This window comes from Labrys sp. (in: a-proteobacteria) (genome assembly GCF_047605565.1).
GTDB lineage: Bacteria > Pseudomonadota > Alphaproteobacteria > Rhizobiales > Labraceae > Labrys > Labrys neptuniae.
On the sequence record NZ_JASGFM010000041.1, the window covers coordinates 1 to 54,927 of the forward strand.

General features: G+C 65.9%; 54 protein-coding genes and 1 tRNA gene. 27 read left to right on the forward strand and 28 right to left on the reverse strand.

Annotation, left to right across the window (positions count from 1 at the left end; translation table 11 throughout):
• Positions 1-214: 214 nt before the first annotated feature.
• Both QM672_RS26540 and QM672_RS26545 read left to right on the forward strand, forming a co-directional pair.
• Positions 215-844: a glutathione S-transferase family protein gene (locus tag QM672_RS26540; RefSeq protein WP_311932708.1), complete on the forward strand. Its 630-nt coding sequence runs from the start codon at positions 215-217 to the stop codon at positions 842-844.
• 111 nt (positions 845-955) lie between these two features.
• On the forward strand, positions 956-1,909 hold the full coding sequence (locus QM672_RS26545) for a glucokinase (protein WP_367626408.1): 954 nt from the start codon (positions 956-958) through the stop codon (positions 1,907-1,909).
• A gap of 191 nt (positions 1,910-2,100) precedes the next feature.
• Here the strand turns inward: QM672_RS26545 and QM672_RS26550 are convergent, their stop codons facing one another.
• Positions 2,101-3,276, reverse strand: a complete 1,176-nt coding sequence (locus tag QM672_RS26550) for an MFS transporter (RefSeq protein ID WP_311932710.1) — start codon at positions 3,274-3,276, stop codon at positions 2,101-2,103.
• Positions 3,277-3,330: 54 nt separating this feature from the next.
• Positions 3,331-4,269 (reverse strand): LysR substrate-binding domain-containing protein, encoded by a 939-nt coding sequence (locus QM672_RS26555; protein WP_311932711.1) that lies wholly within the window; start codon positions 4,267-4,269, stop codon positions 3,331-3,333.
• A 479-nt stretch (positions 4,270-4,748) separates the two neighbouring features.
• On the opposite strand from QM672_RS26555, the gene QM672_RS26560 reads away from it, so the two are divergent.
• Entirely contained in the window at positions 4,749-5,639 is an 891-nt protein-coding gene (locus QM672_RS26560) for a DMT family transporter (protein WP_311932712.1), read from the forward strand.
• A 29-nt stretch (positions 5,640-5,668) separates the two neighbouring features.
• On the opposite strand, the gene QM672_RS26565 is transcribed toward QM672_RS26560, so the two are convergent.
• Positions 5,669-5,992 (reverse strand): MmcQ/YjbR family DNA-binding protein, encoded by a 324-nt coding sequence (locus QM672_RS26565; protein WP_311932713.1) that lies wholly within the window; start codon positions 5,990-5,992, stop codon positions 5,669-5,671.
• A gap of 106 nt (positions 5,993-6,098) precedes the next feature.
• Here QM672_RS26565 and QM672_RS26570 point away from each other — a divergent pair, with 106 nt between their 5' ends.
• The gene (locus QM672_RS26570; protein ID WP_415086226.1) at positions 6,099-6,512 is read left to right on the forward strand and encodes a hypothetical protein; all 414 of its coding nucleotides are present in this window, start codon (positions 6,099-6,101) and stop codon (positions 6,510-6,512) included.
• Positions 6,513-6,778: 266 nt separating this feature from the next.
• Here QM672_RS26570 and QM672_RS26575 read toward each other — a convergent pair whose 3' ends face one another.
• From QM672_RS26575 to QM672_RS26585, 3 genes are all read right to left on the reverse strand, one after another.
• Positions 6,779-7,888, reverse strand: a complete 1,110-nt coding sequence (locus tag QM672_RS26575; RefSeq protein WP_415086228.1) for a mandelate racemase/muconate lactonizing enzyme family protein — start codon at positions 7,886-7,888, stop codon at positions 6,779-6,781.
• A gap of 95 nt (positions 7,889-7,983) precedes the next feature.
• The gene (locus QM672_RS26580; protein WP_415086230.1) at positions 7,984-9,486 is read right to left on the reverse strand and encodes an aldehyde dehydrogenase; all 1,503 of its coding nucleotides are present in this window, start codon (positions 9,484-9,486) and stop codon (positions 7,984-7,986) included.
• Positions 9,487-9,578: 92 nt separating this feature from the next.
• Positions 9,579-10,739: an iron-containing alcohol dehydrogenase gene (locus tag QM672_RS26585; protein ID WP_415086232.1), complete on the reverse strand. Its 1,161-nt coding sequence runs from the start codon at positions 10,737-10,739 to the stop codon at positions 9,579-9,581.
• Positions 10,740-10,993: 254 nt separating this feature from the next.
• Here QM672_RS26585 and QM672_RS26590 point away from each other — a divergent pair, with 254 nt between their 5' ends.
• Both QM672_RS26590 and QM672_RS26595 read left to right on the forward strand, forming a co-directional pair.
• On the forward strand, positions 10,994-12,547 hold the full coding sequence (locus QM672_RS26590; protein WP_415086234.1) for a trimethylamine methyltransferase family protein: 1,554 nt from the start codon (positions 10,994-10,996) through the stop codon (positions 12,545-12,547).
• Between the two features lie 102 nt (positions 12,548-12,649).
• On the forward strand, positions 12,650-15,076 hold the full coding sequence (locus QM672_RS26595) for a GcvT family protein (protein WP_415086236.1): 2,427 nt from the start codon (positions 12,650-12,652) through the stop codon (positions 15,074-15,076).
• Between the two features lie 48 nt (positions 15,077-15,124).
• Here the strand turns inward: QM672_RS26595 and QM672_RS26600 are convergent, their stop codons facing one another.
• The 3 genes from QM672_RS26600 to QM672_RS26610 form a co-directional block, all read right to left on the reverse strand.
• Positions 15,125-15,730: a transposase gene (locus QM672_RS26600; RefSeq protein ID WP_311932723.1), complete on the reverse strand. Its 606-nt coding sequence runs from the start codon at positions 15,728-15,730 to the stop codon at positions 15,125-15,127.
• Between the two features lie 87 nt (positions 15,731-15,817).
• A complete protein-coding gene (locus tag QM672_RS26605) occupies positions 15,818-16,507 on the reverse strand; it encodes a hypothetical protein (protein WP_311932724.1) in 690 nt (229 codons plus the stop codon).
• A 14-nt stretch (positions 16,508-16,521) separates the two neighbouring features.
• Positions 16,522-17,220 carry a hypothetical protein gene (locus tag QM672_RS26610; RefSeq protein ID WP_149252518.1) on the reverse strand — a complete coding sequence of 233 codons (699 nt, stop codon included), beginning with the start codon at positions 17,218-17,220 and terminating at the stop codon, positions 16,522-16,524.
• Positions 17,221-17,476: 256 nt separating this feature from the next.
• Here QM672_RS26610 and QM672_RS26615 point away from each other — a divergent pair, with 256 nt between their 5' ends.
• Together QM672_RS26615 and QM672_RS26620 are read left to right on the forward strand one after the other, a co-directional pair.
• A complete protein-coding gene (locus QM672_RS26615) occupies positions 17,477-18,259 on the forward strand; it encodes a hypothetical protein (RefSeq protein WP_415086239.1) in 783 nt (260 codons plus the stop codon).
• Complete coding sequence (locus QM672_RS26620) at positions 18,256-20,193, forward strand: prolipoprotein diacylglyceryl transferase family protein (protein WP_415086241.1); 1,938 nt, start codon at positions 18,256-18,258, stop codon at positions 20,191-20,193. Before QM672_RS26615 ends, QM672_RS26620 begins: the two co-directional genes overlap by 4 nt.
• Here QM672_RS26620 and QM672_RS26625 read toward each other — a convergent pair.
• The 3 genes from QM672_RS26625 to QM672_RS26635 form a co-directional block, all read right to left on the reverse strand.
• Positions 20,168-20,704, reverse strand: a complete 537-nt coding sequence (locus QM672_RS26625; protein WP_415086243.1) for a hypothetical protein — start codon at positions 20,702-20,704, stop codon at positions 20,168-20,170. The two genes, QM672_RS26620 and QM672_RS26625, sit on opposite strands and share 26 nt — an antisense overlap.
• On the reverse strand, positions 20,701-21,831 hold the full coding sequence (locus QM672_RS26630) for an MGDG synthase family glycosyltransferase (protein ID WP_415086245.1): 1,131 nt from the start codon (positions 21,829-21,831) through the stop codon (positions 20,701-20,703). The genes QM672_RS26625 and QM672_RS26630 overlap by 4 nt, the downstream gene beginning before the upstream one ends.
• A 70-nt stretch (positions 21,832-21,901) precedes the next feature.
• Positions 21,902-22,501, reverse strand: coding sequence for a DUF2585 domain-containing protein (locus tag QM672_RS26635; RefSeq protein ID WP_311932732.1), 600 nt, complete (start codon positions 22,499-22,501; stop codon positions 21,902-21,904).
• A gap of 188 nt (positions 22,502-22,689) precedes the next feature.
• Between QM672_RS26635 and QM672_RS26640 the strand changes: the two genes are divergently transcribed.
• A complete protein-coding gene (locus QM672_RS26640; protein WP_415086247.1) occupies positions 22,690-23,181 on the forward strand; it encodes a MarR family winged helix-turn-helix transcriptional regulator in 492 nt (163 codons plus the stop codon).
• The gene (locus tag QM672_RS26645) at positions 23,178-23,858 is read left to right on the forward strand and encodes a GNAT family N-acetyltransferase (RefSeq protein WP_311932735.1); all 681 of its coding nucleotides are present in this window, start codon (positions 23,178-23,180) and stop codon (positions 23,856-23,858) included. Before QM672_RS26640 ends, QM672_RS26645 begins: the two co-directional genes overlap by 4 nt.
• A gap of 60 nt (positions 23,859-23,918) precedes the next feature.
• Here the strand turns inward: QM672_RS26645 and QM672_RS26650 are convergent, their stop codons facing one another.
• Positions 23,919-24,320, reverse strand: coding sequence for a GFA family protein (locus QM672_RS26650; RefSeq protein ID WP_311932736.1), 402 nt, complete (start codon positions 24,318-24,320; stop codon positions 23,919-23,921).
• A 44-nt stretch (positions 24,321-24,364) separates the two neighbouring features.
• Positions 24,365-27,031: a TIGR02302 family protein gene (locus QM672_RS26655; protein ID WP_415086250.1), complete on the reverse strand. Its 2,667-nt coding sequence runs from the start codon at positions 27,029-27,031 to the stop codon at positions 24,365-24,367.
• A 239-nt stretch (positions 27,032-27,270) separates the two neighbouring features.
• Between QM672_RS26655 and QM672_RS26660 the strand changes: the two genes are divergently transcribed.
• Together QM672_RS26660 and QM672_RS26665 are read left to right on the forward strand one after the other, a co-directional pair.
• Positions 27,271-28,041 carry a class I SAM-dependent methyltransferase gene (locus QM672_RS26660; RefSeq protein ID WP_415086252.1) on the forward strand — a complete coding sequence of 257 codons (771 nt, stop codon included), beginning with the start codon at positions 27,271-27,273 and terminating at the stop codon, positions 28,039-28,041.
• A gap of 5 nt (positions 28,042-28,046) precedes the next feature.
• Positions 28,047-29,510, forward strand: a complete 1,464-nt coding sequence (locus QM672_RS26665; protein WP_415086254.1) for a cobyric acid synthase — start codon at positions 28,047-28,049, stop codon at positions 29,508-29,510.
• Positions 29,511-29,550: 40 nt separating this feature from the next.
• Here QM672_RS26665 and cbiB read toward each other — a convergent pair whose 3' ends face one another.
• On the reverse strand, positions 29,551-30,534 hold the full coding sequence (gene cbiB / locus QM672_RS26670; RefSeq protein WP_311932789.1) for an adenosylcobinamide-phosphate synthase CbiB: 984 nt from the start codon (positions 30,532-30,534) through the stop codon (positions 29,551-29,553).
• A gap of 263 nt (positions 30,535-30,797) precedes the next feature.
• On the opposite strand from cbiB, the gene QM672_RS26675 reads away from it, so the two are divergent.
• Positions 30,798-30,873, forward strand: a tRNA-Ala gene (locus tag QM672_RS26675).
• Between the two features lie 410 nt (positions 30,874-31,283).
• Entirely contained in the window at positions 31,284-32,054 is a 771-nt protein-coding gene (locus tag QM672_RS26680) for a hypothetical protein (RefSeq protein ID WP_415086256.1), read from the forward strand.
• Positions 32,055-32,080: 26 nt separating this feature from the next.
• Here QM672_RS26680 and QM672_RS26685 read toward each other — a convergent pair whose 3' ends face one another.
• Positions 32,081-33,022, reverse strand: a complete 942-nt coding sequence (locus tag QM672_RS26685) for a LysR family transcriptional regulator (protein ID WP_311932743.1) — start codon at positions 33,020-33,022, stop codon at positions 32,081-32,083.
• An 82-nt stretch (positions 33,023-33,104) separates the two neighbouring features.
• Here QM672_RS26685 and QM672_RS26690 point away from each other — a divergent pair, with 82 nt between their 5' ends.
• From QM672_RS26690 to QM672_RS26720, 7 genes are all read left to right on the forward strand, one after another.
• Entirely contained in the window at positions 33,105-33,860 is a 756-nt protein-coding gene (locus QM672_RS26690) for a sulfite exporter TauE/SafE family protein (RefSeq protein WP_311932744.1), read from the forward strand.
• Positions 33,861-33,991: 131 nt separating this feature from the next.
• Positions 33,992-35,404, forward strand: a complete 1,413-nt coding sequence (locus QM672_RS26695) for an MFS transporter (RefSeq protein WP_311932745.1) — start codon at positions 33,992-33,994, stop codon at positions 35,402-35,404.
• 143 nt (positions 35,405-35,547) lie between these two features.
• Positions 35,548-35,859: a ribbon-helix-helix domain-containing protein gene (locus tag QM672_RS26700; RefSeq protein WP_311932746.1), complete on the forward strand. Its 312-nt coding sequence runs from the start codon at positions 35,548-35,550 to the stop codon at positions 35,857-35,859.
• 197 nt (positions 35,860-36,056) lie between these two features.
• Positions 36,057-36,461 (forward strand): c-type cytochrome, encoded by a 405-nt coding sequence (locus tag QM672_RS26705; RefSeq protein WP_367626430.1) that lies wholly within the window; start codon positions 36,057-36,059, stop codon positions 36,459-36,461.
• A 30-nt stretch (positions 36,462-36,491) separates the two neighbouring features.
• Positions 36,492-36,866: a VOC family protein gene (locus tag QM672_RS26710; protein ID WP_367626431.1), complete on the forward strand. Its 375-nt coding sequence runs from the start codon at positions 36,492-36,494 to the stop codon at positions 36,864-36,866.
• A 94-nt stretch (positions 36,867-36,960) separates the two neighbouring features.
• Entirely contained in the window at positions 36,961-37,497 is a 537-nt protein-coding gene (locus tag QM672_RS26715) for a twin-arginine translocation signal domain-containing protein (protein ID WP_149252503.1), read from the forward strand.
• A 189-nt stretch (positions 37,498-37,686) separates the two neighbouring features.
• A complete protein-coding gene (locus tag QM672_RS26720) occupies positions 37,687-39,258 on the forward strand; it encodes a GMC family oxidoreductase (protein WP_367626432.1) in 1,572 nt (523 codons plus the stop codon).
• Between the two features lie 410 nt (positions 39,259-39,668).
• Here QM672_RS26720 and QM672_RS26725 read toward each other — a convergent pair whose 3' ends face one another.
• The 3 genes from QM672_RS26725 to QM672_RS26735 are packed head-to-tail and all read right to left on the reverse strand — an operon-like array spanning position 39,669 to position 42,030.
• Positions 39,669-40,157, reverse strand: a complete 489-nt coding sequence (locus QM672_RS26725) for a hypothetical protein (RefSeq protein ID WP_415086260.1) — start codon at positions 40,155-40,157, stop codon at positions 39,669-39,671.
• Between the two features lie 9 nt (positions 40,158-40,166).
• Positions 40,167-41,234 (reverse strand): ABC transporter ATP-binding protein, encoded by a 1,068-nt coding sequence (locus QM672_RS26730; protein ID WP_415086262.1) that lies wholly within the window; start codon positions 41,232-41,234, stop codon positions 40,167-40,169.
• A 1-nt stretch (position 41,235) separates the two neighbouring features.
• The gene (locus QM672_RS26735; protein WP_415086264.1) at positions 41,236-42,030 is read right to left on the reverse strand and encodes an SDR family oxidoreductase; all 795 of its coding nucleotides are present in this window, start codon (positions 42,028-42,030) and stop codon (positions 41,236-41,238) included.
• A 270-nt stretch (positions 42,031-42,300) separates the two neighbouring features.
• Between QM672_RS26735 and QM672_RS26740 the strand changes: the two genes are divergently transcribed.
• The 5 genes from QM672_RS26740 to QM672_RS26760 all read left to right on the forward strand — a co-directional run bounded on the left by QM672_RS26740 (position 42,301) and on the right by QM672_RS26760 (position 46,641).
• On the forward strand, positions 42,301-43,536 hold the full coding sequence (locus QM672_RS26740) for an ABC transporter substrate-binding protein (protein ID WP_415086266.1): 1,236 nt from the start codon (positions 42,301-42,303) through the stop codon (positions 43,534-43,536).
• A 269-nt stretch (positions 43,537-43,805) separates the two neighbouring features.
• The gene (locus tag QM672_RS26745) at positions 43,806-44,675 is read left to right on the forward strand and encodes a carbohydrate ABC transporter permease (RefSeq protein WP_367626436.1); all 870 of its coding nucleotides are present in this window, start codon (positions 43,806-43,808) and stop codon (positions 44,673-44,675) included.
• On the forward strand, positions 44,672-45,529 hold the full coding sequence (locus QM672_RS26750) for a carbohydrate ABC transporter permease (protein ID WP_415086269.1): 858 nt from the start codon (positions 44,672-44,674) through the stop codon (positions 45,527-45,529). Before QM672_RS26745 ends, QM672_RS26750 begins: the two co-directional genes overlap by 4 nt.
• 67 nt (positions 45,530-45,596) lie before the next feature.
• On the forward strand, positions 45,597-45,962 hold the full coding sequence (locus tag QM672_RS26755; protein WP_149252494.1) for a RidA family protein: 366 nt from the start codon (positions 45,597-45,599) through the stop codon (positions 45,960-45,962).
• 292 nt (positions 45,963-46,254) lie between these two features.
• Complete coding sequence (locus QM672_RS26760) at positions 46,255-46,641, forward strand: VOC family protein (RefSeq protein ID WP_311932758.1); 387 nt, start codon at positions 46,255-46,257, stop codon at positions 46,639-46,641.
• Positions 46,642-46,655: 14 nt separating this feature from the next.
• On the opposite strand, the gene QM672_RS26765 is transcribed toward QM672_RS26760, so the two are convergent.
• From QM672_RS26765 to purH, 4 genes are all read right to left on the reverse strand, one after another.
• Positions 46,656-46,895 carry a hypothetical protein gene (locus QM672_RS26765; protein WP_415086272.1) on the reverse strand — a complete coding sequence of 80 codons (240 nt, stop codon included), beginning with the start codon at positions 46,893-46,895 and terminating at the stop codon, positions 46,656-46,658.
• Between the two features lie 43 nt (positions 46,896-46,938).
• Positions 46,939-47,622, reverse strand: a complete 684-nt coding sequence (locus QM672_RS26770) for an OmpA family protein (RefSeq protein WP_415086274.1) — start codon at positions 47,620-47,622, stop codon at positions 46,939-46,941.
• Entirely contained in the window at positions 47,619-48,083 is a 465-nt protein-coding gene (locus QM672_RS26775; RefSeq protein ID WP_415086276.1) for a hypothetical protein, read from the reverse strand. The genes QM672_RS26770 and QM672_RS26775 overlap by 4 nt, the downstream gene beginning before the upstream one ends.
• 357 nt (positions 48,084-48,440) lie before the next feature.
• Positions 48,441-50,030, reverse strand: a complete 1,590-nt coding sequence (gene purH / locus QM672_RS26780) for a bifunctional phosphoribosylaminoimidazolecarboxamide formyltransferase/IMP cyclohydrolase (protein WP_415086278.1) — start codon at positions 50,028-50,030, stop codon at positions 48,441-48,443.
• A gap of 248 nt (positions 50,031-50,278) precedes the next feature.
• Here purH and QM672_RS26785 point away from each other — a divergent pair, with 248 nt between their 5' ends.
• Positions 50,279-50,767 carry an RrF2 family transcriptional regulator gene (locus QM672_RS26785; RefSeq protein WP_367626440.1) on the forward strand — a complete coding sequence of 163 codons (489 nt, stop codon included), beginning with the start codon at positions 50,279-50,281 and terminating at the stop codon, positions 50,765-50,767.
• Here QM672_RS26785 and QM672_RS26790 read toward each other — a convergent pair.
• The 5 genes from QM672_RS26790 to QM672_RS26810 all read right to left on the reverse strand — a co-directional run bounded on the left by QM672_RS26790 (position 50,673) and on the right by QM672_RS26810 (position 54,826).
• Positions 50,673-51,716 carry a mechanosensitive ion channel family protein gene (locus QM672_RS26790; RefSeq protein ID WP_415086280.1) on the reverse strand — a complete coding sequence of 348 codons (1,044 nt, stop codon included), beginning with the start codon at positions 51,714-51,716 and terminating at the stop codon, positions 50,673-50,675. The genes QM672_RS26785 and QM672_RS26790 overlap by 95 nt on opposite strands.
• 28 nt (positions 51,717-51,744) lie before the next feature.
• Entirely contained in the window at positions 51,745-52,155 is a 411-nt protein-coding gene (locus QM672_RS26795; protein WP_311932766.1) for a cupin domain-containing protein, read from the reverse strand.
• A 247-nt stretch (positions 52,156-52,402) separates the two neighbouring features.
• Positions 52,403-53,155: an SDR family oxidoreductase gene (locus tag QM672_RS26800; RefSeq protein ID WP_415086283.1), complete on the reverse strand. Its 753-nt coding sequence runs from the start codon at positions 53,153-53,155 to the stop codon at positions 52,403-52,405.
• Positions 53,156-53,267: 112 nt separating this feature from the next.
• Positions 53,268-54,185 carry an MBL fold metallo-hydrolase gene (locus QM672_RS26805; protein ID WP_415086285.1) on the reverse strand — a complete coding sequence of 306 codons (918 nt, stop codon included), beginning with the start codon at positions 54,183-54,185 and terminating at the stop codon, positions 53,268-53,270.
• Positions 54,186-54,346: 161 nt separating this feature from the next.
• A complete protein-coding gene (locus QM672_RS26810; protein WP_415086287.1) occupies positions 54,347-54,826 on the reverse strand; it encodes a carboxymuconolactone decarboxylase family protein in 480 nt (159 codons plus the stop codon).
• Positions 54,827-54,927: the final 101 nt, after the last annotated feature.

Consider the following 54,927-nt stretch of genomic DNA (forward strand, 5'->3'; position numbering starts at 1 on the left):
ACACCATGATGCTCTTCGGCGATGCCAAGAAAATGGTCGAGGAAATCATCAAGGGATTCTGAACGAGGCCTGGCACTCCGTCGCGTCTCATATGTGCCGATCATAGGGCTGCCATTGCGAACTCCGCCAATCCCGCGAATTGGAGGAACTCGCAATGACGGCGAATCCAGCCTAACAATGAAACGGCAAGTATAAGGCTCGGGAGGAGGACGCGATGCGGCAATGGCGGCACTATTGGTGTCCCGGCACCGGTTCCCTGGTGGTCGACGTCGCCTTTGCCTGGGCGGGGATCACGCCCGAGCGCATCCTGATCGATACCGACAAGGGCGAGCAGCAGGCCCCCGATTTCCTTGCTGTCAACCCCGCCGCGCAGGTCCCGGCGGTGATTCTGCCCAGCGGCACGGTGCTGACCGAAACGGCGGCGATCCTGCTCACCATCGACGAAGCCTCCGCCGGCGCCGGCCTGCTGCCGGCCGCGGGCTCGACGGCGCGCGCCATCTCGCTGCGCTGGCTGATGTTCCTGGCGACCAACGCCTATCCGGCGGCCTTGAGGACCTATTATTCCGATCGCTTCACGGCCGATGGCAGCGAGGCGGCGAAGGCCGCGGTCGCCGAAGCGGCCAAGCGGGATTCCGACCGTATCTTCACCCTGCTCGCCAATGAGATGGTCGGGCCTTTCCTGCTCGGCGATATCGTCACCATCGTCGACGTCTATGCCGCCATGATCGCCGGCTGGCATGAACAGGCGCGGGCCTTGCCGGCTTTCCGGACCTTGTACAAGACCCTGCAGGCCCATCCGGTGATCGGGCCGGCCTGGCGCCAGCACGAAGGGCGGCCGGATTGATCCGGGCTCGATCCTTCAAAGGGCTTTGACGCGAGGAAGGCAGGCGCTACATCTTGCTGCCCCGATCAAGTCGTAAAACGCCATAGGCAACAACCAAGAAGACGGATTCTCATGACAGACCTGACCTTGCTGGGCGACATCGGCGGCACCAACAGCCGGTTTGCCCTCGTCGTTCAGGGCCGCACCGATTATCGCAGCGAGCGGCATTACGAGAACAAGCGGTTTCCGACCTTCCGGGAGGCGATCGAAGCCTATATCGCCGATGTCGGCGAACGGCCCAATGCCGGGGTCGTCGCCATAGCCGGGCCGGTGGCGGGCGAGATGGTCGGGCCGACCAACCGGCAGAGTTGGCTGTTCAATCCGCCGACCCTGGCGGCGGAGCTGCGCTTTGCCCGCCTCGACGTGATCAATGATTTCGAGGCCGTCGCCCATGCCTTGCCGCATCTGGCGCAGGCCGACACCACGGTGATCGGCAGCGTCTCCACCGCCGTGGCCGGTGGCAATATGGCGGTGCTCGGACCGGGAACGGGGCTGGGCGTCGGCGCCCTGGTGCGCGGCGGCTCGCGCTGGATCGCGGTGCCGTCCGAGGGCGGGCATGCCGAGATCGGCGCGCCATCCGGGAACTGGGCCAAGGCGCATGAACTCATCCGCGGCAAGATCGGCCGCGTTTCGGGCGAGCATGTATTGTCGGGCCCGGGCCTGCAGCGCATCGATACCGCGCTCGCCACCCTGGCCGGCCATCCCGCCGAGCGCAGCGCCGCCGAGATCGGCACGGCGGCTGTGGCGGGGGCCGATCCGGTGGCGGTGGAGGCCACGCATCTGTTCTTCGACTATCTCGCCCGCTTTTCCGGCGATGTCGGCCTGATGTTCGCGGCCAAGGGCGGCGTCTTCCTCTATGGCGGCGTGGTGCAGAAGCTCTCGCCGCTGATGGACGAGGCCGCCTTCCGCGCCGCCTTCGAGGCCAAGAGTCCGCTGGAGAAATTCCTGCGCGAGATCCCGATCCGCCTGATCACCCATCCCACGCCCGGCCTGATCGGCTGCGCGGCAGTGGCGGCGCATTGGTAGGGATGGCGAAGTCGGGGGTGCGACAGGCCTTCTCGCCTTGCGGGTGTCGTTAACTCTCTTGAGTTGACTAGAGGTGGCGCGAAGCGCCGGATGAGGCGAGCCGATACACCGGCATAGGATCATGAGACCGCTCATCCGCCTGGCGGCACCTTCTCCCGCAAGGGGAGAAGGTGATCTTTGTGAGAGACCGATCAGATCGTTGTCGTGTCAGCCTTGTCCCGTCCCGGGCTCCTCAGCACCCTGAGCAGGATGAACACCGCCATGGCGGCGTGAATACCGGCATTGTGGAGATAGAGGCCGGGATCGCCGAGCCAGTGCATCACATAATAGGCCGTGATCGGGCCGAGCACGGCGCCGATGCAGTAGAGGAACAGCAAGGCGGAGGCGACACCGACGGCATTCTCGCGGCCGGTGATGTCGTTGGTATAGGCCGAGCTTGCGTAATATTGCGTGGAGATGATGCCTCCCAGCACGAAGCCGGTGATCACGAAGGGCCAGCCGACCAGGAGCTTGCCGGACCAGTAGATGCCGATCTCGACCAGGGCGGTCAGGGCGGTGAGGCCGATCAGCACCTTGCGCCGGTCGAAGGCGTCGGAGAGCCGGCCGACCGGGAACTGGAAGGCGGCCGAGCCCAGGGTAATGGCCGAGATCAGCGTGCCGGTCTGTACCCCGTCCATGCCGAGCTTGGTGGCGTAGACAGGAGTGAGTGACCAGAAGGGGCCATTGGCGAAGCCGATCAGCGTGGCGCAGACGAAGCCGACCGGCGTGGTGCGCAGGAGCCAGAGAAGACGCATGCCGGCCCGGCGTGTGCCTTTGGGCGGTGGGCCATCCTCGATCAGCAGCAGCGGCGCGAGGCAGACGATGACCACGGCCGCAGCGATGCCGAAAATGGTGAAGGCAGCCGGATCGCCCAGCCGCATGAACTGGTTGCCGATCGCCCAGCCGCCATATTGGGTGATGGAATAGAGGCCGAGCAGGCGCCCGCGGATGCGGTTCTCCGCCTTGCCCTGCAAATAGCTTTCGACGATGGCGTAGATGCCGGCCAGGAAGAAGCCGCGCAGGAAGCCGATGACCACCCAGGCATGCGGCTCGACCAGGGTGCCGGCGACCAGGATCATCACCGCCCCGCAGATCGACGACAGGCCGAAGGCCTTGATATGGCCGAAGCGCTGCACCAGGCGCGGCGTCAGGAAGGCGCCGGCGAGCATGCCGCCGAAATAGGCCGAGCCCATCAGGCTGATGGCCAGCGCCGGGAAATGTTCGAGCTCGGCGCGCACCGGCAAAAGAGTGGTGAGAACGCCATTGCCGGCCAATACGCCGGCGACGGCAACCAGCAGGGCGGCGATGGAAGCGTAGGGGGAACGCAAGGCAGCGAACTCGTGGCAGGAGGGTGTTGGACGCGGTGTATGGGAGGAGGCGGATCAACTGGCTGGCGGCGTGCCGTCTCCGAGGAAGGGCGGGCGCGAGAAACGGCGGATCAGCCAGGAGCGGAACAGGGCGATCTCCGGGCGGTCGAGGTCGTCGGGATGGATGGAGAGGTAATAGCCATAGCCGTCGTCGACATGGATATCGTAGGGCCGCACCAGGCGGCCGGCCCGGATCTCGTCCTCGAACAGCACGGGATCGACCAGCGCCAGGCCTTCGCCCGATAGGGCGTATTGCACGGCGAGTTGGGCGGTATCGAAGATGAGGCCACGGTCGAGCGATCCCGGCGCGACATGGGCGGCCCGGGCGAAATTCTGCCACAGGAAGGCGGGAGGGCGGCTGTCGAGCTTGACGTGCAGGAGGTCATTGGTGGCGAGGAAGCCGGCGATGTCGGTCTTGGCGGCTCGCGCTGCGACGTCGGGATGGCACAGGATGGTGAGCTTCACCATCCAGAGCAGGTCCAGCACCTGCGGCGCCACTCGAGGCGGCGTGTAGATCACGGCGACGTCGGCCTCGCGCTCGGCATTGCCGGGCACCGGACGGGAATCGATGTCGAGCTTGAGGTCGGGGAATTCGGCCCGGAAATGGCGCAGGATCGGCACGGCCAGGCGCTGGGCAAAGGTCGTCGGCAGCAGCACGCGGAGGGAACGCTGCGGCTCGCCCCGTTCGCGCATGATCTCCTCCAGCGTGGTGTCGATGCGCTCGAAGGCCTTCTCCACCACGGGCAGCAGGCGCCTGCCGGCTTCGGTGAGTGCCGGCTGCGGCGGCTTGCGGTCGAACAGGGGCACGCCGAGGAAGTCTTCCAGGCCGATGACGTGGCGGCTGACGGCGCTTTGGGAGACCAGCAGGCTCTGGGCGGCGCCGGTGAAGCTGCCTTGCCGCCCCACTGCCTCGAAGGCCCGCAAAGCGTTCAGCGGCAGCCAGCGCCTGTCCATGATGTCGAACCCCGTTGATCGCGGCGATCGGGAGAAAATCGCATCCTCTTACATCATCCGGTTCGGCTGAACTCAATGTTCTACGCGCGACCTGGACGAGGGGCATGATGACGCATGGAGGTTAGTGCCACAGGAGGAGAGGCGTCTGCGGGTCACGACGTTTCGGTTCGCGAACGGCGACACCCGCTGGTTTTGGCGCGATGCGGTTCACTGAAAGGAAAAACGCTTCGATGTGTCATAGCCGGGCTTGACCGGGCTATCTTCAAGCCCCGACCGCAAGATGCTGGATTGCCGGGTTGGGCCCGGCAATGACAAGGGTCGTGCAAATCCGGAAGATGTTTAAGCGAACCGTATTGGATCTTGCCAGGAAGATTCCACCGAATCGCGACATCTGAGCACAGGGCTCTCGCTCGCCTCGAGCCGGGGACGGTGCTATAGCCCCTCTATCAGCTCTGCGTTGCTGCCTCGCGTACCCCTCCATGCCCCCCCTTACTCCCCCCGATTCACGCCCTCTGACCGGCATCGCGCTGGCCTCGGTCGGCTATTGCCTGTTCGCCATCCAGGATGCCGCCGTCAAATGGCTGGTGGCGAGCTATGAGGTGCCGCAGATCCTGTTCCTGCGCTCGGTCGTCATCCTGGTGGTGGGCATGGCGATCGCCTGGCGCCAGGGCCAACCGCCGATCTGGCAGAGTCGCAACAAATGGGCGCTGACCTCGCGCGGCCTGCTTTTGCTGGTGGCCTGGCTCAGCTTCTACAATGCCTCGCGCTATCTGGGCCTGGCCGATCTCACCACCATGTATTTCGGTGCGCCGGTGATGGCGGTCGTGCTCTCCATCCTGATCCTGAAGGAGAAGGTCAACGTCGCGCGCTGGCTTGCCGTGATCGCCGGCTTCCTTGGCGTGATCGTCGCGGCCGATCCCTCGGGCCGGCCCGATTTCCTGCCGGCCGCCATGGTGCTGTTCGCCGCCTTCTGCTGGGCCTGGGGCACGGTGCTGATCCGGCTGATCAACCGCTCCGAGAGCACGGCCAACCAGATGATCGCCACGTCGGGCCTGTTCGTGCTGGTGTGCGGGGCGGCGCTGCCCTTCATCTGGAAGACGCCGGATGCCATGGGCTGGGGCCTGATGCTTGGCCTCGGCCTCGTCTCCGGCATCGCCCAGTACCTGCTCTATGAGGGCTATCGCTACGCACCGGCCTCGGCGCTGGCGCCGGTGGAATATACCGGCCTGGTCTGGGCCTTCATCTATGGCTATCTCCTCTGGCAGGATGTGCCCAAGCCCCACGTCTTCGCCGGCGCGACCCTGATCGTCGCCGCCAGCCTCGGCCTGGTCTGGTGGGAGGCGCGCGCGGCGCGGCTGCGGACGGCCTGAGCGGCGATGGAGCCGCAGGGAAGCTGCTATCAGCCTTTCTTCTTCTTGGCTGCACCGTGCCGCCACGCCATCGCCAGCGCATCCTGCAATTCCGCTTCGCTGGCGGCTGAGAGAGTAAGCGTGGTCCAGCCCTGCCGACCCCAGGCATTGGCAACAGGGCGGAAGACATCCGGGGCGAGCAGGCATTTGAATTCCTGCTCTTCCGGCGTGAAGAGGAGATTGGCGCCGAGGCCGTCGGGAGCGAGGGTGGCGTAGATGCGCACGGCCCTGAAGGCGGTACGCTCGAAATGCGGCGCCTCGCTGGTACCGCCCAGGGACAGGGCGATCCGTCTGAAATCGTCAGCAACGGCCATGATGGGTTTTCCCCGCTATTGTGGGGCGAGCCTATCCTTTTGCGGGCCGCGCCGACACCGCCTTGCCTAGGTTGAAGGGGCTGGCTAGGCAAGGATGATGAAGTCCATGCTCCGCCTTGTCCTCCTACTCCTGTTTGCCGCCGCGACGGTTCCGGCTGTCGCCGCCGCGCCGCCGGCCAAGCGCCATCTTGCCTGGGTCGGCACCGGCGTGCAGAGCGAGCGTGGCGCGCCGCCCAGCCGCTGGCGCATCCATCTCATCCTCGACGGCCAGGGCAACGCCCGCATCGACTATCCCAGCCTGCATTGCGGCGGGGTGCTGATCCGGCGCAGCCAGCACGGTGCCATTGTGCGCTACCGCGAGCATATCCGCTATGGCCGCGGTACCTGCATCGACGGCGGCACGGTGACGGCCTGGCGGCGCGGCAACCGGCTGTTCTGGCGCTGGAGCGGGGTGAACACCCGCTTTCCCGGCATAAGGGCGCGAGCGACCCTGGTGCTGTCCCGGCATCGGGGGCGGTAGGAGCGGAGGCACGCGGCAACAGGAGCTGTTTGGTCGGTGGCGTAGCCCCTCACCTCTATCCTCTCCCCGCAAGAGCGGGGCGAGGGGACGCAAATGTTGTGGATCTCCTTGCCGCACTGCGTCTCGCTCAACGGTTGGGCGAGGTGAGTCGATTTCCGCATGAAGCCCGACGCCGATGCCCTCCTCGCCCCGCTCTTGCGGGGAGAGGATACAGGTGAGGGGCAGCGCTACCCGGCGGAATCAAGGGCCGTTTTTCGGCGAAAGCCTCAGCCGACCCGCGTCTTCGCCAGCATCGTCTCGTCCAGCGCGTAGCCCATGCCGGGCGCCTCACTCAGCGTGATCATGCCCTCGCCGTCGACCGCCAGGGGCTCGGCCATCATGAAGTCGCGGCGTGGTAGGCTCCATTCCGGCGGGTCGTAGGGGAACTCGATGAAGGGCGCGTCGGCGAGGCCGGCGGTCAGGTGGCAGTTGGCGGCGACCCCCATGCCGTTGGTCCAGGTGTGCGGCGTGAAGGTGAGATTGTTCTCGGCCGCCATCGCGGCGATGCGGCGCAGGCCCGTGATGCCGCCGACCAGGGCGGCATCGGGCTGCAGCACGTCCAGGCAGCCGTCGCGGATGAGGTCGCGGAATTCGTAGAGCTCGCGCGTCATCTCGCCGCCGGCAATGCGGATGTCGACCATTTCGCGCAGGCGCCGCATGCCCTCCCGGTCGGAGCGGTGCAGCGGCTCCTCCATCCAGTAGACGCCGAGCCGTTCGAGTTCGCGGGCGACGGGGATCGCGTCCTTGAGCGTCCAGGGCGCATAGGCGTCCCAGGACATGCGCCAGCCCTGGTTGCAGTCGACCATCAGGTCGAGCCGGCTGCCGACGCGCCCGCGCACCGCCTCCAGCGCCTTGATGTCGGCCCGCCAGTCGCCGCGATGAAAGCGGATCTTCAGCGCCTTGAAGCCCTGGCCGAGATAGATCTCAGCTGCGTCGGCGAGCTCCTCGGGCTTGCGCAGCGTGCCGGAGGAGGCATAGGCGGCGACCTTGTTGGAGAGGCCGCCGAGCAGCTTCCACACCGGTTGCCCGGTGATCTTGCCGGCGAGGTCCCACAGCGCCAGGTCCAGCGGCCAGCAGCGGCCGTAATGGAACTGGATGTTGGAGAGGATGCGGTAATGGCGCTCGATCGCCATCGGATCCTGGCCGATGAAGAAGCGCTCATGGTCCTCGAAACCGGTCATGGTGTCGCCCGAGCCGTAGCCGGTGAGGCCCTCGTCGGTGGAAACACGCACGATGGTGGCGTCGAAGGCGGTGCGGGGCTTGGAATCCCAGCTCGCATGGAAAGGCGGGTCGAGGGGTAGGCGGTGGTGGGTGATCTCGATGCCGGTGATTTTCATGTTCTTCTCCGGGTGCGCGGACGTCCCGTCCGCCTCTTCCTCAATATCGAGTGCTGCGTTTCCAAGATGCGGACGGGACGTCCGCGCACCCGGAGTTAGGAATACGCCGTCCACACCGTCTTGAAGTCCATGTACTTCTCGATGGCGTGCGGAGAACGGTCACGGCCGAAGCCCGATTGCCGGAAACCGCCGAAGGGCGTGGCGAGCGAGGAACGGTCGAAGCAGTTCACCCACACCGTGCCGGCGCGGATGCCCGAGGTGAAGCGATGCGCGGCGTTCATATTGCCGGTCCATACCGCCGCTGCGAGGCCGTAGATGGAATCATTGGCCATGCGCAGCGCCTCGTTTTCGTCTGTGAAGGTGCTGACGACCACGACCGGGCCGAAGATTTCTTCGCGCGCGACGCGGTGCTGCGGCTCGACGCCGTCGAGGATGGTGGCCTCGACATAATAGCCGCCGGTCTCCGCCATCACCCGGCTGCCGCCATGGGCAATCGTGGCGCCTTCCCTCGTGCCGATGTCGATATAGGAGAGCACGCGCTCCATATGGCCCTTCTCGACCAGGGCACCCATCTGGGCGGCGGGATCGAGCGGATGGCCGAGGGGGATCTGCTGCGCCGCGACCTCGCCGATCTTGCGGACCAGTTCGTCCTTGATCGAGGCATGGGCGATCACGCGCGAGCCGGCATGGCAGGTCTCGCCCTGATTGTAATAGATGCCCCAGGCGATGCCGGAAGCGGCGGCGTCGAGATCGGCATCGGCGAGCACCACATGCGGGCTCTTGCCGCCGCATTCGAGCGCCACGCGCTTCATGTTGCTTTCGCCGGCATAGCGCAGCATCAGCTTGCCGACCTCGGTGGAGCCGGTGAAGGAGATCATGTCGACGTCTTGATGCAAGGCGAGGGGCTTGCCGGCCTTCTCGCCGAAACCGGGCACGACATTGAGCACGCCGTCGGGCAGGCCGGCCTGCCGGGCGAGTTCGCCGAGGCGCAGCGCCGAGAGCGGCGACTGCTCTGCCGGCTTCAGCACCACGCAATTGCCGGCCACCAGGGCCGGACCGATCTTCCAGGCGGTGATGATCAGCGGATAGTTCCAGGGCACGATGGCGCCGATCACCCCGAGCGGCTCGCGCCTGACGATGGCGAGATCGTTGGGCCCGGTTGGCGCGACCTCGTCGAAGCTCTTGTCGGCGAACTCGGCGTAATACTGGATGCAATCGGCGCAGAAGGGCACGTCGACCGCGAGTGAATTGCCGATGACCTTGCCGACATCGAGGGTTTCGAGCAAGGCGAGATGCTCGAGATCGGCCCGGACAAGCTCGGCGAAGCGCAGGAGGATGCGCTTCTTCTCGGCTGGAGGCTTCAAGCGCCAACGCCCGTCCTCGAAGGCGGTGCGGGCTGCTTTTACCGCTGCCTCGATGTCCTCGGCGCCGCAATCGGCGACCTCGGCGATCACCCGGCCATCGATCGGCGAGGTCTTGGTGAAGGTCTTGCCGGAAAGAGCGGGAACGTAGCGGCCGTCGATGAAGGCACGGCCTTCCGGCTTGAGGGCTGCGGCCTTGGCTTCCCAGTCGGAGCGAGTGAAGGGGGTGGTGAGCATGATACTTCCTGGGACCGCCGGCATCCTGCCGGCTCTTGGAAACGAAAAGCGTGGGGAAAGGGAGAGCCGGCAAGATGCCGGCGGTCCCAGGATCAGGCCTGCGTCAGCACGCGTTCGGCGAAGCGGAGCAGATCGGCCTCCTCGATCGTACGGCGGTTGGAAACGCGCATCGCGGCATTCTCGGGCCGGGCCATCTGCTCGGCGAGGCGCGTGGCGGTGATGCCTGCGAATTCGTCGGCAAGCGAGACCTTGATGCCGATGGCGCGCACCAGTGTCTCGAAGGCGGCGGGCAGGTCGGCTGACGATGTCAATCCCATCGCCCGCGCCGCGGCGGCGAAGCGCCCGTCATCGTCCTCGATGTTCCAGTCGAGCGTGGCGATCATGCCGAGCGCCACCGAGCGGCCATGCTGTACCGGGCGCAGCGAGCCCAGTGCATGGCCGATATTGTGGGCGACGGCGGTACCGCAATTGTCGATGGCGATGCCGGCGAGCGCGGCGGCGCGCTGCAGCCCCTCGCGGGCGGCGAGATCGCTGCCCTTGCCGACGGCGTCAGGCAGATTGCCGACGGCGAGGCGGATGGCCTCATGCGCATAGACATTGTTGGCCGGCGTGGCGTTGCCGTTGGTGGTGGCCTCCAGCGCGTGGACGAGGGCGTCGATGCCGGTCCAGGCCGTCAGCACCGGCGGCAAGGAGAGTGTGGTTTCCGGATCGAGGATCACCTCGTCCGGCTTGAGCTCCTCGCCCCAGAGCCAGACCTTGGCCTTGTCCGAGCGGGTGAGGATGGCGGTGCGGGTGCATTCCGAGCCGGTGCCGGAGGTGGTGGGAATGACCAGCGAAACCAGGCGCTTGCGCGGGAAGGGGCGCTTGCACAATTCATAGGCCTCGGCGGATCGCCGGGCCGTGGCGGCGGTGGTCGCAACCGCCGCCACTACCTTGCCGAGGTCGAGCGCGGAGCCCCCGCCCAGTGACACCACCGCCTTCGCCTTGGTCCGCCGCGCCTGTGCGGCCGCGGCATCGGCTGAGGCGATGGTGGGATCGCCGCCGAACTCGGAGAAGACTGAGACGCCGAGCCCCGCCTTGCGCAGCGAGGCCTCGACGTCGTCGATCAGGCCGGTCGCCTTCAGGCCGGGATCGGCGACCAGCAGTACCTGCGCGCCCTTGCCGAGCCTGGCGGCTGTAAGCTCCCCGGCGAGTTCCCGGGCGCCCGGCCCTCCGGTGATGCGTGGCAGATGGGAGAGCTGGTAGCGGGACATGGGAATCTCGAGAAATTGGGGTGCCGGTCTTCAGTCCGGCATGGAACACCGAACCGACCAGGTAAGGCCGGGTCCGAAGACCCGCCCCCCGGACATGTCGGCCCACCAACTCTATCTCTGCTCCCCGCGCGCCGTGTGCGCCTTTATTCGATGGCCCGATCCAAAAAAATGATAGCGCCGTTTCGCCGTGGCGATGCGTCGGAGCGCGCGCTAGGCTGATCGGACAAAAGGATCAGCCTGCCATGCAAAGCCCGATGGAACTTTCGCTCGAAACCTCGGAGCGGCCGCGCCGCCGCGGCCGGGAGGAGCGCCAGCGTGCCGGCAGCGCTGCCCCGACTTCGCGGCCCCAGCCCCGGCGGCCGTTTCCGGCGGTCAACGCCGTCTCGGCGGACCAGCTCGAGGCCATCCATCTCGCCTCGCTGCAGATCCTGGAGGAGATCGGCCTCGACGTGCTGCATGCGGAGGCCAAGGCCATTCTCAAGACCGAAGGCGCCGAGGTCGACCCCAATTCCGACAGGGTGCGTTTTCCGCGCGGGCTGGTCGAATCGAAAATCGGCCTGGCGCCGCAGAGCTTCACGCTGCATGCGCGCAATCCGGCCCGCAATGTCGTGCTCGGCGGCGACCATCTTGCCTTCTGCTCGGTGGCGAGCGCCCCCAACGTGGCCGACCGCGAGGGCGGCCGCCGGCCCGGCAACCGCAAGGATTATCAGAACCTCATCCGGCTCGGGCACACGCTCGACAGCATCCATCTGTGGGGCGGCTATCCGGTCGAGCCGGCCGATATCCATGCCTCCGTGCGCCATCTCGATGCGCTCTGGGATATGCTGACCTTGTCGGACAAGCCCATCCATGCCTATTCGCTGGGCCGCGAGCGCAATCTCGACGCCATCGAGATGGCGCGCATCGCTCGCGGTATCGACCAGGAGACATTGGAGCGCGAGCCCTCGCTCTTCACCATCATCAACTCCTCCTCGCCGCTGCGCCTGGATACGCCGATGATGGAGGGCGTGATCCAGATGGCGCGCCGCAACCAGGTCACCGTGCTCACGCCCTTCACCCTGGCGGGTGCCATGGCCCCGGTGACGATCGCCGGTGCCGTGGCCCAGCAGAATGCCGAGGCGCTGGCCGGGCTGGTGCTGGCCCAGTCGGTGCGGCCGGGCTCACCCTTCGCCTATGGCGGCTTCACCTCCAATGTCGACATGAAGACCGGCGCGCCCGCCTTCGGCACGCCCGAGCAGATGAAGGCGGCACTGGTCGGCGGGCAGCTCGCCCGCCGCTACGGACTGCCCTATCGTTCCTCCAACACCTGCGCCGCCAACACCATCGACGTGCAGGCCGCCTATGAGAGCGTGTTCTCGCTGTGGGGCGCGGTGATGGGCGGGGTCAACCTGCTGATGCATGGCGCCGGCTGGATGGAGGGGGGCCTGCATGCGAGCTTCGAGAAGATGGTGATCGACGCCGATCTCCTCGACATGATCACGCATTTCCTGATGCCGTTCCAGGTCGATGACGACGAGCTGGCGCTGGAGGCGGTGCGCGAAGTCGGGCCAGGCGGGCATTTCTTCGGTTGCGCCCATACCCAGGCACGCTACCGCAACGCCTTCTTCGCCCCGATGATCTCGGACTGGCGCAATTACGAGACCTGGCAGGAGGCGGGATCGCCTACCGGGTACGACCGCGCCAACCGGCTCTACAAGGAGCGCCTCGCTGCCTATGAGGAACCGCCGATGGATCCGGCCATCCGCGAGGAACTGGCCGCCTTCGTGGCGAAGCGCAAGGAAGAGGGCGGCGCGCCCACGGATTTCTAATCCGGGTGCGCGGACGTCTCGTCCGCTCTGCCTGTCCCGCATACGTAACAGCTCCAAGAGCGGACGAGACGTCCGCGCACCCGGAAAGAGGACTTCCCGCCCATGAAATCCCACACCCGTGTCCTCGTCATCGGCGGTGGCGTCGTCGGTTGCTCGGTGCTCTACCATCTCGCCAAGGCCGGCTGGACGGATATCACCCTGATCGAGCGCGCGGAGCTGACGGCGGGCTCGACCTGGCACGCGGCGGGCGGCTTCCACACGCTCAACGGCGATCCCAACGTTGCCAAGCTGCAGCAATATACCGTGGAGCTCTATCGGGAGATCGAGGAACTCTCGGGCCAGTCCTGCGGCCTGCATCTCACAGGTGGCGTCATGCTGGCCGGCACCAAGGAACGCATGGACTGGCTGAAGATGGCCCATGCCAAGGGCCGGTATCTGGGCATGCATACCGAGATCATCTCGGCCGCCGAAGCCAAGAAGCTGATGCCGCTGATCGACGAAAAGCAGTTCGCCGGCGCGATGTACGATCCGCTGGAGGGGCATCTCGACCCCTATGGCACCACCCATGCCTATGCCAAGTCGGCCAAGATCCTCGGCGCCGAGATCGTGCTGCGCAACCGCGTCGTCGACATGGCCCAGCGCGAGGACGGCAGCTGGGACGTCGTCACCGAGCAGGGCTCCATCCATGCCGAGCATGTGGTGAACTGCGGCGGCCTGTGGGCACGCGAATGCGGCCGCATGGTCGGGCTGGAGCTGCCCGTGCTCGCCATGGAGCACATGTATTTCCTCACCGAGGACATGCCCGAGGTCGCCGAGATCAACGCCTCCACCGGCAAGGAGGTGATCACCGCGCTCGATTTCGAGGGCGAGATCTATATGCGCCAGGAGCGCGGCGGCATGCTGCTGGGTACCTATGAGCAGGCCTGCGTGCCCTGGTCGGAGAAGGTGACGCCCTGGGATTTCGGCCAGAATCTGCTCGACCCCGATCTCGACCGCATCGCCCCTTCGCTGGAAGTCGGCTTCCGCCATTTCCCTGCCTTCGAGAATGCCGGCATCCGCCGGGTCATCAACGGCCCCTTCACCTTCGCGCCCGACGGAAACCCGCTGGTCGGCCCGATCAGGGGCCTGCGCAATTACTGGGTTGCCTGCGGCGTCATGGCCGGCTTCTCCCAGGGCGGCGGCGTCGGCCTCGCACTGTCCAACTGGATGGTGCATGGCGATCCCGGCTTCGACGTCTGGGGCATGGATGTCGCCCGCTATGGCGACTGGACCACGCTCTCCCACACCAACGCCAAGGTGCGCGAGAACTATGCCCGGCGCTTCCGCATCCGCTTTCCCAACGAGGAACTGCCGGCGGCTCGTCCCTTCCGCACCACGCCTGTCTATGACCGGCTGGAGAGCCGCAATGCCGTGTTCGGCGACATGAACGGATTGGAGCACGCGCTCTGGTTCGCGCCGTCCAAGGCAGAGGCCAGGGACGAGTTCTCGTTCCGCCGCGCCAACGATTTCCCGCATGTCGCCGCCGAATGTGCCGCGGTGCGCGAGGGCGTCGGCCTCCTGGAGATCTCGAACTTCGCCAAATACGAGATCAGCGGCAAGGGGGCGGAAGCCTGGCTCGACACCATCCTGCCGAATCGCCTGCCGGCCAGGGGGCGCATGGTGCTCACGCCCATGCTGAACGAAAACGGCATGCTGATCGGCGACTTCACCTTGGCCCGCGAGGCGGATGACCGCTTCATGATCTTCGGCTCGGGGCTTGCCGAGCAGTATCACATGCGCTGGTTCCAGGCCCATCTGCCCGAGGCCGGCGTTACCCTGCGCGCCCATGGCCTCGACCTCGTCGGCCTCCAGGTCGCCGGTCCGAAATCGCGCGAACTCCTTGCCCGTCTCGTCGATGCCGACCTGTCGAAGGAGACCTTCCCCTTCATGGCGGTCGGCCGCTTCAATGTCGGCACCGTTCCCGCCCTGATCGGGCGCGTCACCTATACGGGCGATCTCGGCTATGAGATCTGGGTCAAGTCCGAGCACCAGCGCGCGCTGTTCGATCTGCTGATGAAGGAAGGCACCGGCCTCGGCATCAGGCTCTTCGGCGGCCGCGCCCTCAACGCGCTGCGCCTGGAAAAGAGCTTCGGTTCCTGGTCGCGCGAATACCGGCCGATCTATACGCCCTGGGAGGCCGGGCTGGAGCGCTTCGTCTCGACCCAGAAGAGCGAATTCATCGGACGCGATGCCTTGCTGCGCGCCCGCGACGAAGGCCCCAAACGCCGCCTCGCCACCTTCGTGGTCGATGCCCTCGATGCCGACGTCATCGGCGACGAACCGATCTGGCGGGATGGCAAGGTGGTGGGCTGGGTCACCTCGGGCGGCTATGCCCATCACGCCAAGGCCTCGGTGGCGCTCGGCTATGTCGAGGCCGCCGCCTTCGACGCCACCGCGGCCTATGAGATCGAGATCATCGGCGAGCGGCGCCCGGCCAGGGTCGCGCCCGAACCGCTGTTCGATCCCAAGGGGTTGAGGATGCGGGGGTAGGAAAATTTGGAGCGCGGACATCCTGTCCGCTCTTCGAAGCCACACGCGTCATCGGAGACGCGTGTGCGCTGCACTTGAAAAGGCCCAGTCTTGCGCTCGCGCGCATAAGCCGGCCGCCACCGCATTCTGTTCGATGTAGTAACGAACGGTCTCAAAATGTTTCTCGTCCCTGATCCGCCGATCGAAATATTCGGGGAACCAAAGCGTTCCCTGTCGTCCCAGGGCTCGATTGATTTGGAGTGCCGTGAAAGACTTCCAGGAGTGTACGATTGCGGACAGCGCATGTCCGTCGATCGGTGTGCTCAGGACATGCACGTGGTTTGGCATGACACTCCAGGCATGGAGGCGATATCGCACTCCGTCGAAATGGAGCAGGGCGCTCTGTACGGTAGCACCTGCATCGGGATGGACTAGAAGAGCTTCGCCATGGCCCTTGTCCAGCGCCTCTTCGTAGCGCCGTCGTCGATCGGTGGAGTTCGGAGAGCGTTCCGAGCTTTCTGACTCCTGCGTCCAACGTTGAAGCAATTCGACCGGCAGAGAATCTGCAAGACGGAAGGTGATGCTTTGCGGATTCTCGCCGGCTTCCCAATGCGGAAGATAGCCTCGGGAATGCCACTCTGCTTCGGGCTGTAAGGGGCGTTTCTTATCAGCCATGTCTGCTCGCCCCTCAGATAGACTTATTCTTCTTTCCGCGCGCGGAGCGGGTGGGAAGAAGAGCGGACAGGATGTCCGCGCTCCAAACTATTGCCGCGAATAAAGCCCCGTGAAGCGCACGTTCTGCCCGCCGCAGGCGTCGTTGTCGATCACTGCGATATAGGGGCCGAGCTGGACCATGCGCGCCGCGCAGCGCCGGGGGCCGGCATTGGCCTCCTCGTAGCCCATCTGCTGGCCGCCATAATAGCCGAAGGCGAAGTCGCGCTCGTTGGCGTCACCCTCGACCTCGAACTCGCCGGTGTTGACATAGGAGCCGGTATCGTAGGTGGCGTTGCCGCGCACGAACATGCGCCCGCCCTGGCCGGTCTTGATGGTGATGACCGAGCGCCCGTCATAGGTGCTCCAGCGCCCGTCCCAGCGCGGCTGGACCTGGACCCGCGACAGGGACGACAGGGGCAGCCAGCTCGCAATGTCGGTGCCCTTGCGGTCGACATAGTTGGCGCAGGCGAAATCGCCCTCGATCTCGTTCACCACCACCTTGTCGCCCTCGACCAGGAAGGAACGCTGCCGGCAGGACGGCGAGAGGGACGGGCAGCTTTCGCGCTGGCTGGTCGGGCCCTTGATGAAGAAGGTACGCCCGCTCTCGGCGACTTCGTAGAGGCTGATGGCGGAAAGATCGTTCTGGAAATTGAAGCCGCGGCAGACGCCGTTGGCGGCGAAGGCGGAACCGGTGGCGGCGGCGAGCAGCAATACGGCGCCCAGACTGGAACGGAACATGTCTTTTTCTCTGATCATTGCCTGAAATAAAGGCCTGTAAAGGTGACGTTCAACCCGCCGCAGGCATTGTTGTCGACCACCGCGATATAGGGGCCGAGCTGCGCCATGCGCACGGTGCAGGTGCCGTCGCCGCTGCGGGCGTCCTCGATGCGACCCTGCTTCTCGCCGTCATAGGCGAAGGTGAGCGTCGATTCCCGCGCCTCGCCGAAGACGTTGAATTCGCCGGTATTGACGCTCTGGCCATTGTTGTAGGAAGCCGAGCCGTTCACCGAGATATCGCCGCCCTTGATCTCCTTGATCTCGAGGATGGCGTTGCCCTCGGCGTTGCGCCAATTGCCTTCCCAATCGGGCTGGGCATTGCTCTTGCGTAGGGCCGAGAGCGGCAGCCAGAGCGCCACGTCCGATCCCTTGCGGTTGAGATAGCTGGCGCAGGCGAAGCCACCGGCGGTGCGGTTCACCACCACGCGGTCGCCGGCGATCAGGAAGCTGCGGGCCTGGCATTCGGGCGAGGTCGAGGGGCAATCCTCGCCGTCCGAAGAGGCGCCCTTGACGAAATAGGTCCGGCCCGGCGCGGTGACTTCGTAGAGATCGACGCCGAGAGGGTCGTCCTCGAGATTGAAGCCGCGGCAGATGCCGGCGTCTCGGGCAAGGGCGGGCGAGGCAGCAAGTAAAACGGAAAGCAATGCAAAGGACAGCGAACGGCGAATCATCATGCAACCCTGAAACCAGTATCCTGCTAGGAAGCCGATTTTCGCTGTTTCGTCCACGCCAAGCAGACACCAGTACGCAAGCATCCCAGTCTATTTGCGCTTTCGGCTGGACGACGCAGAGTTACGGTATTTCCATCGCCCATTAAGCATCCGGCCTGAAGATCGGCGACGCCGACAGGATTGTTCCGTCCTCTTCTTGTCGACGGGGAGGCTTTCTTCTAACAAGGATCGACCAAGCTCCTCCCATCCGGACCTGCCTTTGGGCCGCCTTCGCCTCGACAAGCATTATGGCGATGCCATCCTCGACGATGGGACGGTGGTGATTTTCTATTCCGCAACCCTGCGCCTGGGCCTGTTGGCGTTGCATTATGCCAGCCTTGCCACGATCCGCCCCTGCGGCACGAGAGAGCTTCGCCAGTGGTTGCGTGCGGCGCCGATGACCCATGGGCAAGCGATCACGGCCCGATGCGGCGATATCGCCCTCGCCTGGCATTCCTGCGGGGCGGCCACGCCGGATGTGGTGCTTCATGACGAACCGGCCGGCGCCTTGCACTGGCAGGCGCGCATGCCGTTGGCTGAGGTGCGCATCACCAGGGCCGGTGAAAGCGAAGCGACCGGCCTTGGCTATTTCGAAACGCTCGCCATCGACCTGTGGCCGACGCGCTGGCCGATCCGTACCCTGCATTGGGGCCGCTTCACCGGCCGCCACACCAGCCTGGTCTGGATCGTCTGGGAGCATGAACAGCCGCGGCAATGGCTGTTCCTGGACGGCGTTCCCGCTTGTCTCGGTCATTTCGACCTGCCGCGCTCCTTCGCCTTTACCGGGGTGTCCAGCGGCACCCTGATCTGCGGACCGGCCCGTACGCTGATCGCCCAGCCGGTATCGCAGCGCCTGCGCCTGCTCGGCCCGCTGCGCTACGGCCTGCCGGCGATGATCCGTAATTTGAAGGAAGAAAAGCACATGGCGCCGGCCAGGATCGCCTTCTCGGACGGCTCGGAGGATGAGGGATACGTGATTTTCGAAAAGGTCGCCCTGGCATGAAGCGCATCGGCCCTGTCGCCTATGGCGCCCTGTTCTGCGTCGGCCTGCCCGTCCTCCTGCTGGTGACGGCCTGGCATCTCGACGCCCGCCTCGGCCTTGCCTTCGAAGCCTGGCCACTGGCAGGCAGTGCCATGGCCGGGCTGGGCCTGGTTCTGGTGATGGCGGCCATCCTCGTATTGATGCTGCGCGGTAAAGGCCTGCCGATGAATGCCTATCCCACGCGCCGGCGCGTCGAGGACGGGCTCTATGCCTGGCTGGCCCATCCCGCCTATGTCGGCTTCACGCTCGTCATCCTCGGCCTCTCTCTCTGGCGCGGCTCGTTTGCCGGCTTGTTCATCCTGACGCCCTGGACCGGTTTGGCCGCCCTTGCACTGGTGATGGGCTATGAGGCGCGGGCGACCGATCGGCGCCTGGGCGCGCGCCGGCAGGCCCCCGCGATCGGCCTGCCGGAGAATTGGCCACTGCCGGCCGATCTCCGTCGCAGGCTCGGCGCCACGCTTGCCGTCTTCCCCGCCTGGACCGTGGTCTATTGCGTCTTTGCCGCGCTGCCGCCGGCCGCCGATGCCTTCGATACCTATCTGCCCTTCGAACGGAACCTGCCCTTCCGGCCCGGCCTGGTGGCTGCCTATAGCTTCACCTATGTCTTCGCGCTGGCCGTGCCCTTCCTCGTGCCGGATCTCGCCTCGCTGCGCCGTTTTGTCCTGGCAGGCTGGAGCGGGACGGCGATCGGTGGGCTCGTCTTCGCGCTGCTGCCGGCCGTCGCACCCCTGCGCGGCGTGCCGCCGGACAATCTCATCGGCTGGTGGCTGCAGCTGGAGCGCGGCAGCGACGGCATCACCGCGGCATTGCCGTCCTTCCATGCCTTCTGGATCGTGGTGGCCGCCTTCTTCTGGCGTGAGCGCTTCGGTGCGGCCCTCATCTATCCGCTTGCGCTGCTGCAGCTCGCCGCCTGCCATGTGACCGGCATGCATTCTCTTGCCGATCTTCTTTGCGGCATTGTCCTGGCCTTGCTCTGCCTCAACATCGAGGCGGCCTGGCATGGCCTGTTGCGTCTGGCCGAGAGGGTGGCCAATGATTGGCGGCCGCTGCGCCTCGGCTCGATGCGCTTCTTTCCGCATGGTCTTTATATCCTGGCTGCGGGAGCCCTCGCTTTCCTCGCCACGGCGAGCCTGGCGCCGCCGCACCAGCTCGGGCCGATGGTCGCCATGCTGCTGGCGGGGCTCGCCGGCGCGGTGGTCTTCGGCCAGGCCGTCGAGGCGAGCAGCAAGCTTTCGCGCCCGCTCGGCTTTTTCGGCGGCCTGATCGGAGCCAGCCTCGCGGCCGGCCTGCTGACGGTGTCAGGCGTCATCGACGGTGCGATGCTGGCCGCCTGCGCGATCGGGCTCTGCATCGCCCAGATGCTGGGGCGGCTGCGCTGCCTGGCGCAAGGTTGCTGCCATGGCGCGGCGCTGGCCGTTTCGGCACCGCTCGGCGCCGGACTGACCTATCGCCATCCCCTGTCGCGGGTCGGCCTGATCGCGGGCATGCTCGGGCGGCCGATCGAGCCGGCGCCGGTGTTCTCCATGCTCGCCAATCTTCTCGCGGCGCTGCTGCTCTGGCGCGTGCTGGTGGTGAGTGGGGATGCCTGGCTGGTCGCCGGCCTCTATTGCTGGCAGCTCGGCATCGCCCGCTTCGCCGAAGAAGGGCTGCGCGGCGAACCGCAGACGCCGGTGCGCGGTGGCCTCAACCTCTATCAATGGCTGGCGCTGGCGGTGACAGCGGTGGGATTCGTCATCGTGCTGGCGGCGCCCTTCGTCCAGGCCGCCACACCGCATTGGCCGGAGCAATCGGCTCTGTTCCTGGCCTTGCCGCTCGCCTGCCTGTGGGCCCTGGCGATGAGCGTCGACTGGCCCGACAGTACCAAGCCTCTCAGCCGACTGACGCCGGGGCAGTGAGCGGGCGCTGATGCCCGCGATAGGACCAGACCAGCAGCAGGATCCCGGCCGTCGACATCGTCCAGTAGTCCACCGGCGCCAGCCAGAACCAGTGGATGTGCCAGGGCACGAATTCGGGGCTGAAGCGGGCGAGGCCGAAGGCCGGGTTCAGGACGAACCACAGGAAGTCCTCGCTCAGCCAGAAGATCATGATGCAGGCGATCACGCGCGCTTCCAGACGCCACGACCATGTCCAGGCGAACACCAGGGGAAAGTGGAAGAAGATCGCCATGAAGGGAAACACCCAGGCATGGTAGCCGGTCATCGGCCGCCCGCCCCAGACAATGTCGAGCAGCCAGTGATGCTCGATGCGCCAGGTCGGCAGGCTGGTGGCCCAGCCATGGCTGCCCTCGATCTGGATCTCGACATTGGCGAAGAAGAAGGCGAGCACGAGCACCATGGCGACGAGTGCCACGGGTTGGGCGAGGCCGCCGCGTCGCGGCGCGGCGGGGGCGTGGTTGGGAACGCTCACGCCAGGGCCTCCAGCACGATGCGCATGGCGTCCTGCCCGGCCTGCGGGCGGCCCAAGGCGCGGGCCTGGCGGCGCATGGCTTCCAGGCGCTGCGGTTCGGCCTTCAGCAGGGCGACGTGATATTCGAGGCCGATCTCGTCGATGGCCTTCATGGCGGCGCCATTCTCCATGAGATAATCGGCGTTGCGCTCCTCCTGGCCCGGAATGGGGCTGCTGAGCAGCATCGGCACGCCCATGGCCAGGCATTCGGAGGTGGAGAGGCCCCCGGGCTTGGTGATGACCAGATCCGCCGCTGCCATCAGGCGCGGCACCTCATTGGTGAAGCCGAGCGGAAAGAGCCGGCCGGGTCGGCTCTGGGCCAGGGCCTGGAGTTCCGCCAGCGCTTTCTGGTTCTTGCCGGCCAGCACCACGAGCTGGAGCTCGGGATCGGCGGCAGTGAGGCGCTTGGCCACCGGTCCGACGCCGAGCCCCGCGCCACCCCCCATCAGGAGATAGGTACGCCTCATGGGATCGAGCCCGAAGGCGGCGGCGCAGGCGGTGCGGTCGTGCTCCTGCGCGAAGGCCGGCATGATCGGAATGCCGGTGACATGGATCTGCCCGGCCTCGATGCCATGGGCGGTGAGGCGGAAGGCGACCTCCTCATTGCCGGCGAAGAAACCGGCCATGCGCGGGATCACCCACATGCGATGGAGGTCGAAATCGGTGATCTGCACGAAGACTGGCACACTGATGCGCCCCTTGCCGATCTCGCGCATCAGGAGTTCGGCCGGCAGGAAATGCGTGCAGACGATGGCATCGGGAGCGAATTCGTCGATGGCGCTGCGCAGCGGCCGGGTCGAGAGGCGTTCCACCGCCCGCCGCAATTTCTGGGAGACCGCGTCGGGCGGGGCCTCCGAGCTCGCCTGGTAGAGCATGCCCCACAGGGCCGGATGCTTGGTGACGAGCTTGATGTAATAGTCCGTATAGATCTTGCGGAAGGTCGAGGGCACATAGTCCATCACGTCCAGATGCAGCGCCTCGGCCTCGGGCGCCAGCAGGAGCGTAGCTTCCTTCAGGGCCTCGGCGGCCCGCATATGGCCGGCCCCGGCGGAGACGCTGAGGAAGAGGATGCGATATGATCTGGCCAAGGCAGTCGGCTCCCTTCGCAAGGCGAAGACTTGGCGAAGGCGGGGCCGATTTGTCAACTGGACCGGGACCTTACAACCCGCTTTGCCAGGTCTTGATGCCGGCGATGGGATAGACCAGCATGATGACGTTGAGGGTGAGGTTGTCGCGGATGGCGTAGAGGGCCAGAAGCTCGAAGAAGATGGCAAGCGCCACAGTGACCCAGACGGGCAGGCGCGAGGCGATGAGGAAGCCCACCAGCATGAACAGGATATCGCTCACCGAGTTCAGGATGCTGTCGCCCTCATAGCCCAGCGCGATGGTACCCTCGCGATAGCGGTTGATGATCAGCGGGCTGTTTTCCAGGATCTCCCAGCCGGCCTCGACCACCAGGGCCAGGAGGGCCCGGAAGCCGAGCGGGCGATCGCGCGCCACCAGCCAGAACAGGCCGCAGAACAGGAAGCCGTGAATGATGTGCGAAAGCGTGTACCAGTCGGCGATGTGCTGGGAATTGTCGGCCGTGTTGGGATCGCCGACCCATAGTTTTACCGTGCCGCAGGTGCAGATCGGATTGCGGCCCATGGCGTAGAGAATCAGCGCCGCGAGGACGATCAGGCCGGCGCCGGCCAGCCAGTAGCGCAGCGCCGGGGTGGCAGTGGCGCTTCTTGCGACCGTTTCGGAGGATGGGTTCATGACGCGGCCGGTTCCATTGTGACAGGCCGTGTGTCCCATCATCGGCCGGCATTGGCAAGCCGCTGGCGGTGCTGGAGAGCTTCGGGCGCCGGAGAAAGGGGCTCGGGCCGTTGATCGCGCCTTCGGAACGAAGGCTTGCTTCAATATATAACGCGTTATATAACTTGTTATATATCTAGGAGGCAGGCATGGTGGATGTCGTTCGGGAGTTTGGTTATCTCACCCTCGGCACGCGGTTGAAGCGACTCGGCGAGCGGCTGCAGGCAGATACGCAGCGCTTCCTCGAAGTGTTCGACGACAGAGTGCCGGCCAGCCAATATCCCTTCCTGGCAGCGCTCGCCCGGGAGGGGCCACTCGGCGTTGGTGAATTGGCGCAGGCAGTCGGCATCACGCAGCCGGGCGCGACGCGCAGTCTCGCCCAGCTCGAGGCGCTCGGGCTGGTCGAGGCCGGCCCGGCGCCGGACGATCAGAGGCGGCGTCTGGTCACGCTGACGGGAGAAGGCCATCGCCTCGTCGACACGACCAGGCAGCAGGCCTGGCCTTTGATCGAGGCTGCCGTCGCCGATCTGTGCGGCGACCTGACGGGGCCCTTGCTCGAACAGCTCTCCGCAATCGAGGACCGTCTTGCCGTCGCACGGCTGGATCAACGGGCCGTCCTGCCGGAAAGGAGCAAGCCATGAGCCATTGTCTCGATCGTCCGGTCTGGACGGCCCTTTCCAGTGCGCATGCGACCTTGGCGGAAGGAAACCGGCACGCCCGCCGCTATCCGGCCGCGATCGTGCCGTTTGCCGCTACCGCATCGGACGACGCCGGAAGCCTGCAGGCGTTGGCCGATCTGGTGCCGGATGGCGACAGCGTCGTGCTCGCTCAGGCCGATGCTGTCGCAATCCCTCCTGGTTTGAGCGAGCTTTCCCGCGCCGCCGCCGTCCAGATGGTCGCTGAGACGACCTTTCCGCGCGTGGAGGATATCCGTGTGCGACAGCTCACCCTGGCCGATGCCCCCGAGATGCTTGCCCTGGCGACTGCGACCAACCCAGGTCCGTTCACACTGAAGGCGTTGAGCCTCGGTGACTTCTGGGGTGTGCGCATCGACGGCAGGCTGGCGGCCATGGCCGGCCAGCGCATGCGCCAGCCCGGCTATATCGAACTCAGCGGGGTGTGCTCGCATGCCGATTTTCGCGGCCGGGGCCTGGCGCGCCTGCTCTCGCTCTTCGTCGCCGGCGAAATCTGTGCAGGAGGCGATACGCCCTATCTCCATGCCTATGCCGGCAATGCGGTCGCCATTCGCCTCTATGAGAGCATCGGCTTTGCGCTGCGCTGCCGGATGCATGTCGTCAAGCTGGGTCGGGCTGGATAGCCTCAGGGGCTTGCCATTCCGGAATGAACCCTATGCCGGCGACCTGGCTGAAGCGGGGGATCAGCGGACGTCAAACTGGGCCACGCCGTCGGCGATGTCGTAATAGTCGGATTTCGAGGCGACGAAGATGTGCCGCCGCGTGGCGAGCCCGGTCGGCCGGTCGAGCGTGCCGGCGGTGATCGAGATGCGGTCATCGCCCAGGGCGCGCCAGAACAAATTGCCGCCGCAGGTGGCGCAGAAGCCGCGCTCGGCCCGTTCGGATGAGCGATACCAGCGCAGCGTATCCTCGGCCGTCAGTGTGAGATCGGCGGCCGCGCAGTCGGTGGTGGCGACGAAATTTCCGCTGGTCTTGGCACATTGCGAACAATGGCAGGCACTGACGGGTGTCAGCGTGCCATGGATCTCGTAGCGCACGCCACCGCACAGGCATGAGCCGGTGGCGCGCAGAGACGTCGCGGACATGGATGATTCCTTCTCGATCCTGGCGTCATTGCAGCCGCCGATGCTCACTGCTTGTTGAGCAGGCGCTCCAGATAGTCCGTCTCCGCCTTCGGCCGGTTGGGATCGGCGAGGCGGCGGCGTAGCTCATTCAGCACTTCGCCGGCCCGCCTGGAAGGAGACGCCTCGGTCGAGCCGTCGGCATTGAAATCGGGGCCATCGGGCAGTTGCCGGCCGAGAGGATCCTTGCCGCCCCGGTTGTTGCCCTGTTGCGGTCCCTTGCCGTTCTTGCGGGCTTGCGCCATCTGCTCGGCAAGCCCCTTGGCCGCCTTGCGCAGGGCTTCGATGGCCCGTCCCTGCGAATTGACGGCATTTTCGCCATCCTGCTCGCCAAGCTGGTTTTCGGCGTCGCGCATGGCCTGCCCGGCCTCGCCCAGGGCACCCGGGGTCTCCGCGCCGCTATCGCGCAGATTCTTCTGCATCTTCTCCAATTGCTGGCGCAGTGCCTGCTGGCGCTCCTTCAACTGGTCGAGCGAGGGCGAAGCTTCGCCCTGACCCTGACCACCTTGACCTGGGCTGCCTTGGCCGGAGCCACCCTGTCCTTGTCCGTTCTGACCTTGCTGCCCCTGGCCGGAAGGTCCCTGTCCCTGGCCACCTTGACCTTGGTCGCCCAAGCCCTGGTCCCCCAGCCCCTGATCGCCCGGGCCTTGGCCGTCTTGTCCCTGGCCTTCCTGCCCCTGGCCCTCTTGCCCTTGACCCTCCTGTCCCTGCCCGAAAGGCTGGTTCTGGCGATAGGTCTGATCGCGCAGGCGTTGCTGGCGCAGGATCATCTTGCCCATGTCGTTGAGCGATTGCTGCATCTGCTGCATCGTGGGATCGCCCTGGCCGACGCTGTCCTCGGGATTGGCCAGGCTGTTGAGGATGTCGTCGAGCTGCGAGAGCAGCTTCTGGGCATCGTCCTTCTTGCCGTTCTTGGCCGAATTCTCAAGCTGGTCGAGCAGCTTGTTCAGCTCCTCGGGCGTGATGTTGCGGACGGGCTTGTCGCCAGGCCTCTGATTGTTCTTGAGGGCCTGCTGCTGGCGCTTGGCATAGTCCTGCAGGAAGTCGTTGAGGGCCTGGCGCAATTCCTGGGTGAGCTTCTCGATCTCCTCCGGCGAGGCGCCGCGTTCCAGCGCTTCCTTCAGCTTTTCGCGCGCAGCCCGGAGCCGGCGCTCGGCGATGCTGCCGTCACCCTCCTCGATGGCGAGCGCGATCTGCCACAGATAGTCGGCGGCATCGCGATAGGCGTCATCGGAATTGGCGCGATCGATCCGGTCACGCACGGTGCGCAGGCCGAGATAGAGGCCGGCATCCTTGGTGAAGTCCTCCGGGGCGATCATCAGCGCTTCCAGCGCGTATTTGACCTCGCGGGCTCGGTTGGCATCGACGGCCAGGTTGAGGCGCTGCTCCACCAGGGCGCGGGCCAGCGGGTTTTGGAAGTCGCGCTGGGGCAGGGTGACATCCTGCGGATCGCTGCGGCCTTCATTGCCGGCATCGTCCCGAACCACCAGCGTCATCTTGACGGCCGCTCCCGCCAGCGGATCGGCCGAAAGATTGCGCGTCGCCGTCACCGTGCCGGAACGGGCATGGCCGGCGGGCGCGGAGAGGGCGATCTTCGGCGGCTGGTAGAGGGCATGGCCGTCGGTGAGCAGCGTGCCCTGGCTTTCCACCGTGGTGGCGCCGTAGTCGTCGTCGATCTTGTAGCTGAAGATCATGCCGCCCTTGCCGTCCGGCTTCACCGGCCCTTCGAAGGCGATGGTGGGCGGCCGGTCGGGGATGACGGTGAAGGCAAAGTGCGTCTGGCTGCCATCGCCGTGGCGAATGTCGATGCCGGTGTCGGCCACCAGTTTGAGGCGCTTTTCGACGACCGTGGCGTCCTGATCCGCCGCCGTGGCGGGCACGTCCTCGGTGCCGGCCTGCGCCTCGATCTCGGCACCCTTGTCGCCGGCAAGGCGCACGACGAGGACGGAGCCCTGCGGCACCGGGATCGGCGCGCCCTGATTGGCCTGCGAGAGCACCTGGGGCGCGCGGCGCGTATAGGGCGGCGGCGTCACCCAGGCATCCATGCGCATGCCTGACAGCTCGCCATCCCGGCCCGAGAACAGTGCGGCGATGTCGTGCCGGGGGGAGGCGAGGGCATCGAGGAGGCGCGGCAGGCGTTCGGCCCCGGCATAGAAGAATCCGACGAACAGGGCCAGGATGGCGCCGACGCGCAGGCCATAGCGATCGAGTTGCGGCAGGCCCGGCGAAGGCAGGCCGAGGCGCACCCGGCGGCTTGCCTCCAAAGCGAGGCGCAGGTGCCGGCGCCACAGCGCTTCGGCGAGCGGGTCGCCGCCGCCCTGCACCAGCCGGTCCTGCCGGGCGGTGGCCGGGCGATGCGGCAGGCCGATGGCCTGGTCAATGCGCTGTAGCGCGGCATCCCGGCTGGGGAAGCGCAGCCGGGCGAGCGGCCAGAGCGAGGCGAGGAGCCCGCCAAGAAGGATCAGGAAAAGAACGAGACGCGGCAGGCCGGACAGGACAGCGAACAGATCGAACCAGCTCAGGGCCACGAAGAGGCCGATAATGCCCAGCGGCACGGCCAGGCGCGGCCAGGCCCGTTCCCAGAACTGGGCCAGCCTCGCACGCAGCACGAGCGTCTCGAAGGTACGCGCGTCGCGTGCCGCTTCCTCGCTCATGCCTGCCTCGGGATCAGCCATGCCATCATCCAAACATCTCGATCGGCGGCAGGATAGGCCGCCCAGCCGGGTGATTCCAGTACCCACCCATCATAAGCCTGTGCGTGGCAAATCCATGTCCATATGCGTGTTTGGCCTGAAAGCCTGTTCAGCCGGGCACAGATGTCGCTTCGAGCGCAGCGAATCGGCAGGCTTTGCGGCGCCCGATAGGGGTGATAGGCAGGCAATTCTTCGAACGAGCGAGCAGGACCGACAAGCCCGTGAACCACGACAATGCCCGCCCCGACCGGCTCTATGAAGATCCGGACATCGCCAGCTTCTATGATGTCGAGAACGAGTGGAGCGCCGATCGCGCCTGCTGCCGGTCTTTGGCGGCGGGCTGTGCCTCCGTGCTCGATCTCGGCTGCGGCACGGGCGATCTTGCGGCGGAAGTGGCGCTCGAGCCGGATTGCACCGTCTTCGGCGTCGATCCAGCCGCTGCCATGCTCGATATCGCCCGCCGCCGCCAGGGCGGCGACAGGGTGACCTTCGTGCAGGGCGACGGCCGCACCGTGCGGTTGGGCCGCCGTTTCGAGCTCATCGTGATGACCGGCCATGCCTTCCAGGTCTTCCTCACGCCGGAGGATCGCATCGCCGCTCTGCGCACGATCGCTGCGCATCTGGAGCCCGGGGGGCGTTTCATCTTCGACAGCCGCAACCCGGCCGTGGCCGAGTGGCGGGAATGGACGCCGGAGCAATCGAGCCGGCGGATCGAGCATCCGCGTTTCGGAGCGGTCGAGGCCTGGAACGATGTTTCGCATGACCCCGCCACTGACATCGTGACCTATGGCACCCATTATCGCGTCCTTGGCGATGGGCGGGTGCTCTCGTCCCATTCGCGCATCGCCTTTGCCCCGCGGTCCGAGCTGGAACAGGCGCTGAAGGAAGTGGGCCTCGAGGTGGAAGCCTGGTATGGCGATTGGGAATGCAGGCCCTGCACGCCGACGTCGCCGGACTTCATTCCCCTGGGACGGCTGCGCAGGAGCTCGTGACATCGATGACCGCCAAAATCCTCATGATCCAGGGCACGGGCTCGGATGTCGGCAAGTCGCTGCTGGTGGCGGGGCTGTGCCGCCATTTCGCCCACCAGGGCTTGAGAGTACGCCCCTTCAAGCCGCAGAACATGTCGAACAATGCTGCGGTTACCGAGGATGGCGGCGAGATCGGCCGGGCACAGGCGCTGCAGGCCCGGGCGGCGCGGGTTGCGCTCAGCGTGCACATGAACCCGGTGCTCTTGAAGCCGCAATCGGAGATCGGGGCCCAGATCATCGTGCAGGGCCGCATGCGCGGCTCGGCTAGGGCACGAGACTACCAGGCGCTCAAGCCCGCACTGATGGCCGACGTGCTCGACAGTTTCGAGCGTCTCAGAGCCGAAGCCGATCTCGTGCTCGTCGAGGGGGCCGGCTCGGCCTCGGAGGTCAATCTGCGCGCCGGCGATATCGCCAATATGGGCTTTGCCCGTGCGGTGGACGCCCCCGTGCTGCTGGCCGGCGACATCGACCGCGGCGGCGTGATCGCGCAGATCCTCGGCACCAAGGCAGCCATCGACCCTGAGGACGCCGCCTTGATCAAGGGCTTCATCGTCAACAAGATGCGCGGCGATGCCAGCCTGTTCGCCGACGGCATGGCCTTCATCGCCGAGCGCTCGGGCTGGCCGGCTCTCGGCCTGGTGCCGCATTTTCCGCAGGCCGGGCGGCTGCCGGCGGAGGATGCGCTGGCGCTCGGCTCCTATGGTTCGCGCCGTGCCGGTGCCAAGCTCACCATCGCGGTGCCGATGATGCCGCGCATCTCCAATTTCGACGATCTCGATCCGCTGGCCCAGGAGGCCGAGGTCGATCTCGTGATGGTGAAGCCCGGCCGTCCCCTGCCGGTGGCCGATCTCGTCATCCTGCCCGGCTCGAAGGCGACCATCGCCGACCTCGCCTTCCTGCGCACCGAGGGCTGGGACATCGACATAGCGGCCCATGTCCGGCGCGGCGGCCATGTCCTCGGCCTGTGCGGCGGCTATCAGATGCTCGGCACTGTTATCGCCGATCCCGACGGCATCGAGGGGCCGCCGGGCGAGGTCGAGGGCCTCGGCCTGCTCGATGTCGTCACCCGCCTCGGCGGCGACAAGCGGCTGGTGGCGGCGAGCGGGCAGAGCTGCGCGGACGAGGAGCCCTTCTCCGGCTATGAGATGCATGTCGGCGTCACCGAGGGGCCCGCGCTCGCTCGCCCGTTGCTGCGTTTCGATGACGGCAGTCTCGATGGAGCGAGTTCGGCCGACGGCCGCATAGCCGGCTGCTATGTGCATGGCCTGTTCGGCGACGACCGCCAGCGTGCGGCCTGGCTCGCTCGTCTCGGCGGACAGGGCAGCAACCTGGCCTATGACGCCGTGGTGGAGGAGACGCTGGACACCTTTGCAGCCCATCTCGCCCGCCATCTCGACATGGCGGCGATCGGGCGGATCATCGGGCTGTAGGGCGGAGGAGCTTCCGGATGCCCGTGCACCCCGAATTCCCTCACTGATATTGCTTGTAGATCAGGTAGAAGGTCAGCAGCCCGATCACGGCCGACAGGATCACGCAGGCCATATGGTAGAGGTCTAGGGCGCGGCGGATATCGGCCGCGCCGGCATCAGCCCGGCCATTGCCCATATAGGCGTCCTCGACCAGGGTCTCGCCATAGATGCGTGGACCGGCGAGGCGCAGGTCGAGCGCGCCGGCCATGGCCGCCTCGGGCCAGCCGGCATTGGGGGAACGGTGCTTGCCGGCATCGCGCCTGACGGCGGCGAGGGCGGCCCGCCCGCGGCGATGGCTGATGAAGGCGGCGGCGCTGATGACCAGGGCCGTCAGACGGGCGGGGATGAGGTTCAGCCAGTCGTCGAGGCGCGCCGCGGCCCAGCCGAAGGCCTCGTGGCGCGGGGTGCGGTGGCCGATCATCGAATCGGCCGTGTTGATGATCTTGTAGACGGCAATGCCGGGCAGGCCGAACAGGGCATACCAGAACACCGGCGCCACCACGCCGTCGGAGAAGTTCTCGGCCAGGCTCTCGATCGCGGCGCGGCAGACACCGGGCTCGTCCAGGGTTTCGGGATTGCGCCCGACGATCATCGAGACCGCCTTGCGGCCGCCGGCGAGGCCGCCGACTTCCAGCCCATGCGCGACGTCCTCGACATGATCGCCCAGGCTCTTCGAAGCGATCAGCGAAGAAGCGATCAGACCGAGCGGAATGAAGCCATAGGTGAGGGAAAGGCAGAGCCGCTCGACGACATAGCCGCCGACCCCGGCAACCAGCACGAGGACGCCGGTGGTGACGATGCCGGCGCCCCGGCGGGTGGAGGGGGCATCCTCCGCGAAATTCAGGCGCCGGTCGAGCCAGCCGATGAGGGCGCCCATCCAGGTAACGGGATGGCCGATCCGCGCATAGAGCCAGCGCGGATAGCCGAAGACCATTTCGAAGGCCCAGGCAATCGCCAGACTGAGAATCCTAGAGAACACATCCATCGATACGGCAAAACCAAACTTGATCGGCACCCAGCCCGTTCCGGGCCACCATGCCTCGCCAAGACTCAGAATTCGGTTAAGGATTTCCAAATTCCGCTCGGTTTCCACCCTTCCTGGAACCGCGGACGGGGACACCCACGGTCCCGGGAAGGGCACTGCGCCATTGAGGCTCGGCCATCTTCAGCCAGCGGACCTGGATATATGCCAAGTCCGCTTGACAGGAGGGAGGCACGAACACTAAATGGCGACGCTTCCGGGCAGCCGGGGCTGTAGCTCAGTTGGGAGAGCGCTGCAATCGCACTGCAGAGGTCGTGAGTTCGAATCTCATCAGCTCCACCATCCCGCTTCGCGCTTCAGGCGAGGCCGGAATGCCTGAAATACCCGGTAAAGCCTGCCTCTTTCCCCCAGTCGCGGTTGTTTTTCATTCGCCGTGCCGCCTCACATTAAGTTTACGCAATGGCATATGCCGCTGGGCGTGATCGGGCCCTGGCGGGTGGCACGGCGTGAACGATCGCGACGGGTTGAACTCTTCGCCCACAGGCATGAAGCAGAGCCGGGGCCGGACAGGCGTTTCGCGCTGAAAAAGGCGCTGGGCGCTGGAGACGCCGGTCGTCTTGCCGGCAGCCATTTCCTTTATACGTCCCTTATGCTCCCCAGCCGAAATAGGACGATCTCCTGATTTGAAGGCCTGCATCGGGCGACGGTATAGTGGCGCGCTGGGCTGGGCTTCGAACCGATCGAGGATGAGAATGAAGGCGTCGATTGCCGAACTCGGTGAGGCGCTGGCTTTCAATCGCTCTGGCGGCACCATCGGCGATCTTCCGCTTCACCTGATTTCATCGGAACAGATGGCGGAAGACGTCCAGGATGCTGCATTCGCTGCCCTGGACGACAATAGCGTCGGCTACTACGCGACGGCGACGATCCCGGCCACCCGGCGCATCCTGCAATGCGACGGTCCTGTATTCGGGCCGCTGCCCGGTGCAAGCATGATGTCCAGCCATAGTCCTTTCCGCCTGCCGCCGGGCGTGCTGGGGGCGGAATGGAGTCTCGGCCTGCTGCTGGGAGATTCCTATCCCGATCCGCACCGCCCGGTCACGCCCTCGCTGATCGAGGAAGCCATCATTGGTTGCGTGCCGATGATCACGATCCTCGGCCGCCGGGTGAGGGGGGCCGTGCCGCTCAACTCCTGGACGGCCACGGCCGATTTCGGCCTGCACGTGGCCTCCGCCAAGGGCAGGCCCGTGTTCGACCGCCAACTGGCCGATCTCGGAGGCCTGGAGGTCGTCGCCAGTATGAATGGGGCGGTGGTCGGCCGCAGCCGGGGCGAGCAGGTGATGCGCGAGGTCAGGCAGGCGATTGCCAGCCTTTCACTCTACCTTGCGCGTCGTGGCCGGCAGGTGCCGCCGGGCAACCTCATCGCCATCGGGGGCGGGCCGCTGATCCTGCAGGCGGTCGTCGGCCAGGCTTTCGCCGCCGATTTCGGCGACCTCGGCTCGGTCGAGATGGTGTTTGCCTGACGCCACGCTTGGGGAAGCCGGGCCTGTCAGGGATTGTGGGGCAGATATCCGGTATATTTTGTCTCGTCGCCAGGCCCGTGCGTCGCCATCCCCTGCCGCTGGAGTTCGTCGATGAGCAGGCGGCTGTGCATCGACAGGCCGGCGAGGGATTTGGCGCAAACGACCAGGTGCCGGTCGGCCCAGCCGTCGCTCAGGCGCAGCGCGACCAAATGCGGGCTGCCATAGCGCTCGACGGCAGCCTGCGGCAATACGCCGACGCCGATGCCGGCCTCGACCAGGCGGGCGACGGCATCGAAGCTGCGCAGCCTGACGCGATAGGCGATGCGCCGTCCGAGGCGCGCGGCCTGGCGGGCGAGATGGTCGGTGAGGGCGCCGCCGGCCAGGCCGACGAAGGGTTCGCCGATCAGTTCCGAAAAACCGATCTCCGGCCGGGCCGCGAGGGCGCTGCTCCTCGCCGTTACGGCCACCAGGCGATCGACGCCGAGCGTGCGGGTTTCCAGTTCCGCCAGATCGGCGGTGGCGGCGATCACGCCGAATTCGGCCGTGCCGGCGCTGACAGCCTCGACGATTTCGGCGCTGGTCCTTTCCTCGATGTCGATGTCGACGCCGGGGTGGCTGGCCAGGAAGACGCGCAAGGCCGCCGGCACCAGCTCGACCAGCCCCGCGGTGTTGGAGAGCATGCGGATCTCGCCCTTGAGGCCGGAGGAGAAGGACAGCAATTCGCCCCGCATCTGCTCGACCTGCGCGGTGATGGCGCGGGCGTGGTGCAGCAGTGCCAGCCCGGCCGCCGTCGGCTCGACGCCGCGGCGGCTGCGGTTGAACAGAGCAGTACCGAGCGCGGCCTCCATGCCGCTCACCCGGGCGCTGGCGGAGGCAAGCGCCATATGCATGCGCTCGGCCCCGCCGGAAATGCTGCCCGCCCGCACCACGGCGTCGAATAGGCGCAAATCGGTGAGATCGAAACGCATGGGCTCTTCCTTCGTTTTATCCGAAGGAAAGGATCGGATCTTCCCGATTGTCAACCGGGTTGCCGAATGTCAGGAAGCCCGTATGTCCGATCTTTTCCTGCTTGCCGGTGCCGGTCTGCTTGCTGGTGCGATGAACGCCATGGCGGGCGGCGGCTCCTTCGTGACGCTGCCGGCCCTGATTGCCGCCGGTGTGCCTTCGGTTGCGGCGAATGCTTCGAGCACGGTGGCGCTTTATCCCGGCGGCGCGGCCAGTGCCTATGTCTATCGCAGCGGCTTCGATCCGATCTGCGGCGCGCCGGCCGGTTGGATGCTCGCCGTCACGCTGGCGGGCGGCCTTGCGGGCGCACTCCTCCTGCTGTGGACGCCGACGACCATGTTCGACCAGCTGCTGCCCTGGCTGCTGCTGGTTGCCACCCTCATGCTGGCAGCCGGGCCGCGGCTCGGCGCCGCACTGCGGGCGCGCCTGGCGGCCGGGCCTGCCGTGGTGCTGGCGATCCAGGTCCTGCTCGGCCTTTATGGCGGCTATTTCGGCGGCGCCGTGGGGCTGATGATGATCGCGGCCTGGAGCCTGCTCGATGGTGCCGATTTCAAGGCGCTGAACCCGTCACGCACGCTGATGGTGACGGCGGCCAACACCGCCGCTGTGCTCTGCTTTGCGCTGGCCGGTGCCGTGCATTGGCCGCAGACACTGATCGTGGGAGGCGGGGCGCTCGCCGGTGGCTATCTCGGCGCCCAGGCCGGCCGGCGGCTGCCATCCGGCGCCGTACGCTTTGCCACGCTGGCGATTGCGGTCGGCATGACGGTGGCCTTTTTCGTCAGGGCCTATGGGCGAGGGTGAATTTGGAAATGATCGTTTCCCTTTAAGTTCGCCCTCAAGCTTTCTCTTTCCAGCTCCGTCTTCTTTTTCTATGGTCCGACCAATGGCGCGGCGGATAATACCAGCCGCCTTCGTCTTCGGAACCGACCTTCATGACATCCAAGCCGGCGAGTAGTTCCATCCTGGCCTTCCTCGTCGCCGGCGCCTATTTCATGGAGATGCTGGACGGCACGGTGGTGGTCAGCGCCCTGCCGCAGATGGCCGATTCCTTCGGCGTGCAGCCGATCGACCTCAATATCGGCATCTCCGCCTATCTGCTCACTTTGGCCGTGCTGATCCCGGCCAGCGGCTGGGTCGCCGACAAATACGGCCCGCGCGCGGTGTTCGGCTGGGCGATCGTGATCTTCACGCTCGCTTCCATCCTGTGCGGCCTCAGCACCAGCCTGCCGGTCTTCACGGCGGCGCGCATCCTGCAGGGCGTCGGCGGCGCCTTGATGGTGCCGGTCGGCCGGCTGATCGTGCTGCGCAACACGGCCAAGCAGGATTTGATGCGGGCGATCGCCACCATCACCTGGCCCGGCCTGGCGGCCCCGGTGCTCGGCCCGCCGATCGGCGGCTTCCTCGCCACCTATGCGACCTGGCACTGGATCTTCTTCCTCAACGTGCCGCTCGGTATCGTCGGCTTCATCCTCACCATGAAGCTGATTCCCGCCGGCAAGCCGGATGGCGCCAAGCCGTTCGACTGGACTGGCTTCGTCCTGATCGGCGCCGCCTGCTTCGGCCTGATGTATGGCCTGGACCTGATCTCGCGGCAGGATGGCTCCATGGCGCTGGCGGCGATCTGGCTGGCGGCGAGCGCCATGGTCACGTTGGCGGCGGTTCTCCATGCGCGGCGCGCCGCGCATCCCTTGGTCGATCCCTGGGCCCTGCGCATCCGCAGCTTCTCCATCACCATCTGGGGCGGCTCGATATTCCGCGTCGCCATCGGCGCCGTGCCCTTCCTGGCGCCGCTGATGTTCCAGCTCGCCTTCGGGCTCGACGCCTATCAGGCCGGCCTGCTGGTGTTGTGGGTGTTCGCCGGCAATATCGTGATGAAGCCCTTCACCACGCCGGTGCTGCGGCGCTTTACCTTCCGCCAGGTGCTGCTCGGCAATGGCCTCCTCAACGCCGTGCTGATCTCTTCCTATGCGCTGCTGACGCCGGCGACGCCCTTCCCGCTGATCTGCGCCTTGCTGTTCGCCAGCGGCCTGACGCGCTCGATGCAATTCACCGCGCTCAACACCATCGCCTTCGCCGAGGTGCCGGAAGCGCGGATGAGCGGGGCGAACACTCTGTTCAACGTCGCCCAGCAGATGTCGATGGGCCTCGGTGTCGGCGTGGCCGCAGCGGCGCTAAGGCTGGCGGAGCTGTGGTTTCCGGGTACGAATGGCTCGCTGCCGCTGGTCGATTTCCAGATCGCCTTTGCGGTGATCGGACTGATCGCCTTTATCGCCATCCTCGACATGATCGGCCTCGATGCCAGGGCCGGCAACGAGCTCAGGGTCCGGCGGGCGGGTGCGAAATAGCACCCCGGTACCGGTAACGCCTTGGTGTGAAGTTCGCCGATTGACAGAGCCGCTCTCTTTGGAAAGAGTCAAAGAAAGCAAAGCGTTTCGCGACGTGCCGCAACCGGCAGGAAGCGCAGGGACGCGCCGATCGGGGGAAAGCCATGTGCCATCTGTTCGCCTCCCAGCCGCCGGAGACCTATGAGACGCATACGCGTTCGGTGCGTATCGGCGGTCATGCCACCTCGATTCGCCTCGAAGCCGTCTATTGGGACATTCTGGAGCAGCTTGCCGTCGACCAGGGCATGTCGCTCGGCCGTTTCGTCACCCGCCTGCATGACGAGGTGCTGGACCTGCACGGCGACGTCCGCAACTTCACCTCGCTCCTGCGCTGCTGCTGCCTGAAATACGTCGCCGAACTGCGGCCGGCCACCTCGCGCCGGCCTGCCGCCTTCGACCTCGTCGCCGCGGAATAGGCATTCGAGAACAAGCGCTTATTCTCGAACGAATCCAAGGCCGGCAGCCATTGCTCTCGGTTCCGCCAGCTTCCTAGCTGCCTCGGCTGAAACCCGGCCTATTTTCCGAATTCTCGACGTGTAATGCAATATTACTACCCGGTGCCTGAAGCCGGCACCTAACCTCCTGGCCATAGTCGCAAACGAAGCAGGCGGTCATGATGGGTGGGACGCAGGGAGGGATGGGCAAGGCGCTTGCCGTCGTGGCGGGAGCGTTGCTGTTCAGCATCTCCACCGCCCAGGCGGACGATGATCTCGTAGCCGCCCAGAAGCAGTTCGTCACCAGCTGTGGCACCTGCCATGTCGTCGATCCCGCGGCAGGCCCGCGCCAGGGGCCGAACCTGGCCGGTCTCGTCGGCCGCAAGGCAGGAACCTATCCGGGCTACAAATATTCGGCTGCCCTCGCCAATGCCGGCTTCACCTGGGATGCCGACAATCTCGAGAAGTGGATCACCAATGCCCAGGCCTTCCGGCCGGGTTCGACCATGCCCTATCGCCAGGCCGATCCCGCCAAACGGGCGCGGATCATCGCCTATCTCAAGTCACTCAGCGTTCAAAAATAGAGGCCAGTTGCCATGGGCATGATTCACAGCATGATCCGCGTTCTCGACGAGGAGCGTTCGGTCGATTTCTACCGGAAGGCCTTTGGGCTTGATATCGCCGGCCGCTTCGCCTTCGAGAGCTTCACCCTGATCTATCTCAGCGACGAGACCGGCTTCGAGCTGGAACTGACGGTCAACAAGGGCCGTACCGAGCCCTATCAGCTCGGGGATGGCTATGGCCACCTGGCGATCTCCGTGCCGGACCTCGAGGCTGTTCATGCAAAGGTCTCGGCCCTCGGCCTCGCGCCCGGCGATCTGAAGAGCCTCTCCTTCCCGGATGGTTCGGGGGCCGCGCGCTTCTTCTTCATCCAGGATCCGGATGGCTACAAGATCGAGGTCCTGCAGCGGGGCGGGCGCTACAAATAGCCCGCCGGCCGCCTGCGCGCGGCCGCCCGGCATGACAAGAACGGCAGACCGGGGCGCCGATGGCAGCCCCGGCGCAACAAGCAGGGAGGACAACATGAAGAAAGCCAGGCAGGCAGGTGAACTGTCCCGTCGCGGTTTTATCGTCTCGGCTGCGACCGGCGTTGCGCTGGTGGTCGCCGGCGGGGCGCTTTACTGCCCGCGGGAGGCCTGGGCGCTGGACGCTACCGCGCTGAAGCCGGAGACGCTGGAAACGCTGATCCGGATGTCACGCGACATCTATCCCCACGATCGGCTGCCCGATCGCTATTACGCCATCGCCGTCAAGGATTTCGATGCCAAGGCCGGCAAGGATGCGGCCAGCAAGGCCCTGTTCGAGGATGGCGTGACCACGCTGGACGGGCTGGCCGCGGCGGCGGGCGGCAAGCGCTATGCCGACCTCGGCTGGGAAGAGGAGAGGCTGGCGATCCTGCGCAAGGTCGAGGCCTCGCCCTTCTTCGGCGCGGTGCGCTCGGGCCTGGTGGTCAGTCTCTACAACCAGAAGGAGGTCTGGCCCCTCTTTGGCTATGAGGGCTCCTCCGCCGACAAGGGCGGCTATATCAACCGCGGCTTTTCCGACATCGAGTGGCTCTGATCCCGGCCGGTAGAGACCGATTTCCAGCCCTCATTTCCTCCGGACGGGTTTTCCGCCGGCGGCACCCATTCCCTGAGCAAAGCGCGTTTCAACCAGAACGCATTTTTTCTCTCATTCTTTGGTTCGACGCGTCCTTGCGACCTGAGACGAGACCGTCTTTGCGCAGGACGCCTTGGAGGAGACGGAACCATGGCAGCTCCTTTTGATCTGAACGACGATTCCGTCGTGGTGATCGTCGGCTCCGGCGCTGGCGGCGGCACGCTGGGCACCGAACTGGCCCTCAAGGGCGTGAAGGTCGTGATCCTCGAAGCGGGCGGCCGCTACGAGATCGAGGATTTCGTCAACGACGAGTGGGAGAGCTTCGGCCAGCTTGCCTGGAAGGACATGCGCACCACCTCCGGAAGCTGGCGCGTGCACAAGGACTTCCCCAATCTGCCGGCCTGGATCGTCAAGGCGGTCGGCGGCTCCAGCGTGCATTGGGCCGGTGCCTCGCTGCGCTTCCAGGAGCACGAGTTCAAGATCCGCTCCACCTATGGCAGCCTGCCGGGCGCCAATCTCCTGGACTGGCCGATCACCCTGGCCGAACTCGAGCCTTATTACGCCAAGGCCGAGGACAAGATGGGGGTGACGCGCACCAACAACATTCCCGGCCTGCCCGGCAACAACAACTACAAGGTGCTGGAGGCCGGCGCCAAGAAGCTCGGCTACAAGGAAGTGCATACCGGCCGCATGGCGATCAACAGCCAGCCGCGCGACGGGCGCGGCTCCTGCCAGCAGATCGGCTTCTGCTTCCAGGGCTGCAAATCCGGCGCGAAATGGTCGACCCTCTACGCCGAGATCCCCAAGGGCGAGGAGACCGGCAATCTCGAGGTCCGGCCGAACAGCCAGGCCGTCAAGATCGAGCATGATGCGAAGGGCAAGGTCACCAGCGTGGTCTATCTCGACAAGGACGGCAAGACCCAGCGCCAGAAGGCGCGTGTCGTCGCGGTTGCCGGCAATTCCATCGAGAGCCCGCGCTTGCTGCTCAACTCGGCTTCGAACCTGTTCCCGGACGGCCTCGCCAACAGCTCGGGCCAGGTCGGCCGCAACTACATGCGCCACACCACCGGCTCGGTCTACGGCATTTTCGAAAAGCCGGTGCACATGTATCGCGGTACCACCATGGCCGGCATCGTCAGGGACGAGGCGCGCCACGATCCCAAGCGTGGCTTTGCCGGCGGCTATGAGTTGGAGACGCTCTCGCTCGGGCTGCCCTTCATGGCGGCGTTTCTCGATCCCGGCGCCTGGGGGCGTTCCTTCACCTCGGCGCTCGACAGCTACGACCACATGGCCGGCATGTGGATCGTCGGCGAGGACATGCCGAGCGAGGCCAACCGCATCACCCTGCATTCCTCCGTCAAGGACAAGGCGGGCATGCCGGTCGCCAATGTGCATTTCGACGACCACGAGAACGATACTGCCATGCGCAACCATGCCTATCGGCAGGGACAGGCAATCTATGAGGCGGTCGGTGCCGTCAGGACCTTCCCGACGCCGCCCTATCCTTCAACCCACAATCTCGGCACCAACCGCATGAGTGCCAAGGCCTCCGACGGCGTGGTCAACAAGCATGGCCAGACGCACGACATCAAGAACCTGTTCGTCTCGGATGGCAGCCAATTCACCAGCGGCGGCGCCGAGAATCCCACACTGACCATCGTGGCGCTCGCCATCCGGCAGGCCGATTTCATTGCCGCCAGCCTGAAGAAGGGCGAGTTGTAGGGACGCTGCGCGGGAGGCGCAGAGTGCACCTCCCGTGCCGCGAGATCCTGCTCGTGCCAATCTACTTGGCACTGCCTTTTTCTGAGACCGCAGGCATCCCTGCCCATAGGCGCTAACTTAAGTTGAGAACGCGCCGATTTCTTACCCTCCCCTGGAGGGGGAGGGGCGGCCTGTAAGGCCGGGGTGGGGTGAAATTAAGCAGGTTTTGTCAAAATGAGCGTAATCTCCGCGAGGGAGCCACCCCACCCCGACACTGCGTGTCGACCCTCCCCCTCCAGGGGACGGTAAAGGGCCCGCACCTCATCGGCAAAGTTAGCGCCTATGAGCAGGGACGCCTGCGATTCCCGAGAAGCTACACCCAGCAACCATGATTGGCAGTTGCCGAGTTGCCGGATATCGGCTGGCAGCGCTCAGCTTGCGATCCCCATCGGATTGGGCAAGTAACCGACGAAGCCGGCGATCTTCCAGCGTCCGTCGACCCGGTTGCACAGATAGAGGGTCTGCCAGTTGATGGTATCGCTGCTGCCGTCGGCCTTGGCGATGGTGCCGTCGAACTTCTTGTGCGCCACCGCCCGCTCGCCATTGATGTCGATGTCCCGAAGCGTGGTGATGCGATAGAGCACCTCGCGGCGAGGCTCGGCATAGGCGGTGGCCGCCGAGAGCCGGGCCTGGCTCAGCCAGCGGTCGCGGTAATCGTCGAGGCGCGGGAAGATCATGCGCCATTCGTCCGGATTGGCGGATTTGAGGCCGCTGAGGCCGAAGAAGGTCTCGGCGAGGAAATCGTCTTCCACCGCCGGCCAGTCCGCCTCGAGATAGGCGTCGATGTCGCGGCGGACCAGCATCTCCCACAGGGCGTGGCGTTCGGGATCGTCGGGGAAGGGATTGGTGTCGAAGGGCATGGATTCCAGCTACAGCCTCGCACCGCTCTGCGGGTCGAAGACGTGGACATTGGCCCTGTTGACATCAAGGTAGAGCGTCTCGCCGGGCTGAGGCGACAGGCGTTCGCGGAACACCGCGCGCATCTCGGTACCGTCGATGGTGCCGAACAGATGGGTCTCCGCGCCGGTGGGCTCGACCACGCCGACCACGAAGGGAAAGCCGGTCTGCGCATCGCCGACGATGAAATGCTCGGGGCGGATGCCGATCTCGACCGCCTGCCCGGAAGCGGCGGTGCTGTCGCCCATCGGCAGCAAGAGGCCGTTCCTGGTGCGCAGACGCGGCGCGCCATCGCCCTTCTCGACCGTGCCGGGAATGAAGCCCATCGAGGGCGAGCCGAGGAAGCTCGCCACGAAGCGGTTGGCCGGCCGGTCATAGAGCTCGAGCGGCGTGCCGACCTGCTCGATATGGCCGGCATTCATCACCACGATGCGATCGGCCATGGTCATGGCCTCGATCTGGTCATGCGTGACGTAGACGATGGTGGTCTTCAGGTCCTGATGCAGCGCCTTGATCTCGGTACGCATCTGCACGCGCAGCTTGGCGTCGAGATTGGAGAGCGGTTCGTCGAACAGGAAGAGCTCGGGCTGGCGCACGATGGTACGGCCCATGGCGACGCGCTGGCGCTGGCCGCCGGAGAGCTGGCGGGGATAGCGGTCGAGATAGTCGTGCAGGTTGAGCACGCTCGCTGCCTTTTTCACGCGCGGCTCGATCGACTGGGTGCTCTCGCCGCGCATGCGCGGGCCGAAGCCGATATTGGCGCGCGTGGTCATGTGCGGGAACAAAGCGTAGCTCTGGAACACCATGGAGATGTTGCGCTGCTGCGGCGACAGCTTGTTGGCGAGTTTGGAGCCGATCCACAATTCGCCGTCCGAGATCTCGTCGAGGCCGGCGATCATGCGCAGCAGCGTGGACTTGCCGCAGCCGGAGGGGCCGACCAGCACCACGAATTCGCCGTCGTGGACATCGAGGTCGATGCCCTTGAGGATCACGGCCGAGCCATATCGCTTTTGCAGCGCCTTGACCTGCAGGCCCGCCATGTCACGACCTCCTTTCGATGATGTCGCGCACGAAGCGCAGATTGCCGGCGGTCAGGCCGCCATCGACCGGCAGGACCGCCCCCGTCACGCCGGCGGCGAGCGGGGAGGCCAGGAAGACGGCGGCATTGGCGACGTCCTCGGGGCGCACCATCCGGCCGAGCGGGTAGTGGGAGACGACATCTTCGAGGATCGTCGGATCCTTGGCAAGGCGATGGTCCCAGGCCGGCGTACGCACCGAGCCGGGGCAGACGACATTGGCGCGGATGCCGTCGCGGCCAGCCTCCACCGCGATCGACTTGGCATAGGCGATCAGCCCAGCCTTGGCGGCCGAATAAGCCGGGTTGCCGTAATGGCCGAGCCCGTTGACCGAGGCGACGAAGACGACCGAACCGCCGCCGCGCGCCGCCATCGCTGCCATCACGGGCCGGGTGACATGGAAGGCGCCGGTGAGGTTGATGGCAAGCTCGCTGTCCCAGACCGCGTCGTCCACGTCAGCCAGCGTCTCGGCGCGGGTGAAGCCGGCATTGTTGACCAGGATGTCGGGCGTGTTGCCCTGGGCCACCAGTTGGGCAACGGCATCGGCGCAGGCCTTGGCGTCGGTGAGATCGAAGACGAGCCGGTGCTGCAGGGGCAGGCTTTCCAGCAGGGCCGCATCCCGGTCGGCGCCCGAGACCCTGGCGCCGGCCCGCAGGAAGGCGTCGATCATCGCCCGCCCGATGCCGCCGCCGGCGCCGGTGACCAGGACGTGGCGTCCCGAAAGGCCGAAGGGATCGGGGAGGTTGGCAGGATCGGACATCGGAAGACTCGTGGGAACGGATGGTTCTTTGCGAAGGAAAGCGGGCGCCATCTATGCATGGCGCTGGCGCGAAGGCAAAGCCGCATGGCGCCTCCCGCCGGCGAAGATTGGGGGTAATGCGATAGGACTGACAAAACCGCGCCGGCCATAGGCCGGTTGGTCAAATCTGCTTGCGCGGTTTTCGATTACGGGGAACATTAGCGCCCTCTAGCGGCGAGGCGCGCGGGGGCGCGGCAACGACCGCAGCAATGACAAGGACGGGGACGTTTCATGACAATGATCGGACGGATGGCGATGCTGCTCGCAGGCGCCAGTCTCCTGGCTTGCGCTTCGGTGGCGCAGGCTGGCACGGTGCGCGTGACCATCGCCGAATATTCGAAGGACACCGGCCCTTATTTCAAGGAAGCCGCGGAGGCGTTCCAGAAAGCCAATCCCGACACCAAGATCGAGATCGAAGTGGTGCCGTGGGACAATCTCCAGCAGAAGCTGACCACCGACATCTCGGCCGGCACCAATGCCGACCTCTCGATCATCGGCACGCGCTGGCTGCTCGATTATGTCTCGCAGGGCGTGGTCGCTCCGCTCGACAGCTACATCACGCCCGAATTCAAGGGCAGCTTCATCGAGACCTTCCTGTCGCCCTCGGTGATGGACGGCAAGACCTACGGCCTGCCGATCGCCGCTTCCGCCCGCGCCATGTACTACAACAAGGACGTGTTCACCAAAGCCGGCGTGACCGAGTTCCCCAAGACCTGGGCTGATTTCCAGGCCGCCGCCGCCAAGATCAAGGCGTCCTCGCCGGACGTGGCCCCCTTCGGCCTGCAGGGCAAGGAAATCGAGACGGACGTCTATTTCTACTACGGGCTGTGGGCCAATGGCGGGGCGATCGTCAAGGACGGCAAGTCCGGCCTCGACAGCCAGGCGGCTGTTGATGCGGCCAAGCTCTACAAGGGCTTCATCGATGGTGGCTTTACCGAGCCGGGCGTGACCTCCTATGCTCGCGAGGACGTGCAGAACCTGTTCAAGCAAGGCAAGGTCGCGACCGTGATCACCGCGCCCTTCCTCTCCGGCCAGATCAAGAAGGAAGCGCCCAACCTGAAATATGGCGTGGCGCCGATTCCGCTCGGGCCTGACGGCAAACCCTTCACCTATGGCGTGACCGATTCGATCGTGCTGTTCGAGAATTCCAAGGTGAAGGACGAGGCCTTCAAATTCCTCGCCTTCCTGTTCACCACCGAGCAGCGCACCGCCTTCGACAAGAACGAAGGCTTCCTGCCGGTGAATGCCAAGGAGGCCCAGGATCCCTATTTCGCCGAGGATCCGGACAAGAAGGTGTTCGCTTCCCTCCTGCCCGGCGCCATCTTCGCGCCGGTGATCCCGGGCTGGGAAGACATCGCCCAGACCACCTCCAATGCGATCCAGACCATCTATCTGGGCAAGGGCGAGATCGAGCCGACGCTCAAGGAAGCGGCTGCCAAGGTCAACGGCATTCTAGAGAAGAAGTAACGGGATGACGGGGGGCGGTGGCGAATGATCGCTGCTCCATAGGTAAGCGATACGCTGCCCCTCACCCTTACCCTCTCCCCGTAAGAACGGGGCGAGGGGCGCCGAGCGTTGCGCTTTTATGCAAAATGCCACGTTTGCTGGCCAGAGCGCGACACCAAACTCCCCCTCTCCCTGTTCTTACGGGGAGAGGGTAAGGGTGAGGGGCAGTACAGTCCGTGCTGTAAAAGAGCAATCAGCCATTCCCTTCGCGCCGAGGAGACACCCACCGCATGGGGCGTGCGACACCCTATCTTCTGATCCTGCCCAGCTTCCTGATGGCGGCCTTCATCATCTTCTGGCCGCTCTATCAGATCGGCCAGATCTCGCTGCATGACGTCAACCGTTTCGGCCAGCTTCGGGAGTTTGCCGGCCTCGCCAACTTCCAGGCCCTGTTCGCCGATCCCGATTTCATCGCCGCGCTGTGGCGCACCCTGGTCTGGACGGTGGGCGTGGTGGCCGGCACGCTGATCGTCTCGGTGCCGATCGCCCTCATCCTCAACGACGATTTCTACGGGCGGAGCCTTGCCCGCGTCATCATCATGCTGCCCTGGGCGGTGTCGCTCGCTATGACGGCGGTGGTCTGGCGCTGGGCGCTCAACGGCGAGAGCGGCATGCTCAATTCCGGGCTGCGGGGCCTGGGCCTGATCAGCAGCAATATCGAATGGCTGGCGGACGCGACCACCGCCTTTCCGATGCAGATCCTGATCGGCATCCTGGTCTCGATTCCCTTCACGGTGACGATCTTCCTGGGCGGCCTTTCCTCGGTGCCCGACGATCTCTACGATGCCGGTGCGGTGGAGGGCGCGAGCCGCTGGCAGCAATTCACCCACATCACGCTGCCCCTGCTGAAGCCCTTCATCAACATCGCCTTGGTGATGAACACCATCAACGTGTTCAATTCCTTCCCGATCATCTGGGTGACCACGCAGGGCGGCCCGGCCAATTCCACCGACATCCTGGTGACCTATCTCTACAAGCTCGCCTTCCGCCTGGGTAAGTTCGGTGAGGCGGCGGCGGTGTCGATCATCATGTTCGCGCTGCTGCTGGTCTTCGCCGTCATCTATGTGCGGCTGGCCATGCGCGAGGAGGAACAGGCATGAGCAAGCTCAAGCGCTCCGTGCTCTACTGGGTCCTGCTGGCGCCGCTGATCGTCCTCACGCTGTTTCCCTTCGCGGTGATGCTGGTGACGGCGCTCAAGCCGACGGAGGAGATGCTGTCTTCCTCCTGGTGGCCGAGCCGGCCGGTCTGGGGCAATTTCGTCACCATGTATACCGAGACGGCTTTTGGGCCGGCGCTCGCCAATTCGCTGATCGTGTCGCTGGTCACCACCGTGCTGACGGTGCTGGTCGCCATCCCCGCCGCCTATGCGCTCAGCCGCTACCGCTTCGCCGCGCGCGGTGCCTTCCGGCAGTTCCTGCTGGTCTCGCAGATGCTCTCGCCGATCGTGCTGGTCTTCGGCCTGTTCCGCCTGCTGGTGGAACTCAGTGCGTATCTCAGCACCAAACTGGGCCTTCAAATCCAACTGATCGACAGCCTGAGCGGCGTCACCTTCATCTACATCGCCTTCAACCTCGCCTTCGCGGTGTGGATGCTGCAGAGCTATTTCTCCACCATTCCCAAGGATCTGGAGGAGGCGGCCTGGATCGAGGGCGCCAGCCCCTTCGCCACGTTGGTCAAGGTGTTCCTGCCGCTGGCGCTGCCCGCCATGGCGGTGACGGCGATCTTCACCTTCATCAATGCCTGGAACGAATATGTCATCGCCCTCACCATGCTGCGCAAGCAGGAGGCCTATACGCTGCCTTTGCAGGTGGTGAATCTGGTGGCCGGGCGCTACACGGTGGAATGGAACTATGTGATGGCCGCCGCCCTGGCGGCGACCATCCCGATCGCGATCCTGTTCACCTGGTTGCAGCGCTATTTGATGCGCGGCCTCGCCCTGGGGGCGGTGAAGTAGGACTCGTGTCATTGCGCGCAAAGCGAAGCAATGATGCAAACCATTGGCACAACCTATCGGGATATCCATGACCAAGCAGCATTTCGGCACCTCCCATGTCCCCCTGTCCCCGGCCGTGCGGGCGGGTGACAGCATCCATGTTTCCGGCCAGGTGCCGACCCTGGCGGACGGCTCGGTGGTGCCGGGCGGCATCGAGGCGCAGACCCGCCAGGTGATGGACAACCTGGCCAAGGCCCTGGCGCTGGCCGGGGCGGGGCTGGAGGATGTGGTCAAGACCACGGTGATCCTGGCCGACGCCCGCGATTTCGGCGCCTTCAACAAGGTCTATGGCAGCTATTTCCCCGCCAACCCGCCTGCGCGCACCACACTGGAGGCGCGGCTGATGATCGACATCAAGATCGAGATCGAGGCGATCGCCTACAAGCCGCTGTGAAAGGCCAGGGGTGAGGGAGCAAGGCTGTTCACTGAAGCGGAAACGCTCCGATTTGTCATAGCCGGGCTTCGGCCCGGCTATCCAGAAGTCGCACGCGGAAACCGGCTGGAGAGATGGATTGCCGGGCCGAAGCCCGGCAAGGACAAAGGTCGCGCAAATTCGAAGACGTTTCAGTGAACCGTATCAAGGGATGGGGAAGCGCCTCTCGACTCACCCCAAAATCCCGTTTCTCGGACTCGACAAAACCAGCTCTTTGTTTTATCGCTTATGCGAACAAACAGGGAACATTATCATGAAGCTCGGTTACGTTGTTCATTACGTTCGCGATGTCGTGGAGACGTCGGCCTTCTACAAGCAGGCCTTCGGGCTGGAGACGCGCTTCATCGCCGAGGGGCAGTTCGCCGAGCTTGTCACCGGCGAGACGGCGTTGTGCTTTGCCGATGAGAGCTTCGTTACCGACATGGTCGGCAGCTTCCAGCCCAACCGGCCGGATGCGCCGCCGGCGGGCACCGAGATCGCGCTGGTGGTCGACGATGTCGAGATCGCCTACAAGAAGGCCCTGTTCGCGGGGGCGCAGGCGGTATCGCCGCCGGCGCAGAAGCCCTGGGGCCAGATCGTCGCTTATGTGCGCGACAACAATGGCTGCCTGGTCGAGATCTGCACCAAGGTAGCGGTCTGAGCGGATGCAGCAGCTCAGCCGCTGACGATGATCAGCGTCATGATCACCGCGGCCACGCTGATGCAGAAGACTGCGCCGAGCACGAGCTGCACCAGGGCGTTGGCCGAGACATAGGTGCCGGCGACGCCGCCCAGCACGCGAATGGCCGTCTGCCTGCCCTCGCCGGCCGTGGCGATCGGATGCCCGCAGGACGGGCAAGCTAGGGCCTGCTCCGAGACACGCTGGGTACAGGCCGGGCAGGGGATCAACGCCATGGTGTCGCCTCTTGCTGGATGATCATGATGGGAAGGGCCTCGATCATTCCGGCGGCCTGCCGATCTCGAACTCAACCCGGCGGTTGCGCTGGCGGCCTTCGGGATCGTCGGCGCCGTCGGCCTTCTGGTTGGGGGCGACGGGGCGGGTTTCGCCATAGCCCTCGATGGTCAGGCGGCCGGGGCTGATCTTGCTGCGGGCGAGATAGGCCTTCACCGAGGCGGCGCGGCGCTCGGACAGAGCGAGATTGTAGTCGTCCTCGCCCTTGGCGTCGGTATGGCCACCGATCGCCACCGGCGCCTTGGGGAAGGCTTTGAGCACTTCGGTGAGCCGCGCCAGCACCGGCCTGGCATCGGCACGGATGTCGGCCCTGTCGAAATCGAACAGCACGTCGCCCGGCAGGCTGATCAGGATCCTACCTTCGCTCTCGCGGGCGCCGAACTGCTCGAGCAGCGCCTGCGTGCGGCTGCGCAGCTTGGCCGGCACCTCCTTGAGGCGCAGGCTGGTCGTCCCGCCGGCCGGGCCCAGCCGGCTTGCCGGGGTCTGCGGCGCAAAGCGGGTGGGCGGCAGGGCATAAGGCTGCCAGCGGCTCGTGCCGATGTCGCTGGGGCGAAACGCGGTCGGCTGCCCGCCAATCGGCTCGCGGCGATGCTCGATGATGAGGGCCGAGGCCGGCAACGCCGGAAGAGCCAGGGCCAGCAGCGCCATGGCGGCGCCGAGGCGCCTCATTGCGCCTTGACCGGGATCTTGAGCGTCAGGCCGGGGGCGTTGAGATCATCGCCCGCATTGCCGTCGTTGAAGACCAGTCGCACCTCGCCGGCATCGGCCGGAATACGGCCGGGAAAGATCAGTTCCCCATCCATGCTCTGGCCGTTCTGGATGATCAGATAGGGATTGTCCTCGGGCTGGCGCAGGCTGAGCTTCTGGCTGTTGCCGATGTCGAGGAAGGCGTTGACGTCGTTGAGATTGACGCGGTTGGTCTGGCGGCTGTCGAAGGAGGCGACGAGGCTGACCACCGTGGCGTCCTCGCCCACGGTGATCTTCTTGACGATCACCGTGACCCCAGCCGGAACGCTGGTCTGCACGCTGCCCTGATGCACCACGCGGGCGGCTTCCTCGGCCACAGAGGGGGCGACCGTCGCCAGCGCCAGGCCGGCGGCAGCCACCGCGTGCACAAAAAACAGCTTCATTCCAACGATTCCCCGCACTCCAAGTCTCCCCCGTACCCCAATGAAAACCAAAAGCCGGCTACAAGCTTATGGATTTCAGAGCGAAACTATCACCGGGCCTGTCGACAGTTCAACTGTGCGATCATCTACAGCTATAGGCTGTGGACAGAAAGGTTGAAGCTTCGGTCAGGCCAGGGCACTACGACAGCCTGGATGCGTCATTGCGGGGCCGGGCAGCTATACCTGGGGGAACAGGCGCGGAGACGCGCCGGCACGAAAGCCGGCCGGCGCGTCGCATCTCGCCGCGACGCGTGGCGGGTAAACGGCCTTCCCCATGTCGTAGGGAAGGCTGATCGGGCTTGCGCAGCCGGGCCGGCCTCAATGCCGGAAGTGGCGCGTGCCGGTGAACACCATGGCAAGGCCGGCCGCGTCGGCGGCGGCGATCACCTCGGCATCGCGCTGCGAGCCGCCGGGCTGGATCACGGCGGTGGCGCCGGCCGCGACCGCAGCTTCCAACCCGTCGGCGAAGGGGAAGAAGGCGTCGGACGCCACCACCGAGCCCTTGGTCAACGTATCCGGCAGGCCGGCCAGCTTGGCCGCGTCGGCGGCCTTGGCGGCGGCGATACGGGCCGAATCGACGCGGCTCATCTGGCCGGCGCCGATGCCGACGCTGGCGCCGTCCTTCACATAGACGATGGCGTTGGACTTCACATGCTTGGCGATGCGGAAGGCGACGGCGAGGTCGGCCATTTCCCCGGGCGTGGGCGCGCGCTTGGTCACCACCTTCAGGGTCATGTCGTCGACCACGGCGTTGTCGCGCGACTGCACGAGCAGGCCGCCCGCCAGCGTCTTGGCGGTGAGACCTTCCGCACGCGGATCGGGCAGGGCGCCGGTGACGAGCAGGCGCAGATTCTTCTTGGCCGAGATGATGGCGATGGCTTCCTCGCTGGCGTCGGGGGCGACGATCACCTCGGTGAAGATCTCGACGATTTTCCGCGCGGTATCAGCATCGAGCGTGCGGTTCACCGCGATGATGCCGCCGAAGGCCGAGACGGGGTCGCAGGCAAAGGCCTTCTCATAGGCTTCGAGCAGCGTCGGCGCCTCAGCAACGCCGCAGGGATTGGCGTGCTTGACGATCACCACCGCCGCCGACTTGGCCGGGTCGAACTCGGCCACGCATTCGAAGGCGGCGTCGGTGTCGTTGAGATTGTTGTAGGAGAGCGCTTTGCCCTGGAGCTGGCGGGCGGTGGCGACGCCCGGGCGCTTTTCGGGGGTGAGGTAGAAGGCCGCGCTCTGATGCGGGTTCTCGCCATAGCGCAGTGCCTCGGCCAGCGTGCCGCCGAAGGCGCGGAAGGTCGGCGTATCCTCTTCCAGCGTGGCGGCAAACCAGTTGGAGATGGCGGCATCATAGGCGCCGGTGCGGGCATAGGCCTTGGCGGCCATGCGGCGGCGGAAGGCGAGGCTGGTCGCCCCCTCGTTCTCGGCGATCTCGGCCAGCACGTCGTCATAGTCGGCGACGTCGACGATGACGGTGACGTCGTCATGGTTCTTGGCGGCGGCGCGGATCATGGCGGGGCCGCCGATGTCGATGTTCTCGATCAGGTCCTCGAAGCTGCCGCCGCGGGCGAGCGTCGCCTCGAAGGGGTAGAGATTGACGACGAGAAGGTCGATCGGGCCGATGCCGTGGGCGGCCATGGCGGCGCGATGCTCTTCATTGCCGCGGATGGCGAGCAGGCCGCCATGCACCTTGGGATGCAGCGTCTTGACGCGGCCATCCATCATCTCCGGAAAGCCGGTGAGGTCGGAGACGTCCTTCACGGCCAGGCCGGCCTCCTCCAGCGCCTTGCGCGTGCCGCCGGTCGAGACCAGCTCGACGCCATGGGCAGCGAGGCCTTTGGCGAAGTCGATCAGGCCTGATTTGTCCGAAACGGATAGCAAAGCGCGGGCGATGGGGGCAGCAGCGGTCAAGGGGGCAATCTCCGAGGCAGGGTTTGGCCGCTTGATAGCGCAAGATGACGGGAAGGGGGAGATTTTTGGAGCGAGATCTTTCCGGGTGCGCGGACGTCTCGTCCGCATCTTGGAACCGTCATGCGTGCGGAGAGGAAGAGCGGACGGGACGTCCGCGCACCCGGGAAGCCCCGCATTTACACGCTGCACCAATAGGGATATCGTATATCCGTAATTATCGGCGCGTGCTGCCGTTGCGGAATGAACGAATGATCCTGAAAAGCCAAGTCGAATGGGCGCTGCATTGCTGTGCGATCCTCGCCGGCCTGCCGGCGGGGCGCTACCTCTCGACCAAGGCGCTGGCCGAGTTCCACGGCGTGCCGAAGGAATATCTCTCCAAGGCCCTGCAGCATTTGTCGCAGGCCGGGCTGGTCGACACCACGCTCGGCCCCTCCGGCGGCTACCGGCTGGCCCGGCCCCCGGCCGAGCTGACTTTCCTCGAGATCGTCGAGGCGGTGGAAGGGCCGGCGCGCACCTTCGTGTGCACCAATATCCGCGCCAACAATCCCTGCCGCCCCAAGGGGTATTGCGAGAGCGCGCCCTGCGCGGTGGCGCGCATCATGTGGGAAGCGGACGAGGCCTGGCGCGAGAAACTGCGCAGCGTCAAGCTCTCGGACCTAGTCGGAATCCTGTCGCAGGAGATCCCGGAGCAGCTGTGGAAGGATAGCTTCGACTGGGTGCTGGCGCGGGCTGGATGAAAGCCACGGCCGGCGCGCAAGCGAGGCCATCGGCGCCATAGGTCCGGCAGAGCCGGTCGAGCACTTCATTGCGCGCCGGGGTGCGCCGTGCCGGACTGGCCACGCAGAACTGCAGCTCGGCCTCGATCGCCAGCGCGTCGACCGATTTGAGCGCCACGATCGGCGCGGGATCCCGCAGGATCTCCTCGCAGCTCCGCAGCACGGCCCGCAGCGTCTCGATGCTGTCCTGCGGGCCCTGGCTCGCAGCGATCCGCACGCTCTGGCTGATCCAGTGGGTCTCGTCGGGGCGGCTGAGATTGGTCAGGCTGAGCTTGGCCAGCAGGCTGTTGGGCAGCACCACGAGATTATGGGCGCCGGTGACCAGGTTGGTGGCGCGCCAATTGGTCTCGACCACGCGCCCTTCGGTGCCGTCGCTGAGCACGATCCAGTCGCCGATGGCATGGGAGCGCCCCAAGGTCAGCGCGATGCCGGAGAAGACGTCGCCGAGCGTGTTCTGCAAGGCGAGGCCGAGAATGACGGCGACCACGCCGGAGGTCGCCACCAGCGTGCCGACGGGAGCGCCGAACACGAAGCCCAGGATCGAGAGGCCGACGCCGAGATAGGCGAGGGCCACGAACAGGTCCTGCAGGAGATGGGCCTCGCGCGGCCGGCGGTTGAGGGCGAAATAGATGTGCATCAGGCCGATCACGGCCCAGGCGAGGTGCGTCCACCACAGCACTCGCGCCGATTTGGCGATGAAGGCGGCTAGGCCGGTGGTTTCGTTGGCGCCGAGCTGATGCGGCCAGATGCCGTTGCACGCGGCGAGGGCCGTCATGGCTGCGAAGAACAGGAGCTGAACCACCAAGCGCGCCCTCGGCCGCCGGCGTCCCTGGAGATGCCAGACGATGATGCCGGCAAGCCCCAAGAGGTCGATCAGCAGGAGGGGCAGGAAAGCGGGATCATCGACCATGGCTGGGGCTCCGGGGCGGCTTGGCCGCTTATTTCTGCAGCGGGAAGGTCAGTTCCTTCTGCGTGCTGTCGACCACGAACACCGCCAGCAGCTTGGCGGGGCGGGTCTTGCTGGCATTGGCGCTGACGCCGTGGCGGTCGCCGGGCATTTCGGAGAAGTTCTGGCCGGCGCGGTAGACTTTCACCGGCCCGTCATTGACCTGGCTCTTGATCGCCCCTTCCAGCACGGTGGCGTAGATGAAGGCGGAGGAGGGGTGGGTGTGGCCCTCCGAAAAGCCGCCTGGGCCATATTCGACCAGCACGCCCTTCAGGCTCTTGCCGGGCACGTTGGGCAGCTCGTGCTCATAGACGAGCGAGACCTTGGCGGCCTTGCCGTCGGCGGCGGCCGGGGCGGTGAGCAAGGCGGAGATTGCGAGGGCGGTAAGGAGGGGGCGGATCATGGCTAGGGTTCCTGGTTGGGGGACGGGGTTAGGGCGAGATGCTGCGATTGACGGTTGCGCGCGGCGTCTGGGTCCCCCTCGCCCCGCTTGCGGGGAGAGGGTACGGGTGAGGGGCTGCGACATGCGGTGAGGGGCAGCGCAGTACAGTCCCCGTGGGCGGTGCTGCCCCTCATCCTCACCTTCTCCCCGTAAGGACGGGGAGAAGGGGCGGCCGGTGTCGCGTTCTTCGCGGCGAGGGGCCGCGGCCTCACTTCCTCGGATTGCTGGCGAACCATGCCTCGAAGCCGATGCGGCCGAGGCGGGGATTGGCGTCGCTGACCAGCGAGCCGTCATCGAGGCGGGCGCCGAAATAGCGGGCCTCGCGATCGGCCACCACGGTGCGGCTGTCGCCCTTGGCCTTGAGGTAGCGGGCGACGAGGTCGCTGAGGCGCGAGCGCTCCGGGCCGGCGATCTCCACCGTGCCGTTCACCGGCGCGGCCAGCGCCACCTCGGCCATGGCGTCGGCGACGTCGTCGGAGGCGATCGGCTGCACGAAGGCGGGCGACAGATGCACGCTGCCATCCACGGCGCCGGACTGGGCGATGCTGCCGAGGAACTCCATGAACTGGGTGGAGTGCACGATGGTGAAGGGAATGCCGGAGGCCTTGATCAGCTTTTCCTGGGCGAGCTTGGCGCGGAAATAGCCACTGTCCTGCAGCCGCTCGGTGCCGACGACCGAGAGCGCGATGTGATGCCCGACGCCGGCCGCCTTCTCGGCCGCGATCAGGTTGCGGCCGGAGGTCTCGAAGAAGTCCAGCACGGCCTTGTCCTCGAAGGAGGGCGAATTGGCAAGGTCGATCACCACCTGCGCGCCTTCGAGTGCTTCGGCGAGGCCCTCGCCGGTGAGGGTGTTGACGCCGGTGTTGGGCGAGGCGGCGATCACCTCATGGCCCTTGGCGGCGAGGCGGGTGACGGTCTTGGAGCCGATCAGCCCGGTACCGCCGATGATGACGATTTTCATGGGAGTCTCCTTTGTGATGTTTCCGGGTGCGCGGACGTCTCGTCCGCTCTTGGAAGCGTTGCGCGTGCGGGAGGGGAAGAGCGGGCGGGACGCCCGCGCACCCGGAAAGCGCTCAGTAGTCCCAGAACACCGGCACCCAGCGGAAGGCATCGCCGTCGACGGCGACGTGGCCGACGGAGGGGAAGGGCAAATGCGTGGCCACCAGCAGGCTGTTGGTCTCGGCCAGCTCCCGCAGCAGGCCGATGCGGACACGGGCAGCCTCCTCGGGATCGTGCTCGAAGCCGTTGAACCAGTCGGGGTGCTCGAAGCCGACCGCGAACATGGCATCGCCCCCGAACATCAGCCTGTCGCCGCCGGAGGCGAGGCGCACCACGCTGTGCCCCGGCGTATGGCCGCCGGTGCGGGAGACGACCACGCCGGGCGCCACCTCGTGCTCCTCCTCGAACAGCCGCAGCTGGCTGGCATAGTCGGCCGCAAAGCGCTTGGCGGTGGCCCGCAAGGCGTCCGGGAAGCCCTCCGGCATGGCGACGTGGGAGAAATCGGGCGCCTCCCAGAACCTGGCCTCGGCGGCCGAGACATGGATCCTGAGGTCCGGCCGCAGCCGCTCCTTCACGCCCTCGACCAGCAGGCCGCCGACATGGTCCATATGCATATGGGTGAGCACCACGTCGGTCACGGCGTCGAGGTCGATGCCGGCGGCCTCCAGCCGCTTGATCAGCTGGCCGGCCCGCGGCAGGTTGAGGTCCGGGTCGAGCCCCAGCCCGGCATCGATGAGGATGGTCTGCGCGCCGCTGCGCACCACCACCACGTTCAGCGCCCAGTCGAAGGCGTCCTGCGGCAGGAACATGTCCTTCAGCCAGGCGGCCCGCACGGAAGGATCGGCGTTGTGCCCCAGCATCTGGGTGGGCAGCGGCAGCACGCCGTCGCTGACCACAAGCACGTCGATCTCGCCGATCTGCAGGGCATAGCGCGAGGGTACGAGCTCGTCGAGTTTGGCCCTGGCGGGCGTCAAGGTGTCGTTCAGGCTCATGCTGGCCTCCTGTTGTGTGGCTCCGGCGCCGGTGAGGCGCGGGCCGCGGGTGATGATTGTTTCCCGGGTGCGCGGACGTCTCGTCCGCCTCTTCCCCTCCTGCGAGCGCGGCGCTTCCAAGAGCGGACGAGACGTCCGCGCACCCGGGAAGACGCCTCAGCTCAGCTCAGCCCGGCCTTGTCCAGCCCGTAGAGCTTGTCGGCCGAGCCCGGCACTGCCTTGAAGGCGATGGAGGCGCGGTTCCAGCTGTTGATGATGGCGATCGCGAAGGTGAGGTCCGAAACCTCCTTCTCCGAAAGCTGGCCGCGCACGCGCTCATAGAGCTCGTCGGGAATGCCGCCTTCCGGCAGCTTCGTCACCGCCTCGGTCCAGGCCAAAGCGGCGCGTTCGCGCGGCACGAACAGGTTGGATTCCCGCCAGATCGCGACATGGTAGAGCCTCAATTCGCTCTCGCCGTGGATCTTGGCCTCCTTCACATGCATGTCGAGGCAGAAGGCGCAGCCATTGAGCTGGGAGGCGCGGATGTTGACGAGATCGCGGAGCTTCTCCTCGATCACGCTGCCCTTCAGGGCCAGGCTGAGATCGGAGAGCTTCTTGAAGAGCTCGGGGGATTGCTGGGCGTAGTTCAGGCGCTGGCTCATGTCCGTTTCCTCATTTAAGGATATATAATATCCTTATGGATATAAAATATCCGTAATAGCTGGACAGTAAAGCCTTACCAGCCTAAGCTCCGGGCATAAGG

What these genes read in the sequence shown, in the direction of transcription:
- QM672_RS26540 (WP_311932708.1), top strand. Translation starts at nt 215, where the DNA reads ATGCGGCAATGGCGGCACTATTGGTGTCCCGGCACCGGTTCCCTGGTG.
- QM672_RS26545 (WP_367626408.1), top strand. Translation starts at nt 956, where the DNA reads ATGACAGACCTGACCTTGCTGGGCGACATCGGCGGCACCAACAGCCGG.
- QM672_RS26555 (WP_311932711.1), bottom strand. Translation starts at nt 4,269, where the DNA reads ATGGACAGGCGCTGGCTGCCGCTGAACGCTTTGCGGGCCTTCGAGGCA.
- QM672_RS26560 (WP_311932712.1), top strand. Translation starts at nt 4,749, where the DNA reads ATGCCCCCCCTTACTCCCCCCGATTCACGCCCTCTGACCGGCATCGCG.
- QM672_RS26565 (WP_311932713.1), bottom strand. Translation starts at nt 5,992, where the DNA reads ATGGCCGTTGCTGACGATTTCAGACGGATCGCCCTGTCCCTGGGCGGT.
- QM672_RS26570 (WP_415086226.1), top strand. Translation starts at nt 6,099, where the DNA reads ATGCTCCGCCTTGTCCTCCTACTCCTGTTTGCCGCCGCGACGGTTCCG.
- QM672_RS26575 (WP_415086228.1), bottom strand. Translation starts at nt 7,888, where the DNA reads ATGAAAATCACCGGCATCGAGATCACCCACCACCGCCTACCCCTCGAC.
- QM672_RS26580 (WP_415086230.1), bottom strand. Translation starts at nt 9,486, where the DNA reads ATGCTCACCACCCCCTTCACTCGCTCCGACTGGGAAGCCAAGGCCGCA.
- QM672_RS26585 (WP_415086232.1), bottom strand. Translation starts at nt 10,739, where the DNA reads ATGTCCCGCTACCAGCTCTCCCATCTGCCACGCATCACCGGAGGGCCG.
- QM672_RS26590 (WP_415086234.1), top strand. Translation starts at nt 10,994, where the DNA reads ATGGAACTTTCGCTCGAAACCTCGGAGCGGCCGCGCCGCCGCGGCCGG.
- QM672_RS26595 (WP_415086236.1), top strand. Translation starts at nt 12,650, where the DNA reads ATGAAATCCCACACCCGTGTCCTCGTCATCGGCGGTGGCGTCGTCGGT.
- QM672_RS26600 (WP_311932723.1), bottom strand. Translation starts at nt 15,730, where the DNA reads ATGGCTGATAAGAAACGCCCCTTACAGCCCGAAGCAGAGTGGCATTCC.
- QM672_RS26605 (WP_311932724.1), bottom strand. Translation starts at nt 16,507, where the DNA reads ATGTTCCGTTCCAGTCTGGGCGCCGTATTGCTGCTCGCCGCCGCCACC.
- QM672_RS26610 (WP_149252518.1), bottom strand. Translation starts at nt 17,220, where the DNA reads ATGATGATTCGCCGTTCGCTGTCCTTTGCATTGCTTTCCGTTTTACTT.
- QM672_RS26620 (WP_415086241.1), top strand. Translation starts at nt 18,256, where the DNA reads ATGAAGCGCATCGGCCCTGTCGCCTATGGCGCCCTGTTCTGCGTCGGC.
- QM672_RS26635 (WP_311932732.1), bottom strand. Translation starts at nt 22,501, where the DNA reads ATGAACCCATCCTCCGAAACGGTCGCAAGAAGCGCCACTGCCACCCCG.
- QM672_RS26640 (WP_415086247.1), top strand. Translation starts at nt 22,690, where the DNA reads ATGGTGGATGTCGTTCGGGAGTTTGGTTATCTCACCCTCGGCACGCGG.
- QM672_RS26645 (WP_311932735.1), top strand. Translation starts at nt 23,178, where the DNA reads ATGAGCCATTGTCTCGATCGTCCGGTCTGGACGGCCCTTTCCAGTGCG.
- QM672_RS26650 (WP_311932736.1), bottom strand. Translation starts at nt 24,320, where the DNA reads ATGTCCGCGACGTCTCTGCGCGCCACCGGCTCATGCCTGTGCGGTGGC.
- QM672_RS26655 (WP_415086250.1), bottom strand. Translation starts at nt 27,031, where the DNA reads ATGGCTGATCCCGAGGCAGGCATGAGCGAGGAAGCGGCACGCGACGCG.
- QM672_RS26665 (WP_415086254.1), top strand. Translation starts at nt 28,047, where the DNA reads ATGACCGCCAAAATCCTCATGATCCAGGGCACGGGCTCGGATGTCGGC.
- cbiB (WP_311932789.1), bottom strand. Translation starts at nt 30,534, where the DNA reads ATGGATGTGTTCTCTAGGATTCTCAGTCTGGCGATTGCCTGGGCCTTC.
- QM672_RS26680 (WP_415086256.1), top strand. Translation starts at nt 31,284, where the DNA reads ATGAAGGCGTCGATTGCCGAACTCGGTGAGGCGCTGGCTTTCAATCGC.
- QM672_RS26685 (WP_311932743.1), bottom strand. Translation starts at nt 33,022, where the DNA reads ATGCGTTTCGATCTCACCGATTTGCGCCTATTCGACGCCGTGGTGCGG.
- QM672_RS26690 (WP_311932744.1), top strand. Translation starts at nt 33,105, where the DNA reads ATGTCCGATCTTTTCCTGCTTGCCGGTGCCGGTCTGCTTGCTGGTGCG.
- QM672_RS26695 (WP_311932745.1), top strand. Translation starts at nt 33,992, where the DNA reads ATGACATCCAAGCCGGCGAGTAGTTCCATCCTGGCCTTCCTCGTCGCC.
- QM672_RS26700 (WP_311932746.1), top strand. Translation starts at nt 35,548, where the DNA reads ATGTGCCATCTGTTCGCCTCCCAGCCGCCGGAGACCTATGAGACGCAT.
- QM672_RS26705 (WP_367626430.1), top strand. Translation starts at nt 36,057, where the DNA reads ATGATGGGTGGGACGCAGGGAGGGATGGGCAAGGCGCTTGCCGTCGTG.
- QM672_RS26710 (WP_367626431.1), top strand. Translation starts at nt 36,492, where the DNA reads ATGATCCGCGTTCTCGACGAGGAGCGTTCGGTCGATTTCTACCGGAAG.
- QM672_RS26715 (WP_149252503.1), top strand. Translation starts at nt 36,961, where the DNA reads ATGAAGAAAGCCAGGCAGGCAGGTGAACTGTCCCGTCGCGGTTTTATC.
- QM672_RS26720 (WP_367626432.1), top strand. Translation starts at nt 37,687, where the DNA reads ATGGCAGCTCCTTTTGATCTGAACGACGATTCCGTCGTGGTGATCGTC.
- QM672_RS26725 (WP_415086260.1), bottom strand. Translation starts at nt 40,157, where the DNA reads ATGCCCTTCGACACCAATCCCTTCCCCGACGATCCCGAACGCCACGCC.
- QM672_RS26730 (WP_415086262.1), bottom strand. Translation starts at nt 41,234, where the DNA reads ATGGCGGGCCTGCAGGTCAAGGCGCTGCAAAAGCGATATGGCTCGGCC.
- QM672_RS26735 (WP_415086264.1), bottom strand. Translation starts at nt 42,030, where the DNA reads ATGTCCGATCCTGCCAACCTCCCCGATCCCTTCGGCCTTTCGGGACGC.
- QM672_RS26740 (WP_415086266.1), top strand. Translation starts at nt 42,301, where the DNA reads ATGACAATGATCGGACGGATGGCGATGCTGCTCGCAGGCGCCAGTCTC.
- QM672_RS26745 (WP_367626436.1), top strand. Translation starts at nt 43,806, where the DNA reads ATGGGGCGTGCGACACCCTATCTTCTGATCCTGCCCAGCTTCCTGATG.
- QM672_RS26750 (WP_415086269.1), top strand. Translation starts at nt 44,672, where the DNA reads ATGAGCAAGCTCAAGCGCTCCGTGCTCTACTGGGTCCTGCTGGCGCCG.
- QM672_RS26755 (WP_149252494.1), top strand. Translation starts at nt 45,597, where the DNA reads ATGACCAAGCAGCATTTCGGCACCTCCCATGTCCCCCTGTCCCCGGCC.
- QM672_RS26760 (WP_311932758.1), top strand. Translation starts at nt 46,255, where the DNA reads ATGAAGCTCGGTTACGTTGTTCATTACGTTCGCGATGTCGTGGAGACG.
- QM672_RS26765 (WP_415086272.1), bottom strand. Translation starts at nt 46,895, where the DNA reads ATGGCGTTGATCCCCTGCCCGGCCTGTACCCAGCGTGTCTCGGAGCAG.
- QM672_RS26770 (WP_415086274.1), bottom strand. Translation starts at nt 47,622, where the DNA reads ATGAGGCGCCTCGGCGCCGCCATGGCGCTGCTGGCCCTGGCTCTTCCG.
- QM672_RS26775 (WP_415086276.1), bottom strand. Translation starts at nt 48,083, where the DNA reads ATGAAGCTGTTTTTTGTGCACGCGGTGGCTGCCGCCGGCCTGGCGCTG.
- QM672_RS26785 (WP_367626440.1), top strand. Translation starts at nt 50,279, where the DNA reads ATGATCCTGAAAAGCCAAGTCGAATGGGCGCTGCATTGCTGTGCGATC.
- QM672_RS26790 (WP_415086280.1), bottom strand. Translation starts at nt 51,716, where the DNA reads ATGGTCGATGATCCCGCTTTCCTGCCCCTCCTGCTGATCGACCTCTTG.
- QM672_RS26795 (WP_311932766.1), bottom strand. Translation starts at nt 52,155, where the DNA reads ATGATCCGCCCCCTCCTTACCGCCCTCGCAATCTCCGCCTTGCTCACC.
- QM672_RS26800 (WP_415086283.1), bottom strand. Translation starts at nt 53,155, where the DNA reads ATGAAAATCGTCATCATCGGCGGTACCGGGCTGATCGGCTCCAAGACC.
- QM672_RS26805 (WP_415086285.1), bottom strand. Translation starts at nt 54,185, where the DNA reads ATGAGCCTGAACGACACCTTGACGCCCGCCAGGGCCAAACTCGACGAG.
- QM672_RS26810 (WP_415086287.1), bottom strand. Translation starts at nt 54,826, where the DNA reads ATGAGCCAGCGCCTGAACTACGCCCAGCAATCCCCCGAGCTCTTCAAG.